Annotated in this window: 53 protein-coding genes (2 of these 53 only partly in view); 22 read left to right on the forward strand and 31 right to left on the reverse strand. The window is 62.9% G+C overall.

The genetic code is table 11. The annotated features are described in order from the left end of the window. Nucleotides 1–32, forward strand: the end of a protein-coding gene (locus PPGU16_RS03040) for a CoA transferase (RefSeq protein WP_180721651.1). It extends 1,363 nt beyond the left edge of the window; 32 of the gene's 1,395 nt are visible here — the last part of the coding sequence; its start codon lies beyond the left edge, outside the window; it ends in the stop codon at nt 30–32. A gap of 9 nt (nt 33–41) precedes the next feature. On the opposite strand, the gene PPGU16_RS03045 is transcribed toward PPGU16_RS03040, so the two are convergent. Next, entirely contained in the window at nt 42–788 is a 747-nt protein-coding gene (locus PPGU16_RS03045; protein WP_180721652.1) for a GntR family transcriptional regulator, read from the reverse strand. Between the two features lie 166 nt (nt 789–954). Here PPGU16_RS03045 and PPGU16_RS03050 point away from each other — a divergent pair, with 166 nt between their 5' ends. Continuing rightward, on the forward strand, nt 955–1,800 hold the full coding sequence (locus tag PPGU16_RS03050) for an aldo/keto reductase (protein WP_180721653.1): 846 nt from the start codon (nt 955–957) through the stop codon (nt 1,798–1,800). Between the two features lie 32 nt (nt 1,801–1,832). On the opposite strand, the gene PPGU16_RS03055 is transcribed toward PPGU16_RS03050, so the two are convergent. After that, on the reverse strand, nt 1,833–2,288 hold the full coding sequence (locus tag PPGU16_RS03055) for a hypothetical protein (RefSeq protein WP_180721654.1): 456 nt from the start codon (nt 2,286–2,288) through the stop codon (nt 1,833–1,835). A 111-nt stretch (nt 2,289–2,399) separates the two neighbouring features. After that, nucleotides 2,400–3,260, reverse strand: coding sequence for a hypothetical protein (locus PPGU16_RS03060; protein ID WP_180721655.1), 861 nt, complete (start codon nt 3,258–3,260; stop codon nt 2,400–2,402). Here PPGU16_RS03060 and PPGU16_RS03065 point away from each other — a divergent pair. Further along, the gene (locus tag PPGU16_RS03065) at nt 3,260–3,445 is read left to right on the forward strand and encodes a hypothetical protein (protein ID WP_180721656.1); all 186 of its coding nucleotides are present in this window, start codon (nt 3,260–3,262) and stop codon (nt 3,443–3,445) included. The genes PPGU16_RS03060 and PPGU16_RS03065 overlap by 1 nt on opposite strands. 686 nt (nt 3,446–4,131) lie before the next feature. Here PPGU16_RS03065 and PPGU16_RS03070 read toward each other — a convergent pair. From PPGU16_RS03070 to PPGU16_RS03115, 10 genes are all read right to left on the reverse strand, one after another. Then, nucleotides 4,132–6,249: an ABC transporter ATP-binding protein gene (locus tag PPGU16_RS03070; RefSeq protein WP_180721657.1), complete on the reverse strand. Its 2,118-nt coding sequence runs from the start codon at nt 6,247–6,249 to the stop codon at nt 4,132–4,134. Next, nucleotides 6,246–7,139 carry an ABC transporter permease gene (locus PPGU16_RS03075; RefSeq protein WP_180721658.1) on the reverse strand — a complete coding sequence of 298 codons (894 nt, stop codon included), beginning with the start codon at nt 7,137–7,139 and terminating at the stop codon, nt 6,246–6,248. The genes PPGU16_RS03070 and PPGU16_RS03075 overlap by 4 nt, the downstream gene beginning before the upstream one ends. Next, nucleotides 7,136–8,146, reverse strand: a complete 1,011-nt coding sequence (locus PPGU16_RS03080; protein WP_180721659.1) for an ABC transporter permease — start codon at nt 8,144–8,146, stop codon at nt 7,136–7,138. The genes PPGU16_RS03075 and PPGU16_RS03080 overlap by 4 nt, the downstream gene beginning before the upstream one ends. 31 nt (nt 8,147–8,177) lie before the next feature. Continuing rightward, a complete protein-coding gene (locus PPGU16_RS03085) occupies nt 8,178–9,863 on the reverse strand; it encodes an ABC transporter substrate-binding protein (RefSeq protein ID WP_180721660.1) in 1,686 nt (561 codons plus the stop codon). A gap of 259 nt (nt 9,864–10,122) precedes the next feature. Next, the gene (locus PPGU16_RS03090; RefSeq protein WP_180721661.1) at nt 10,123–11,142 is read right to left on the reverse strand and encodes a HoxN/HupN/NixA family nickel/cobalt transporter; all 1,020 of its coding nucleotides are present in this window, start codon (nt 11,140–11,142) and stop codon (nt 10,123–10,125) included. A gap of 29 nt (nt 11,143–11,171) precedes the next feature. Continuing rightward, nucleotides 11,172–11,669, reverse strand: coding sequence for a cupin domain-containing protein (locus PPGU16_RS03095; RefSeq protein WP_180721662.1), 498 nt, complete (start codon nt 11,667–11,669; stop codon nt 11,172–11,174). Between the two features lie 883 nt (nt 11,670–12,552). After that, nucleotides 12,553–14,658, reverse strand: coding sequence for an elongation factor G (gene fusA / locus PPGU16_RS03100; protein ID WP_180721663.1), 2,106 nt, complete (start codon nt 14,656–14,658; stop codon nt 12,553–12,555). A 259-nt stretch (nt 14,659–14,917) separates the two neighbouring features. After that, complete coding sequence (locus tag PPGU16_RS03105) at nt 14,918–15,433, reverse strand: DUF192 domain-containing protein (RefSeq protein WP_180721664.1); 516 nt, start codon at nt 15,431–15,433, stop codon at nt 14,918–14,920. Between the two features lie 145 nt (nt 15,434–15,578). Next, nucleotides 15,579–15,773, reverse strand: coding sequence for a hypothetical protein (locus PPGU16_RS03110; RefSeq protein ID WP_042310425.1), 195 nt, complete (start codon nt 15,771–15,773; stop codon nt 15,579–15,581). Nucleotides 15,774–16,180: 407 nt separating this feature from the next. Further along, complete coding sequence (locus PPGU16_RS03115) at nt 16,181–16,750, reverse strand: pseudouridine synthase (protein ID WP_180721665.1); 570 nt, start codon at nt 16,748–16,750, stop codon at nt 16,181–16,183. 382 nt (nt 16,751–17,132) lie between these two features. On the opposite strand from PPGU16_RS03115, the gene icd reads away from it, so the two are divergent. The 3 genes from icd (at nt 17,133) to PPGU16_RS03130 (ending at nt 20,650) form a co-directional block, all read left to right on the forward strand. Then, complete coding sequence (gene icd / locus PPGU16_RS03120) at nt 17,133–18,389, forward strand: NADP-dependent isocitrate dehydrogenase (RefSeq protein WP_180721666.1); 1,257 nt, start codon at nt 17,133–17,135, stop codon at nt 18,387–18,389. Nucleotides 18,390–18,544: 155 nt separating this feature from the next. Next, nucleotides 18,545–18,889 (forward strand): hypothetical protein, encoded by a 345-nt coding sequence (locus tag PPGU16_RS03125; RefSeq protein ID WP_180721667.1) that lies wholly within the window; start codon nt 18,545–18,547, stop codon nt 18,887–18,889. A 138-nt stretch (nt 18,890–19,027) separates the two neighbouring features. Beyond that, nucleotides 19,028–20,650, forward strand: a complete 1,623-nt coding sequence (locus PPGU16_RS03130; protein WP_180721668.1) for a multicopper oxidase family protein — start codon at nt 19,028–19,030, stop codon at nt 20,648–20,650. A gap of 92 nt (nt 20,651–20,742) precedes the next feature. Here PPGU16_RS03130 and cspD read toward each other — a convergent pair whose 3' ends face one another. Then, on the reverse strand, nt 20,743–20,949 hold the full coding sequence (cspD, locus tag PPGU16_RS03135; RefSeq protein ID WP_007586257.1) for a cold shock domain-containing protein CspD: 207 nt from the start codon (nt 20,947–20,949) through the stop codon (nt 20,743–20,745). Nucleotides 20,950–21,489: 540 nt separating this feature from the next. Here cspD and clpS point away from each other — a divergent pair. Then, nucleotides 21,490–21,804, forward strand: a complete 315-nt coding sequence (gene clpS, locus PPGU16_RS03140) for an ATP-dependent Clp protease adapter ClpS (RefSeq protein WP_007586255.1) — start codon at nt 21,490–21,492, stop codon at nt 21,802–21,804. Then, a complete protein-coding gene (gene clpA, locus PPGU16_RS03145; protein ID WP_035986179.1) occupies nt 21,801–24,101 on the forward strand; it encodes an ATP-dependent Clp protease ATP-binding subunit ClpA in 2,301 nt (766 codons plus the stop codon). Before clpS ends, clpA begins: the two co-directional genes overlap by 4 nt. Nucleotides 24,102–24,196: 95 nt before the next feature. On the opposite strand, the gene dut is transcribed toward clpA, so the two are convergent. From dut to PPGU16_RS03175, 6 genes are all read right to left on the reverse strand, one after another. Continuing rightward, nucleotides 24,197–24,643, reverse strand: a complete 447-nt coding sequence (gene dut, locus PPGU16_RS03150; protein WP_180721669.1) for a dUTP diphosphatase — start codon at nt 24,641–24,643, stop codon at nt 24,197–24,199. A 64-nt stretch (nt 24,644–24,707) separates the two neighbouring features. Next, nucleotides 24,708–25,712: an LLM class flavin-dependent oxidoreductase gene (locus tag PPGU16_RS03155; protein WP_180721670.1), complete on the reverse strand. Its 1,005-nt coding sequence runs from the start codon at nt 25,710–25,712 to the stop codon at nt 24,708–24,710. An 85-nt stretch (nt 25,713–25,797) separates the two neighbouring features. Then, nucleotides 25,798–26,970 carry a bifunctional phosphopantothenoylcysteine decarboxylase/phosphopantothenate--cysteine ligase CoaBC gene (gene coaBC / locus PPGU16_RS03160; protein ID WP_434064412.1) on the reverse strand — a complete coding sequence of 391 codons (1,173 nt, stop codon included), beginning with the start codon at nt 26,968–26,970 and terminating at the stop codon, nt 25,798–25,800. A gap of 159 nt (nt 26,971–27,129) precedes the next feature. Beyond that, entirely contained in the window at nt 27,130–27,630 is a 501-nt protein-coding gene (lspA, locus tag PPGU16_RS03165) for a signal peptidase II (protein WP_180721672.1), read from the reverse strand. Next, the gene (gene ileS / locus PPGU16_RS03170; protein ID WP_180721673.1) at nt 27,630–30,467 is read right to left on the reverse strand and encodes an isoleucine--tRNA ligase; all 2,838 of its coding nucleotides are present in this window, start codon (nt 30,465–30,467) and stop codon (nt 27,630–27,632) included. Before ileS ends, lspA begins: the two co-directional genes overlap by 1 nt. 176 nt (nt 30,468–30,643) lie before the next feature. Beyond that, nucleotides 30,644–31,636, reverse strand: a complete 993-nt coding sequence (locus tag PPGU16_RS03175) for a bifunctional riboflavin kinase/FAD synthetase (RefSeq protein WP_180721674.1) — start codon at nt 31,634–31,636, stop codon at nt 30,644–30,646. Nucleotides 31,637–31,754: 118 nt separating this feature from the next. On the opposite strand from PPGU16_RS03175, the gene purN reads away from it, so the two are divergent. The 6 genes from purN to nadC all read left to right on the forward strand — a co-directional run bounded on the left by purN (nt 31,755) and on the right by nadC (nt 38,684). Continuing rightward, a complete protein-coding gene (purN, locus tag PPGU16_RS03180) occupies nt 31,755–32,420 on the forward strand; it encodes a phosphoribosylglycinamide formyltransferase (RefSeq protein WP_180721675.1) in 666 nt (221 codons plus the stop codon). After that, nucleotides 32,417–33,676, forward strand: a complete 1,260-nt coding sequence (locus PPGU16_RS03185; protein WP_180721676.1) for an RsmB/NOP family class I SAM-dependent RNA methyltransferase — start codon at nt 32,417–32,419, stop codon at nt 33,674–33,676. The genes purN and PPGU16_RS03185 overlap by 4 nt, the downstream gene beginning before the upstream one ends. Before the next feature lie 98 nt (nt 33,677–33,774). Next, entirely contained in the window at nt 33,775–35,130 is a 1,356-nt protein-coding gene (locus tag PPGU16_RS03190) for a mechanosensitive ion channel family protein (RefSeq protein WP_180721677.1), read from the forward strand. A gap of 207 nt (nt 35,131–35,337) precedes the next feature. Beyond that, a complete protein-coding gene (locus tag PPGU16_RS03195; RefSeq protein ID WP_180721678.1) occupies nt 35,338–36,534 on the forward strand; it encodes a DesA family fatty acid desaturase in 1,197 nt (398 codons plus the stop codon). 117 nt (nt 36,535–36,651) lie between these two features. Continuing rightward, the gene (gene nadA / locus PPGU16_RS03200; protein WP_180721679.1) at nt 36,652–37,782 is read left to right on the forward strand and encodes a quinolinate synthase NadA; all 1,131 of its coding nucleotides are present in this window, start codon (nt 36,652–36,654) and stop codon (nt 37,780–37,782) included. Beyond that, a complete protein-coding gene (gene nadC, locus PPGU16_RS03205; RefSeq protein WP_180721680.1) occupies nt 37,782–38,684 on the forward strand; it encodes a carboxylating nicotinate-nucleotide diphosphorylase in 903 nt (300 codons plus the stop codon). Before nadA ends, nadC begins: the two co-directional genes overlap by 1 nt. An 81-nt stretch (nt 38,685–38,765) precedes the next feature. Here the strand turns inward: nadC and nadB are convergent, their stop codons facing one another. The 4 genes from nadB to radC all read right to left on the reverse strand — a co-directional run bounded on the left by nadB (nt 38,766) and on the right by radC (nt 42,000). Then, a complete protein-coding gene (gene nadB / locus PPGU16_RS03210) occupies nt 38,766–40,364 on the reverse strand; it encodes an L-aspartate oxidase (RefSeq protein WP_180721681.1) in 1,599 nt (532 codons plus the stop codon). Between the two features lie 236 nt (nt 40,365–40,600). Then, entirely contained in the window at nt 40,601–40,768 is a 168-nt protein-coding gene (gene rpmG / locus PPGU16_RS03215; RefSeq protein ID WP_007586229.1) for a 50S ribosomal protein L33, read from the reverse strand. Between the two features lie 10 nt (nt 40,769–40,778). Beyond that, the gene (rpmB, locus tag PPGU16_RS03220) at nt 40,779–41,012 is read right to left on the reverse strand and encodes a 50S ribosomal protein L28 (RefSeq protein ID WP_007586227.1); all 234 of its coding nucleotides are present in this window, start codon (nt 41,010–41,012) and stop codon (nt 40,779–40,781) included. A gap of 259 nt (nt 41,013–41,271) precedes the next feature. Next, entirely contained in the window at nt 41,272–42,000 is a 729-nt protein-coding gene (radC, locus tag PPGU16_RS03225) for a RadC family protein (protein ID WP_180721682.1), read from the reverse strand. Between the two features lie 187 nt (nt 42,001–42,187). On the opposite strand from radC, the gene PPGU16_RS03230 reads away from it, so the two are divergent. The 7 genes from PPGU16_RS03230 to PPGU16_RS03260 all read left to right on the forward strand — a co-directional run bounded on the left by PPGU16_RS03230 (nt 42,188) and on the right by PPGU16_RS03260 (nt 49,296). Continuing rightward, complete coding sequence (locus PPGU16_RS03230; RefSeq protein WP_035987541.1) at nt 42,188–42,643, forward strand: FKBP-type peptidyl-prolyl cis-trans isomerase; 456 nt, start codon at nt 42,188–42,190, stop codon at nt 42,641–42,643. 2 nt (nt 42,644–42,645) lie between these two features. Then, complete coding sequence (ispH, locus tag PPGU16_RS03235) at nt 42,646–43,605, forward strand: 4-hydroxy-3-methylbut-2-enyl diphosphate reductase (protein ID WP_180721683.1); 960 nt, start codon at nt 42,646–42,648, stop codon at nt 43,603–43,605. Nucleotides 43,606–44,144: 539 nt separating this feature from the next. Continuing rightward, nucleotides 44,145–45,347 (forward strand): branched-chain amino acid ABC transporter substrate-binding protein, encoded by a 1,203-nt coding sequence (locus PPGU16_RS03240; RefSeq protein WP_180721684.1) that lies wholly within the window; start codon nt 44,145–44,147, stop codon nt 45,345–45,347. A 228-nt stretch (nt 45,348–45,575) separates the two neighbouring features. Further along, nucleotides 45,576–46,526, forward strand: a complete 951-nt coding sequence (locus PPGU16_RS03245; RefSeq protein ID WP_180721685.1) for a branched-chain amino acid ABC transporter permease — start codon at nt 45,576–45,578, stop codon at nt 46,524–46,526. Between the two features lie 27 nt (nt 46,527–46,553). After that, entirely contained in the window at nt 46,554–47,723 is a 1,170-nt protein-coding gene (locus PPGU16_RS03250; RefSeq protein WP_180721686.1) for a branched-chain amino acid ABC transporter permease, read from the forward strand. 80 nt (nt 47,724–47,803) lie between these two features. Then, complete coding sequence (locus PPGU16_RS03255; protein ID WP_007586207.1) at nt 47,804–48,580, forward strand: ABC transporter ATP-binding protein; 777 nt, start codon at nt 47,804–47,806, stop codon at nt 48,578–48,580. Further along, nucleotides 48,580–49,296, forward strand: coding sequence for an ABC transporter ATP-binding protein (locus tag PPGU16_RS03260; RefSeq protein WP_180721687.1), 717 nt, complete (start codon nt 48,580–48,582; stop codon nt 49,294–49,296). Before PPGU16_RS03255 ends, PPGU16_RS03260 begins: the two co-directional genes overlap by 1 nt. Nucleotides 49,297–50,132: 836 nt before the next feature. Here PPGU16_RS03260 and PPGU16_RS03265 read toward each other — a convergent pair. The 3 genes from PPGU16_RS03265 to PPGU16_RS03275 form a co-directional block, all read right to left on the reverse strand. After that, nucleotides 50,133–50,585: a GNAT family acetyltransferase gene (locus PPGU16_RS03265; RefSeq protein WP_180721688.1), complete on the reverse strand. Its 453-nt coding sequence runs from the start codon at nt 50,583–50,585 to the stop codon at nt 50,133–50,135. After that, on the reverse strand, nt 50,582–51,766 hold the full coding sequence (locus PPGU16_RS03270) for an acetylornithine transaminase (RefSeq protein ID WP_180721689.1): 1,185 nt from the start codon (nt 51,764–51,766) through the stop codon (nt 50,582–50,584). Before PPGU16_RS03270 ends, PPGU16_RS03265 begins: the two co-directional genes overlap by 4 nt. Before the next feature lie 335 nt (nt 51,767–52,101). Continuing rightward, nucleotides 52,102–53,133: a CDP-6-deoxy-delta-3,4-glucoseen reductase gene (locus tag PPGU16_RS03275; protein WP_180721690.1), complete on the reverse strand. Its 1,032-nt coding sequence runs from the start codon at nt 53,131–53,133 to the stop codon at nt 52,102–52,104. A 74-nt stretch (nt 53,134–53,207) separates the two neighbouring features. Between PPGU16_RS03275 and PPGU16_RS03280 the strand changes: the two genes are divergently transcribed. Then, complete coding sequence (locus tag PPGU16_RS03280) at nt 53,208–54,230, forward strand: NAD-dependent epimerase/dehydratase family protein (protein ID WP_180721691.1); 1,023 nt, start codon at nt 53,208–53,210, stop codon at nt 54,228–54,230. Nucleotides 54,231–54,276: 46 nt separating this feature from the next. On the opposite strand, the gene PPGU16_RS03285 is transcribed toward PPGU16_RS03280, so the two are convergent. The 4 genes from PPGU16_RS03285 to PPGU16_RS03300 all read right to left on the reverse strand — a co-directional run. Continuing rightward, nucleotides 54,277–54,465 (reverse strand): hypothetical protein, encoded by a 189-nt coding sequence (locus tag PPGU16_RS03285; protein ID WP_180721692.1) that lies wholly within the window; start codon nt 54,463–54,465, stop codon nt 54,277–54,279. A gap of 165 nt (nt 54,466–54,630) precedes the next feature. Further along, nucleotides 54,631–55,335 carry a pseudouridine synthase gene (locus tag PPGU16_RS03290; RefSeq protein WP_180721693.1) on the reverse strand — a complete coding sequence of 235 codons (705 nt, stop codon included), beginning with the start codon at nt 55,333–55,335 and terminating at the stop codon, nt 54,631–54,633. Between the two features lie 147 nt (nt 55,336–55,482). After that, nucleotides 55,483–56,304, reverse strand: a complete 822-nt coding sequence (locus tag PPGU16_RS03295; RefSeq protein WP_082434006.1) for a quaternary amine ABC transporter ATP-binding protein — start codon at nt 56,302–56,304, stop codon at nt 55,483–55,485. A gap of 14 nt (nt 56,305–56,318) precedes the next feature. Then, a protein-coding gene (locus PPGU16_RS03300; protein WP_180721694.1) for an ABC transporter permease crosses the window boundary here: on the reverse strand, nt 56,319–57,121 show its 3' portion. Its footprint extends 187 nt past the window's final position; only the last 803 of its 990 coding nucleotides appear in the window; its start codon lies beyond the right edge, outside the window — the gene reads right to left on this strand; the stop codon is at nt 56,319–56,321.

A 57,121-nucleotide genomic window follows, 5' to 3' on the forward strand; every position in this document is an offset into this window, starting at 1 on the left:
TCGGCTCCGATGCGCCGCGCTGGGAAGACTGAACGCCGCCCCTACTTGCGCAGTTCGGCGACGAAGTCGTAGTAGTCGTTGCGGCAGTAAGTGTCGGTCAGTTCGATTGCGCGCTGGTCGGCCGTGTAGCCGACGCGCGTGATCAGCAGCAATGCTTCGTTCGGCGCGATGCTCATCTGCTGCGCGATCTCGTCGCTCGCGTTGACGGCGCGGAAATGCTGCAACGCGCGCACGATCGTCAGGCCTCGCTGTTCGAGATACGTGTACAGCGAATCGCCGATAGCCTGCGGGTCGGGAATGATGGAAGCGGGGAACGTCGAATTTTCGACGGCCATCACGATGCCGTCCGCGAGACGCAGGCGGCGCAACCGCGTGACGGCCGCAGCGGGCGAGAGCCCGAGCTGGATCACTTCATCGCGATTGGCGGGCACGATCTCGCGCGACAGCCATTGCGAACTCGGCGTAAAGCCGCGCCGGCGCAGCATTTCGCTGAAGCTCGACAGACGCGACAGCGGATCTTCGTAGCGCGGCGTGATGAAACTGCCCGCGCCCTGCGAGCGGCGAATCAAGCCCTGTTCGACGAGCAGCGCGATCGCTTTGCGTGCCGTGATGCGCGACACGCCGAGCGCATCCGACAGCACGCGCTCCGATGGCAGCGCTTCGCCTGCGTTCCAGCGGTTCTCGTGGATCGCACTGCCGAGCTTGCGGGCGAGCTGAAGATACAGCGGCGTATCGTTTTCCGGGTCCGGGCGCAGATCGCGCCAACGGTCTTCCGAGGCTGGGTTCATGTGACGGACGCAAGTAGGGCAAGCGGCAATTCTATGTCATCGGCGCCCTGCGTTATAGCGGGGTTTTGCCGGGACGCCGATGCGCGTCGCGATCAGGCGCTACACTCGTCGCATTGGCCGCTGCGATGCGGCGCTTCTTCACGACATCATCTGCGAGGACGCAATCATGACGAAGGACATCGCCAGCGTGACGCTGCCCGACGGCGAGCGCATTCCGAAACTCGGGCAGGGCACGTGGGAGATGGGCGAGCATCCGTCGCGCCGCAAGGCCGAGATCGAGGCGCTGCGCGGCGGCATCGAACTCGGCATGACGCTGATCGACACCGCGGAAATGTACGGCGAAGGCGCGACGGAATCGCTATTGGGCGAAGCGTTGCAGGGCGTGCGCGACGACGTGTTCCTGGTCAGCAAGGTCTATCCGCACAACGCGAGCAGGCGCGGCGTGCAGCATGCCTGCGACCAGTCGTTGAAGCGCCTGAAGACCGATCGCATCGATCTGTATCTGTTGCACTGGCGCGGCTCGGTGCCGCTCGAAGAAACCGTTGCGGGCTTCGAGGCACTGCGCCGCGACGGCAAGATACGTCACTGGGGCGTGAGCAATTTCGATGTCGACGATATGGAAGAACTCGTCGGCGTGCCGCATGGCGATGCATGCGCGACGAACCAGATTCTCTACAACGTCGCGCGGCGCGGCCCGGAGTTCGATCTGCTGCCGTGGCTCGCGGGCCGCAAGATGCCCGCGATGGCGTACAGCCCCGTCGATCATGCGCGCCTGCCGAAGCGTTCGCCGCTCGACGATATCGCCGCGCCGCACGGCGTGTCGGTGTTTCAGATCGCGCTGGCGTGGGTGCTGCGGCAGCCGGATGTGTTCGCGATTCCGAAGTCAGGGCGCATCGAGCACGTGCGCGACAACCACCGCGCGCTCGACCTGCAGCTATCCGCCGACGATCTCGCCGCTATCGATGCGCACTTTCGTCCGCCCCGCAGCAAGCGGCCGCTCGAGATGCTATGAGCATGCGGCGCCGTCGCTGCTGTGTCGGCGGATCAGTCGCACGCGTGATGCATATGCACGGAGCCGAGCACGGCGACTTCGGCGGGTGTGCGCTTGAGCGAATCCGTGCTGACCTGGCTCGCGTCCTGCACGAATTCGTCGACGAGCGTCGAGACGGGCACATCGCGCAGACACAATGACACGCGCTGCGTTTCCTTCGCCGCAAGCGACGTGCGCTGGCTGAGGAACAGCACGCCGTACTGGTAACCGTGGATGATGCCGCGGATCGCGCCGACACACTGGCCATGCGCGACGTTATCGGACTTCTGCTGGCAGGACTGCGCGAGCGACCATGCAGAGAAGGTCGGATCGACGGGCGGCGAGGCTTGGGTTTGTGCTGCGGTTTGGGTTGCATTTTGCGCATACGCCAGCGATGCGCCACCCATCAGCGAGGCCAGCAGCAAGCCCGAAGCGATGCGTGCAACGGGGCGGGGGAAGTGTCGTTGCATGTAGAAGGCCTCATATCGAAACGTTGAATAGATATGAGGCGAGCAGGGCGGTTTGGTTCCGATACGTTTTTCCCGACTGTCCGGACCGCTCTTGTCGTTTCTGCTGTGAATTCATCGATGCGTCGTCGCGTGTTGCCGACGGCTTTCCGCCAATGCCGCCGACGGCGTTCCCGGCTCCGGCGGTGACGTGTTCGACCGGGGGATCGAAACGTCACCGCCAACACCGGCCAGGAAGCGTCTGCGTGCGTTGCGTGGTTGTCGTCGTATGGGACGGCACGGGGGCGCCGTCCGTTCGACCTCAGTGTCCGTTGCCGCCGCCGTGTCCGCCGCCTGAACCTGAGCCACCGCCGTAGCCGCCACCTTTGCCGAATCCGCCGCCGAAACCGCCGCCACCGAATCCACCGCTGCCGAATCCACCGCCAAAGCCACCACCGAAGCCGCCGCCATGACCGCCGGCGCCGCTACCACCGCCGCCACAGCCGCAGCCGCCGCTTCCGCCGCCGCCGTTACCACCACCGCCGTTACCACCACCGCCGTTACCGCCACCGCCACCGCCACCGCCGCCACCGCCACCGCCACCACCACCGCCACCACCACCACCGCCACCACCACCACCACCACCACCACCGCCACCACCGCCACCACCACCACCGCCACCACCACCACCACCACCACCACCACCACCACCACCACCACCACCACCACCGCCACCACCACCACCACCACCACCACCACCACCACCACCACCACCGCCACCGCCACCGCCACCACCGCCACCACCGCCACCATTCCCGCTACCACCACCAAACCCACCACCGCCCGAATTGCCGCTTGGACCTGCCGCAGCCCCAAAGCCGCCGCCGCCCGAAGCCGCGCCGGACGAACCCGAAGATCCAGCGCCCGCGGCGCCCGCGCTCGCGCCTGCGCCACTGCCGCGTCCGCCGTTGGGCGCGCAATTGCCGGCGTTGCCAATGCAGGTCTTGAGGAGAAAGACGGACGCTGCGTCGTCGGCGGCAGTGGTCGTGCCGGACTCCACGCCCGTCGATGCCGTGTCACTCTGTGCAGGTTGCATCGCAGCCGACGCACCGCTGGCAGGCAGCGGCGCATCGGCTGTGACGATCCACTTCGGAATCACATCGTCCGCGGATGCGGCCTGAACGAACTGGGCCGCCATGAAAGTCCCCGCGCCAACCACGAAGGCTGCCGTACCCCGTATTACTTTGTAGTAGTACGTATCAAATGTGTTGTTCTTCATCGCACCTCTCCCGAGGAAACGACGACCCCCGCAAGCCGTCATCCCTTATTCACTGCTTGTCGCCTTGTCCCGTTCGTATGGCACGCGCTGAGCCGATTGGCGGCGGGTGGAGCGTGTTCGCTGTTCCGTTCCGCGACGCGTGCCGTTTTCGAGGGCATGTCGCGCGCGATGCTCCCTGTCTGCCATCCCGCCGCCTCCGGCTTCTGATGTATGCCTGGCGCCCGTTGTTGTCGTTGGCTGTCGGCGCCGGGCCGCGTGCTACCCCCACATGGTCAGGCGAATGCGCTGACGCCTCATCCGCCCGACGCGGGATCGACTGTCCTTTCTGCGCGCCGTTGCGTCGTACGAAGTGACGGCGCGAAGCAGCGTTACCGAGGATTTGTCGATCCCGACGCAACCCCATGCGTGAGCGTCATTTAGCGATAAACATGCCATTGGGCGCGAACGCCCGTCGCGCGTGGCATTCGCGTGACGGCTCGGTTGCGCGCGCATCGAAACACACGAAAAACGTTTCGGACCTGAAACGCAGGCCTCGAATGACGGGGATTTTCGTTTCAACGCGCGATGGCGCGACGCTGGGACAGGGGATCAGTTGCGGCGCTGGAGCACGCGCAATTCGTCGACGGGGATATGGCAGCGGATGCGATGCGCGTCGCCGGCATCGGCGTAGGGCGGGTCTTGCTGTTCGCAGATCGCGCCCAGCTTGCGCGGACAGCGCGTATGAAACACGCAGCCGGACGGCGGCGCGGCAGGGCTCGGCAGTTCGCCGGCGAGGCGGATGCGCTGCGGCTTCGCGTCGGGAAAGGCTTCGCCGTCCTGTTGATCGAGCGCGGGCACCGACGACAGCAGGGCTTCCGTATAAGGATGATGCGGACCGTCGAACACGGCCGACGCGGGCCCGATTTCCAGCAGGCGCCCGACATACAGCACGGCGATGCGATCGGACAGATAGCGCACGACATTCAGATCGTGCGAGATGAACACATAGCTCACGCTGCGATCGCGCTGCAGATCGGCGAGCAGATTGAGGATCGCGGCCTGCACGGACACGTCGAGCGCGGAAGTCGGCTCGTCGCATACGACAATGCGCGGATCGCCTGCGAACGCACGCGCAATCGCGACGCGCTGCTTCAACCCGCCCGACAGTTGCCGCGTGCGCGATGTCAGATAACGGTCGGGCAGCCTGACCGCCTGTGCGAGCGACGCAAGCCTTTCTTCGCGCGCCTCGCCGTGCAGCGCGGACAGGCGCGACAACGCGCGCCCGATCAGTCGTCTGACCGAGTGCGCGCGATTGAGCGCCGAGTCGGGATTCTGGAACACGATCTGCAGCGACTTCACCTGTTCGTCGTTGCGGTTCGTGACGCGCGCCGGCAAAGGCGTGCCGTCGAGTTCGATGACGCTGCCGGCATCGGGCGAGACGAGGCCGAGCAGCAGCTTCGCAAGCGTCGTCTTGCCGCTGCCGGATTCGCCGACGAGGCCGAGCGTCTCGCCCTTTGCGAGTTCGAGCGATACATCGTCGACGGCGCGCAGCGCTGCGCCCGCGACGTGGAATGTCTTCGATACGCTTTCCGCGCGCAGCACGGGCGAAGCGTCGTGTGCTGCATGCGTGTTGCCCGAAGTCTGCGCGGGTGCATCGGCGGGTGTCGCGCGCGGCAGTTCCATTGCGCGCTCGTGGTAATGGCAGCGCGACATCTGATCGCCATGCCGCGCGCTCAGTCGATACGGCGGCGGCGCTTCGCGGCGGCAGCGGTCGTCGGCGAGACGGCAGCGCTCCGCATAAATGCAGCCCTGCGTGACGGAACCCGGTTGCGGCAGGCTGCCTGCAATCGTGTCGAGCCGGTCAGTGTCCTTGCTGCGGCCGACAGTCGGCAGACAACGCAACAGGCCGACCGTGTACGGATGGCGCGGGCGCGCAAACACATCCTGCGTCGCGCCTTCTTCGACGAGCTTACCCGCGTAGAGCACGCCGACGCGTTCGCACATCCTGCCGATCACCGCGAGGTTGTGGCTGATGAACAGCACGGCGGTATGGAATTCTTCGCGCAATTGCGCGACGAGATCGAGCACTTCGGCTTCGACCGTCGCGTCGAGACCTGTTGTCGGTTCGTCGAGAATCAGCAGCGCGGGCTTCGACGCGAGCGCCATTGCAATCACGACGCGCTGCTGCATGCCGCCCGACAACTGATGCGGATAGCTGTCCATCACGCGTTCGGGCTCGGCGATGCGCACCTTGCGCAGCATGTCGGCCGTTTGCTTCAGTCCATCTTCACGCGTCGCACCGGATGCCTCGAACGCTTCGCCCACCTGGCGTGCGATCGTCAGCGACGGGTTGAGCGCGCGCGACGGGTCCTGATAGACCATCGATATTCTGTTCGCGCGCAGTTCGCGCAACGCGGCGGCGTCGAGAGAATGCACTTCCTTGCCCGCAATCGATATGCGGCCTGCCTTCACGCGTCCGTTGCGCGCAAGATAGCGCAGCGTCGCCATCGCGACCGTCGATTTGCCGCAGCCCGATTCGCCGACGAGCCCATACGATTCGCCGCGCCGGATACGAAACGAGACGTCCTGCAGCACGTCGCGCTCGCGTCCGCGCGTGCGGTACGCGACTGTCAGGCCGACGATCGTGAGCGCGTCGGACTGCTCGCTCTTCGACACATCGAAGGCGGGAAACGAAGCGGGCGGCGGGGGAGGAGAGGGACCGTTCATGCGTCGACGGCGCCTTCCACGGCATCCGCGATCAGGTTCACGCCAACCACCAGCGACGCGATCGCGGCCGCATCGAACACGACGGTCCACCATGCGCCGCCTGCCATCAGCGTGTACGACTCGGAGAGCGCGAGGCCCCAGTCGGCGGAAGGCGGCTGGATGCCGAAGCCGAGGAACGACAGCGTGGCGACCGCGAAGATCGCGTAGCCGAGACGCACGGTCGCTTCGACGATGATGGGCGGCAACACGTTCGGCAGGATCTCCGCGAACATGATGTAGAACGCGTTCTCGCCGCGCAGCTGGGCGGCGGCGACATAGTCGAGATGGCGTTCGGCGAACACGGCGGCTCGCACCGTGCGGGCCGTGATGGGCGTGAACGTGATGCCGATCACGAGAATCACCGTCAGGTTCGACGCGCCGACTGCGGCCAGGGCAAGCAGCGCGACGATCACCAGCGGCAGCGCGAGCACGGCGTCGATTGCGCGCCCGACCACGTTGTCGACCCAGCCGTCGAAGTAGCCGACCGTCAGGCCGAGTGCCGTACCCGCAAGCGTGCCGAGCAGCGTCGCGAGCGGCGCGATGGTCAGGATGTCACGCGCGCCGACGATCACACGCGACAGCACGTCGCGGCCGAGTTGATCGGTGCCGAACCAGTGGCCTGCAGCGGGCGGTGTGAGCGAATTCAAAGGATCGGATGCATAGGGATCGAGTGGCGCGACCCACGTTCCCGCAATCGCGCAGACGATCCACCACAGCAAGATCACCGCGCCGACGATGAACGTCGGCGAGCGCAGCAGCATGCGCAGCGCGTCGTAGCGTGTGTCTCTCGCGCGCGGCGCGGCAGGCACGGGGGTGTTCGACGAGGGCGGAGGCGAAGCCATCGTGCTCATTCGGCACTCCTCACGCGCAGGCGCGGATTGAGCAGCACGTACAGTGCGTCGGCGACGAGATTGGCGACCGTGTAGACCACGCCGATGGTCAGCACGCCGCCTTCGAGCATCGGGAAGTCTTTGGCCTTCGCTGCGTTGTAGATCAGCGAGCCGATGCCCTGATAGTGGAACAGCGTCTCCACGACGACCAGTCCGCCGATCATGTAGCCGAGCTGCGTCGCCGCGACGGTGATGGTCGGCAGCAATGCATTGCGCAGCACGTGCCGGCCGATCACGATATGCGGCGGCAACCCCTTCAGGATCGCGGTGCGCGTGTAGTCGGCATCGAGCGCCTCGACGGTGCCCGCGCGCGCCATCCGCGCGATATAGCCGAAGAACACGAACACGAGCGGCAGCACGGGCAGCACGAGATGCTTCAGTTGCGTGAAGATGCCTGCGTCGGGCGGATACGTGGCGTCGATGGGCAGCCATTGCAGCCACACGCCGAACACGAGTATCAGCACGATCGACGACACGAACTCAGGCACGACGGTCGCCGACAGACCTGCGATGCTGATCGTGCGGTCGAGCCAGCGCCCCGCGTGCATCGCGGCCCATACGCCGCCCGCGATGCCGAGCGGTACCACTACGATGAATGCGAGAAAGCCGAGCTTCGCCGAGTTCGCCAGCGCACTGCCGACGAACGACGCGACAGGCTCGCGATACGTATACGACAAGCCCATGTCGCCTTGCACGAACTGCGTGATCCACTGCGTGTATTGCGTGAGAAGAGGACGGTCCGCGCCGAGCTGATGATTGAGCGCGGCGACGGCGCGCGCATCGGCGAGCGGGCCGAGTATCGCGCGGCCGATATCGCCAGGCAGCATCTGGCCGCCCGCGAACACGATCACCGACAGCAGCCACAGCGTGATCAGTGACAGCCCGACCCGCGTCCCGACGAAGCGCACGACGCGCATCGCACTGCCGCGCGGGCCACGAGCGACGGAAGCGGAAACCGTGGTCGACATCGAGATTCCTTGCTCGCAGCGTTGCGCGCAATCAGGCCGCGAGCGTCGCGCGATCGAAATACAACTGCGCGATTGCCGTGAAGCGCACGCCGTTCAGCTGTTTGCGCGCGGCGATCAGCTGGTCGTAGAAGAACGGGAAGATCACGGGCGTCTCGTCGAGCAGCAGCGTCTGGATCTGCGCGGACACTTTCTTCTGTGCGGCGATATCGAGCGCGGCGACGTAGTCAGCGACCAGCTTGTCGTACTGCGGGTTCTTGAAGTGCGCGGCGTTCCACGTGCCCGTGCTCGTCAACGGCGCGTTGAGGAACACGTTCGGCACGCCGCGGCTGCCGTAATCGGTGATGCCGAGCGGCGAATCCAGCCAGTCCGATTTGCCCGGCGTGCCCGAGCCGTAGTACTGCGATTGACTCTCGACCTTCAGATTGATGCGGATGCCGACGGCCTTCGCGTAGTTCTGCACGACGACGGCGAGATCGGGAATCTCCATGAATTTTTCGGTCGTGAGCGTCACGTCGAAACCGTTCGGCACGCCCGCCTGCGCGAGCAGTTGCTTTGCCTTCGCGACATCGATCTTGCGCTGCGGCACACCCGCATCCGACGACGGAAACACGGGCGCGAACGGGCTGTCGTTGCCGACCTGCGCGCGGCCCTTGAAGAGCCCCTTGACGATCACTTCGCGATCGAGCGACAGCGCGAGCGCCTGGCGCACGCGCTTGTCCTTGAACTGCGGGCTGTCGACGCGCATGTGAATTTCCCGATGCGCGCTCGACTTCACGCCAACCACCTTGAACTCGGGGTTGTTGATCAAACCCTGGCCGCCCTGTACGGTGAACGTGGGCATTACGTCGGCCTGATGACCTTGCAGCGCGAGAATCTGCGCCTGCTGGTCCGCGTAGAAGGTGAACTGCACGCGCTGCGGCAGCGCTTTTTCGCCCCAATAGTCGGGATTGCGCACGAACGACACGCCCACCTTCGCCTGATACTTTTCGAGCTTGAACGGCCCTGTGCCGATGAAGGTCTTCTCGTAGTTGCCCGCGTAGTTCGCGGGCAGGATCACCGCGTTGTAGTTGTCGGACGAAACGTAGTACGGGAAGTTGCCGTTGGGCGCGTCGAGATGGAACGCGACCGTGTGATCGTCGATGACCTTGGTGCCGCCCTTCGACAGCACGCCTTTAAGCGTCGACAGCGCAGCCGAGCCGGCGGCGGGATCGGCGAGACGGTCGAAAGTCGCGGCGACGTCCTTCGCGGTGAAGGGCTGGCCGTCGTGGAATTTCACGTTCTCGCGCAGTTTGAAGGTCCACACGTCGCCCTTGTCGTTCGGCTTCCACGACAGTGCGAGCACGGGCTTGAGCGTCTGTTTTTCGCCGTCGTCGTCGATCAGGAATTCGCCCGTCTGATTCAGCAGGCAGAGGCTGGCGGAGTCGGTGACCGTCATTGGATCGACGGCGCCCGTGGGCGTCAGGTGAGCGACGCGGATCGTCGCGTTCGCACCCGCTGCGGCTTGCGCGCGGGCGCTGCGCGGTGCGAGCAGGCCGCCGCCCGCAAGCGACATGCCGATCACGCTCGCATAACGCAGCAGTTCGCGCCGCGTGAGGCGGCCGGCGAGAAATTCGTCGATGGCGTGATTGCCGTGGGCGTCGGCGCTGCGGCGGGCCGCCTCCAGATCAAGTGCTTCTGCCGGGCGAGGCGCAAAACGCGGGTCCGCGGATTTCTTCATCGATGGTGGGTCCGATCCGTTCTGTTGGGACGCCACGCGTGCTGTCGCGAGGCGCTGCGGTGGTAGTGCGGCGATGATGCGGGTTCAGTGTAAGCGATTGCCTCTGGATTGGGAGCATTCGCTGCCGCGCGCGGTTCCCTTCATACGATTCCCGGCGGCGGTTGTATCGTGCGCACAACGGCGCGCCGCCTGACCACAAGGGGCGGCGCGCTGCGGCGAACGTTCCGGCGCTCGGGCGGCGAGGCGGCTCAATGCGACATTAGCGCCCGATCGGCGCAGGTTTGCGCCAGCGATGAAACAGGATCGAGCCGATCCAGCACAGCATGAAGAGGCTGACGATCCCGTAGCCCAGCAAGCCGAAGCGTTCGTTGACGGCCGCCACCGCGTCCCAGACGCCGCCGTTGAGTCCGAGCTTGTCCGAGAGCAAGCCGAGTGCCTCGATGCCGCCGATCGCGATCGCGACCACGGCCGACACGAACGTGATGCTCGCGTTGTAGTAGAGCTTGCGTTTCGGGTCATCCATGGCCCAGTTGTACGCGTGGACCATCAGCACGTTGTCGGTCGAATCGACGAGCGTCATGCCCGCCGTGAAGAGCGCGGGAAACACGAGGATCGAGTAGAGCGGCAGGCCCTTGCCCGCTTCGGCAGCGGCGATGGCGAGCAGGCCGATTTCCGTCGCGGTGTCGAAGCCGAGGCCGAACAGCACGCCGACCGGGTACATGTGCCAGCTCTTCGTGACGAGGCGGAAGAGAGGCTTCAGCGCGCGCGACAGCAGACCGGCGGGCGCAGCGCGCGAGGCATCTTCGTGGGTCAGTTCTCCGCCTTGCTGCACGTGCCGGTAGCGGCGCCACACATCGCGCAGGATCACGAGGTTGACGCCTGCCAGCACCAGCAGAAAGACCGACGACACCATCGTGCCGATCGTCCCGCCCACGGCATGAAGCGCCTCGAAGCGCCCGTGCAGCGACAGCGCCGTCAACGCGATGCCGACGGTGGCGGCGATCACGATGGTCGAATGTCCGAGCGAGAATGCCAGCCCGACGCCGAGCGGCCGCTTGCCTTCCTGCATCAGCTTGCGCGTGACGGCGTCGATCGCGGCGATGTGGTCGGCGTCGACGGCATGCCGCAGGCCGAAGCCATAGGCGAGCAACGCGGTGCCGAGCAGCAGCGGATAGTGGCGAAACGCGATTAGCGCCCATGCCCACGCGGCGAGATTGGCGACGATCAGTCCGGCATAGAGTGTGATCAGACGGGGACGCAGCGAAGGAGTCGGCGGCATACGGGCGTTGGACCTGGGTTTGCGATTTCTCAATGGTCGTGCGGGTGCTTGTGGATCGGGTCGACCCAATAGACCGTTTCGGGCTGCTCGACGGCGTCGATGTTGAGGTTCACGACGACGGCTTCGTTGTCGCTGCGCACGAGCACGCATTCGAGGGGATCGTCGGTGCTGGCGTTGATTTCCTGATGCGGGACGTATGGCGGCACGAAGATGAAGTCGCCGGGGCCGGCTTCGGCGGTGAATTCCAGATGCTCGCCCCAGCGCATGCGCGCGTGTCCGCGCACGACGTAGATCACGCTTTCTAGCGCGCCGTGGTGGTGCGCGCCTGTCTTTGCGTTCGGGTGGATTGTGACGGTGCCCGCCCATAGCTTCTGCGCGCCCGCGCGCGCGGCGTTGATTGCGGCGGCGCGGTTCATGCCCGGAGTTTGCGGCGTGTTGGTGTCGAGCTGGTCGCCCTTGATGACTTTGACGCCGTGTTCGCGCCAGTCAATCGGGGATTGGGGTGCGGGCTCGTGGTCGTGGCTCATGGGTTGTCTCCTTGCCGGGCGTGGTTGTTGGGTATTCTGGCATGGACAAAAGTTTGAGTGGGGGGATGGGTTTTTTGGGGTGTCTGGCGACGGTGGATGTGGTTTTGGTTTTTTTGGTTTTTTCGCTGGCATCCGCGTGATGTCTTTGATCTTCACGCGTCGCCCCTGTGCGGGGCGGCACCTACTTTTCTTTGCCGCCGCAAAGAAAAGTAGGCAAAAGAAAGCGGCTCACACCGCCAGCCCGTGTGTTTGCCTGAGGGCCCCCAACCGTTCTTATGCTTCAGACGGCAACGTCTCTGTTAGCGCTCGTTGCCAACGCTTCGCACCGATGCCTCACCCGCTTCGAATGCCCGTACTCGGGCCAGCGGCAGCGAATGGCTTGTGCCGCCAAGGTGGCAAACTGTGTGCAGGTTGTCGCGCCACAAAGGGTAGCGCTCTTACAGGGTGGGGCGCGTGCGCTATCGGTCCGAAGTGAGGCGTGCGGAGCACTTGGGCCAACACACCGTTTGCCACCTGGGCGGCAGAGGAATGTCTGGCGCGCCGTGCTGTAACGCGGGAGCTTGAAGCGGGTGATGAGCACTGCAAGAGCGCTGGCAACGAGCATGGGTCATGTGGTTGCCGCGTGAAGCGTAAGAACCTGTGGGGGCCCTCAGGCAATATCAGGACTGGCGGTGTTAGCCGCTTTCTTTTGCCTACTTTTCTTTGCGGCGGCAAAGAAAAGTAGGTGCCGCCCCGCACAGGGGCAACGCTTGCGAACCAGAAGCAAACCGCGGATGCCAGCGAAAAAAAACAAAACCACACCCAGCGTCGCAGACAGCAAAAAAAGAAAAAGGCCCATCCCAACAGGAACAGGCCTTCGCGCGAAGCGAACTAAACCAAACGGTTACTTCGACTTCGAATTGATAATCGCCTCCGACACATTATTCGGTGTCTCAGCGTAATGCTTGAACTCCATCGTATAGGTAGCACGCCCTTGCGTAAGCGACCGCAACGACGTCGAATACCCAAACATCTCCGACAACGGCACTTCGGCACGCACGAGCTTGCCGCCACCGCCGGCAATATCCTCCATACCCTGCACGATGCCGCGCCGGCCGGACAGATCGCCCATCACGTTGCCCATGAAGTCCTCAGGCGTCTCCACTTCAACAGCCATCATCGGCTCGAGAAGCACCGGCTTCGCCTTCCGCATCGCGTCCTTGAACGCCATCGAGCCAGCCATGCGGAACGCGTTTTCATTCGAGTCGACGTCGTGGTACGAACCAAACGTCAACGTCACTTTCACGTCCACGACGGGATACCCCGCCAGCACACCAGCCTTGAGCGTTTCCTGAATGCCCTTGTCGACAGCCGGAATGAATTCACGTGGAATCACGCCGCCCTTGATCGCATCGACGAACTCGTAGCCCTTGCCCGGATCGGGCTCGAGCGTGATGACGGCATGCCCGTACTGCCCGCGTCCGCCCGACTGCTTCACGAACTTGCCTTCGACGCCTTCAACCTTGGTGCGCACCGTTTCGCGATACGCGACCTGCGGCTTGCCGACCGTCGCCTCGACGCCGAACTCGCGCTTCATCCGGTCGACGAGAATTTCCAGGTGCAGTTCGCCCATGCCCGAAATAATCGTCTGTCCAGACTCTTCGTCCGTTTGCACGCGGAACGACGGGTCTTCCTGCGCGAGACGGTTCAGCGCAATGCCCATCTTTTCCTGGTCGACCTTCGTCTTCGGCTCGACGGCCTGCGAGATCACCGGCTCAGGGAAGATCATCCGTTCGAGAATGATGATGTTGTTCGGGTCGCACAGCGTATCGCCCGTGGTCGCTTCCTTCAGACCGACAGCCGCCGCGATGTCGCCCGCGCGCACTTCCTTGATTTCCTTGCGCTCGTTCGCGTGCATCTGAAGAATGCGGCCGAGGCGCTCTTTCTTTTCCTTCACCGGGTTGTAGACGGTGTCGCCCGAATTCACGACGCCCGAATACACGCGGAAGAAGATCAGCTGACCGACGAACGGGTCCGTCATGATCTTGAACGCGAGCGCGGAGAACGGCTCGTCGTCGCTCGGATGACGCTCCGCTTCCTGGTCGTCTTCAGTGTGGCCGAGGATCGCGGGCACGTCGACAGGCGAGGGCAGATAGTCGATCACGGCGTCGAGCATAGCCTGCACGCCCTTGTTCTTGAACGCGCTGCCGCACAGCATCGGCACGATCTCGTTGGCGATCGTGCGCTTGCGCAAGCCCGCCTTGATCTCGTCTTCCGTCAGGCTCTCGTGATCGGTCAGATACTTTTCGAGCAGTTCTTCGCTCGATTCCGCCGCTGCCTCGACCATCTTTTCGCGCCACTCGTGCGCGAGGTCCTTGAGGTTGTCGGGAATCTCTTCGTACGTGAACTTGATGCCCTGGCTTTCGTCGTCCCAGAGAATCGCCTTCATCTTGACCAGATCGACGACGCCCTGGAAATGCTCTTCCGCGCCGATGGGAATCTGGATCGGCACCGCAACGCCCTTCAGGCGGTCGGCGATCTGCCGCTGCACGCGGAAGAAGTCGGCGCCGACGCGGTCCATCTTGTTGACGAACGCGATGCGCGGCACCTTGTACTTGTTCGCCTGACGCCACACGGTTTCGGACTGCGGCTGCACGCCGCCGACCGAGTCATAGACCATGCACGCGCCGTCGAGCACGCGCATCGAGCGTTCGACTTCGATCGTGAAGTCGACGTGGCCCGGCGTGTCGATGATATTGATCCGATGCTCCGGATAATTGCCCGCCATGCCTTTCCAGAAGGCTGTCGTGGCCGCCGAGGTGATCGTGATGCCGCGCTCCTGCTCCTGTTCCATCCAGTCCATCGTCGCCGCGCCGTCGTGAACCTCGCCGATCTTGTGAGTCACGCCGGTGTAGAAAAGAATGCGTTCGGTGGTGGTGGTCTTGCCGGCATCGATGTGAGCACTGATACCGATGTTCCGGTATCGCTCGATAGGAGTCTTGCGGGGCACGTGAACCTCCATGTGTTGGCGCGCCGGTGGCTGGCGCCGGGCCTTCTGCTGACATCTGCTGCGCGGCCCGGACGATCTCGGTGCTGCTGGTGAGACTATAAGAATAGCGTGTCGCCCTGGCTTTTGCAGGAATCCTGCCAGAAGCCGCCAGAGCTGGCGCCCGCCCTACATTGCGGCGCGGCAGATAAAAAACAAGCCGGCGCGCCTCGTGGCTGCGCCGGCTTTCGTCCGGTTCGTGTGGAGGATTGGGCGGATTCGCTTATTGCGGCGCCGGCAACCCCTGCATCTTCATACCGGGTTTGATGCCCTTCGACGTGAACCAGCCCTTGCTCATCTCCAGCGCGTAGACGCCGTTGTTCTTCGGGCAATGGTTGTTGGTGGTTTCAGCCTGCATTTCGTCGATGTCCGTGATCGTGCCGTCCGCACGCATGAATGCGATCGACAGCGGGATCAGTGTGTTCTTCATCCAGAAGCAATGCACGGCGTTCTCGCCGAACACGAAGAGCATGCCTTCGTTCGGCGCAAGTTGCGTGCGGTACATCAAACCTTGCTCGCGATCCGCATCGTTCGCGGCAACGGCGGCGTCGATGACGAACATGCCTGCCGTGAGCTTGACGCGCGGAAAGTCGCCAGGTTGTTTCGCGCCCTGGGGCATCTGCTGCGCATGCGCGTCTTGCGCGGACATCGCCGTCAACGACACGGCCGACAATGCGGCAACAGGCAATGCAACTGCAATCGCGAAGCGCGCGATCAACGAGCGCAATGAAAATCGCACGACATGGCTCCTTGCTGAATATGATCCGCGCATGTTACGCGAGCGCGTCAAAAACAAAAAGGCAGAGAGCCTTGCGGCTATCTGCCTTTCAACGCCGTAAGAACGGCAAACCTGCTTGATTCTTGACTGCGTTATTGCAACAAACTTATTCCGAAGCTGCCGAAGCTGCTGCCGGAGCTGCTGCCTTCTTGTGCGACTTCTTGTGCGAAACCTTCTTCGTTGCCTTGTGCGACGAAGCTGCTGCTGCGGGAGCTGCCGAAGCTGCTTCCGGTGCCGAAGCTTGTGCGAATGCTGCCGTTGCGAAGAGGCCAGCGACCAGAGCGGCGATCAGTTTGTTCATTTTGCAAATCCTCAGCTTTAGTTAATTAACCCAATGACCCGATCAGGTTGAGTCATGTCGTTAAACGTGCCGTCCACCTTTCGGTTGACATCCGCATCGAAGAAATTTTTCTTTGCGGCTGCGAGCGTTCAGACACCTTCATGCAGCTCGTTGGAGCGGCGTGCACAAAGGCTCTTGAGGCTGAATGCCGGACAGCTTTATCGGCATCTGCGTCGACTAACGCATGAACGCGCGACGCGGTTGACGAAAATTTTCAGGAAATTTTGTGCGTGTGATAACGCGTCGCAGATTGGTACTTTTCAGCGCTTTTCGCACGCATTTTTCAAATGACGCAATCGAATAGAAAACGCATGTCGATACAACGGCTTAGCGGAATATCGACAGGTTTTTCGCGGGCGCATTCGCAACTATGCGAAGCCGTCCCAGGGCGCGCGCGAAGGCAGCTCGATGTTCTCGCCCGGCTGCAATCCCAGCGAAAAAATATCGAGCGCGCCGACGCCGACCCGCACGAGACGCAAGGTTGGAAAACCAACGGCTGCTGTCATGCGGCGCACCTGGCGGTTCTTGCCTTCGGTGATCGACAGTTCGATCCAGGTGGTCGGAATCGCCGCGCGATATCGAATGGGCGGCGTGCGAGCCCATAGTGCTTCGCCGGGTTCGACGAATTCCGCGCGGCAAGGGCGCGTGACATAGTCGCCGAGATCGACGCCGCGCGCGAGCGCCTTGAGATCGTCGTCTGTCGGCGCGCCTTCCACTTGCGCCCAATAACGCTTGACCAGCTTGTGCCGAGGTTCGGCGATGCGCGCCTGCAGTGCGCCGTCGTCGGTGAGGAGCAGCAGACCTTCGCTATCGGAGTCGAGCCGGCCCGCGGGATAGATGCCGGGCATCTTTACCCAGTCGGCCAGCGACGCGCGTGTTTCGTGCGGCGAAAACTGGCAGATCGTACCGAAGGGTTTGTTGAGAGCGAGCAGAGTCATGCGTGAACGAGGCGAAGTGCGGATGCGTCAGCCGTGTAATCGCAGCAATCGCGTCGAAGCGCGCTGCGAGTCTCGATGGCTGCGTCGGGTGGCGGATGGCGAGATCTTAATGCATAATTCACGGGAGCAAGTCTTATGTCTTATATAAGACATAAGACAGCGCGTTCTGCTACATGCAGTTCCGCCGGTACGCCGGCCTACGTGCACGCCCGGAGGGCGGCCTCGGGCCGACGTGGGCTAGAATAGCCGCCTGGCCGCTTGCTGCATCGGTATCTGGCATCAGCACTCGAATCGGCGCGGCACCGCGTCGCGCGCAAGAGGGGCGCCCCGGTTTCGCATTTCCAACCTGTTCTCACAGACCAGCTATCACTGGAGTCCGATCATGGCGTATCAGCACATCACGGTTCCGGCTGACGGTGACAAGATCACTGTCAATCCGGATTTCTCGCTCAACGTTTCCGATCAGCCGATCATTCCGTACATCGAAGGCGACGGCACGGGCGTCGACATTACGCCCGTGATGATCAAGGTCGTCGATGCAGCCGTTGCAAAGGCGTACGGCGGCAAGAAGAAGATCCACTGGATGGAAATCTTCGCGGGCGAGAAGGCGACCAAAGTGTATGGTCCCGACGTGTGGCTGCCGGAAGAAACGCTGCAGGTGGTGAAGGACTACATCGTGTCGATCAAGGGGCCGCTCACGACGCCCGTCGGCGGCGGCATCCGCTCGCTGAACGTCGCGCTGCGCCAGGAGTTGGACCTCTATGTGTGCCTGCGCCCCGTGCAGTACTTCAAAGGTGTGCCGTCACCGCTGCGCGAGCCGGAGAAGGTCAACATGGTGATCTTCCGCGAGAACTCGGAAGACATCTACGCGGGCATCGAATGGCCGGCTGGTTCGCCCGAGGCGAAGAAGGTCATCCAGTTCCTGCGCGAAGAAATGGGCGTGAAGAAGATCCGCTTTCCGGATTCGTCGGGTATCGGCGTGAAGCCGGTGTCGCGCGAAGGCACCGAGCGTCTGGTGCGCAAGGCGATCCAGTACGCGCTCGATCACGATCGCCGCACGGTCACGCTGGTGCACAAGGGCAACATCATGAAGTACACGGAAGGCGCATTCCGTGACTACGGCTATGCGTTGGCGCAAAAAGAGTTCGGCGCGGAGCTGATCGATGGCGGCCCGTGGATGAAGGTGAAGAATCCGAAGACGGGCAACGATGTCGTCGTGAAGGATGTGATCGCGGATGCGTTCCTGCAGCAGATCCTGCTGCGTCCCGCTGAATACGACGTGATCGCGACGCTGAACCTGAACGGCGATTACATCTCCGACGCACTGGCCGCGCAGGTTGGCGGCATCGGCATTGCGCCGGGCGCGAACATGTCGGACTCGGTCGCGATGTTCGAAGCGACGCACGGCACGGCGCCGAAGTACGCGGGCAAGGACTATGTGAATCCGGGTTCGGAGATTCTGTCGGCGGAGATGATGTTGCGGCATCTGGGCTGGACGGAAGCGGCGGATGCGATTCTGTCGTCGATGGAAAAGTCGATTCTGTCGAAGCGCGTCACGTATGACTTCGCGCGCCTGATGGAAGGCGCGACGCAGGTGTCGTGCTCGGGCTTCGGTCAGGTGATGATCGACAATATGTGAGCGCGGCGTAGCGCCTCCATCTTCAACGAAACCCCGGCAAGCGAAAGCAAACCGGGGTTTTGTTTTGAGCCTGCGTCATCTGCGCGGCAACGTGGCTGCGTTATCATCGGCTCACTTCCTTTGCATCTGGCGCACGTTCGCATCGACAGACAGGCATGAAATCGTTGTGGCGCATTCTTATCGTGTTGGCGCTCGCCTTGCTCGGCATGCAGGGCGCGTCGGCGTGCGAGCATCATCGTGATGCCTCGCTGCAAGCGATGAGCGTGCATACGAATGCGATTCATCGCGACACGTCGACGAACACGAGTGATTCGACCTCGTCCTGCCATCGCATGCATTCGCTGTGCTGCATGACGGCGTGCGGCACGCATTGCGGCGCACTGCTGTCGAACATCGGCATGGCGATGCGCATGGCGTCGTCGGATTTGCCGGGCGCCGATAGCGACCCCGCGCGCGCCAGCGTCACGCGTGCACCGCCCGTGCGTCCGCCGATCGTGTGACGGTTTCATGTCAGCGCTTGTTCAGCGCAGCGCACAAGAAACCGATGCGTGACTGACTTCGTCACGCCCGCTCACGTCACACGATCCATGCGCCGCGCGCAACAGTGTCGCCGCGCCGCATCAGCAAGGAAACAATCCATGATTCGCAGGGATTTTCTCGCCCGCACACTGAGCGTTGCCGTCGCGTCGCTCGTCACGCGCAACGTCTTCGCGCAGCATTCGATGCACGGCATGTCCGGCATGAGCGATATGGACGACATGCCGGGCATGTCATCGACGCATGCCGTCAACACGCACGCCGCCCACGCAACCCCGAAGCTCGCGCCGGAAACGGCGCTGCCCGCCGGCGCGCCGCTTGCCGCATTGCGCAAGCTCGCGAATGAAAGCAGTGAGCCGGGTATCTTTCGCGCGACGCTGGTCGCGCAACCCGTGCGCCGCCAGTTGATGCCGGGGCATTCAACATCCCTATGGCTGTACGGCGACGCCGCGCAAGGGCCGATCGTCGGTCCGCTCATCGACGTGCGCGAAGGCGATACCGTCGAAATCCGCTTCGTCAACCGTCTGCCGCAGCCGTCGACGATTCACTGGCACGGCTTGCCCGTGCCGCCCGATCAGGACGGCAATCCGACCAATCCCGTCGCGCCGGGGGCGTCGCACGTCTATCGTTTCACGCTGCCGCCCGGCAGCGCCGGCACGTACTGGTATCACCCGCATCCGCACATGATGTCGGCGGAACAGGTGTTTCGCGGGCTGGCCGGGCCGATCGTCGTGCGCGCCGCCGACGATCCGCTCGCCGCGTTCCCCGAACGTCATCTGTTCTTCTCGGACCTGAAACTGGCGAACGACGCGTCCATCGCGCCGAACGACATGATGGACTGGATGAACGGCCGCGAAGGGCAGTTCGTGCTGGTGAACGGCGCGCGCCGTCCGCGTATCGATGTCGCGCAGGACGAGCGCTGGCGTCTGTGGAATGGGTGTAATGCCCGCTATCTCAGCGTGTCGCTGGGCGGTGAACATACCTTCACGCAAGTCGGCACCGATGGCGGTTTGCTCGACAAGCCGCGCGACGGCTTGACGGAATTGCTGCTCGCGCCGGGCGAGCGCGCCGAGATCGTCGTGCGCGCAGGTGCGCAGACGTCGGCGGCGATCCTCACCGCTGCCGCGTACGACCGCCGCAAGATGACGATGACGGAGGGCAAAAGCCTGCCCGCCGACGCCGCCAGGCCGCTCGCCGACGTGCGCTTCGTGCCGGGCTCGCCCAACGCGGCGCGCGCCGTACCGTCGACGCTGCGTCCCATCGCGCCGCTGTTGTCATCTGCTGACAACCCAACCGACAAAGTCCCGCAAAAATCCGTCGTGTTCACCGAGGCGATGGACATGGCCGCCATGCACCGTCCCGGCGCAGCGATGTCGGCGCTGCCGCCCGGCATGCAGTTCATGATCAACGGCGCCAGCTTCGAGCCGTCGCGCATCGCACTGACTAGCCGGCGCGGCGAAGTCGAGGTCTGGTCGATCGAGAACCGCACCGACATGGATCATCCGTTCCATCTGCACGGCACGCAGTTTCAGGTGATCGGGCGGGAGCGGGGCGGCGCGAACACGCGCGAGCCGTTTCTCGCATGGCGGGATACCGTCAACGTGCAGCCCGGCGAGACGGTGCGCATCGCGACGGTACAGCGCGACGCGGGCGAGCGGATGTTCCATTGCCACATACTGGAACACGAAGACCTCGGCATGATGGCAACCCTCAAGGTTGTCTGAATGCTGCCGTAGTTATCGATAGAGACATGGCACAGGCCAGAAACGAAAAAACCCGGCAGAAGCCGGGTTTTCAAGGCTGCGGACCGAACGTATCAGGCTGCGGACTGAATGTTCGATGCCTGTTTGCCCTTCGGGCCTTGAACGACCTCGAAGCTAACTTTCTGGCCTTCCTTGAGGGTCTTGAAACCGTTCATCTGGATAGCCGAAAAGTGTGCAAACAGATCCTCACCGCCTTCGTCGGGCGTAATGAATCCGAAACCTTTCGCGTCGTTGAACCACTTGACCGTACCAGTTGCCATACCAACTTCCCCTGTAACTCAAAAGCTGCCACGAGCCCTCGAAAAGCTCAACGACCACGGAATGCAGTCGTCCCTCCTCACAAGCTCACCAACGGCATTTTTTCGTATAAACCGCTTGTTGAAAAAAGTGCCAGCTTGATTGTTGAGTCTCTTTATTCGAGTGTCAAGAAAATTTTGAGACGCCCATTTCTTCGTTGTAAAGAACCAATTTCCAGGGTTTTTCCCGCTTTTCTTATGTGCGGTGGCGCAAGCGGCGCGTCTTGAAAAGTCGCATAATCGACTCACATGCAGTTCAGCGGTGAGAGGCGGTTTGACGGGTTGGCGTGTCATCAGCTTGCTGGCCCGGGTTGTGCGATACTCGATCCGACTGCAGTCATCAAGCTGCAACACGGATATACCGGAGGGCCGCTACCGCATGCGGCCCGGCGCAGGGCGCACCCGCGAGAGGCCGCTCCACAGGGCCGGAGGGAACAGATGTCCGGCCAGCCGGTCGGGTTTTGACAGGATTGCGGGCCTGTCCGAGTTGTTTAGAATGGGTGTATGGCGATTATCCCGGACAAGCAGGACAACACCGTACTCGAGCGGCAGGATCAAAAGCTGAAACCGCCTGCCATGTTCAAGGTGGTGTTGTTGAATGACGATTTCACGCCGATGGAATTCGTCGTGATGGTCGTGCAGGAATATTTCAATAAAGATCGTGAGACCGCAACGCAGATCATGTTGAAGGTCCATCGCGAAGGCAGGGGAGTTTGTGGGGTCTACACGCGGGACATCGCGTCGACCAAAGTCGAGCAAGTCGTTACCCACGCGCGGCAGGCAGGGCATCCGCTGCAGTGCGTGATGGAGGAAGCATGATTGCCCAGGAACTGGAAGTCAGCCTGCACATGGCGTTCATGGAAGCGCGCCAGGCGCGGCATGAGTTCATTACGGTCGAACATCTTTTGCTGGCGCTGTTGGACAATCCGACGGCGGCCGAAGTGCTACGCGCATGCGCAGCCAACATCGAAGACCTGCGTCAGAACCTGCGCAACTTCATTCACGACAATACGCCGACCGTTCCGGGCACCGACGACGTCGATACGCAGCCCACGCTGGGTTTCCAGCGTGTGATCCAGCGCGCGATCATGCACGTCCAGTCCACCTCGAACGGCAAGAAGGAAGTGACGGGCGCGAACGTGCTCGTGGCGATCTTCGGCGAGAAGGACTCCCACGCGGTGTATTACCTGCAACAGCAGGGCGTGACGCGTCTGGACGTCGTCAATTTCATTTCGCATGGCATCGCGAAGACCAACAGCTCCGAAGCTGCGAAGTCGACCGACGCAAATGCGGAATCGGACGAAGCCGCTGCGCAAAAGGAAACACCGCTTGCGCAGTTCACGCAGAACCTGAACCAGATGGCGAAAGACGGCCGCATCGATCCGCTGATCGGACGCGAGCCGGAAGTCGAGCGCGTCGTTCAGGTGCTGTGCCGTCGCCGCAAGAACAATCCGCTACTGGTCGGTGAGGCCGGCGTCGGGAAGACGGCGATCGCCGAGGGGCTCGCATGGCGCATTACGCGCGGCGAGGTGCCCGACATTCTGGTGGATGCGCAGGTCTATTCGCTCGACATGGGCGCGTTGCTTGCCGGCACCAAGTATCGCGGCGATTTTGAGCAGCGCCTGAAGACGGTCCTGAAGGAACTGAAGGAACGTCCGAACGCGATCCTGTTCATCGACGAAATTCATACGCTGATCGGCGCGGGCGCTGCATCGGGCGGCACGCTGGACGCATCGAACCTGCTGAAGCCGGCGCTGTCGTCAGGCACGCTCAAATGCATCGGCGCGACGACGTTCACGGAATTCCGCGGCATCTTCGAAAAGGACGCAGCGTTGTCGCGTCGTTTCCAGAAGATCGACGTGACCGAGCCGACCGTCGAGCAGACGGTGGCGATCCTGCGCGGCCTGAAGTCGCGCTTCGAAGAGCACCATGGCGTGAAGTACTCGTCGGGTGCGCTGTCGGCGGCGGCTGAGCTGTCGGCGCGCTTCATCACGGATCGTCATTTGCCCGACAAGGCCATCGACGTGATCGACGAAGCGGGCGCGGCGCAACGCATCCTGCCGAAGTCGAAGCAGAAGAAGACGATCGGCAAGAGCGAGATCGAGGAAATCATCTCGAAGATTGCACGCGTGCCGGCGCAAAGCGTGTCGCAGGACGACCGCAGCAAGCTGCAGACACTCGACCGCGATCTGAAGGCCGTCGTGTTCGGTCAGGATCCCGCTATCGACGCGCTGTCGGCTTCGATCAAGATGGCGCGCGCAGGCCTCGGCAAGACGGACAAGCCGATCGGCGCGTTCCTGTTCTCCGGCCCCACGGGCGTCGGCAAGACGGAAGTCGCTCGGCAACTGGCGTTCACGCTGGGTATCGAGCTGATCCGCTTTGACATGTCGGAATACATGGAGCGTCACGCGGTCAGCCGGTTGATCGGCGCGCCGCCGGGATACGTCGGTTTCGATCAGGGCGGTCTGCTGACGGAAGCCGTGACGAAGAAGCCGCACTGCGTGCTGCTGCTCGACGAAATCGAGAAGGCGCATCCGGATATCTACAACGTGCTGCTGCAGGTGATGGATCACGGCACGCTGACGGATAACAACGGCCGCAAGGCGGACTTCCGCAACGTCATCATCATCATGACGACGAATGCGGGTGCCGAAGCGATGGGCAAGTCGGTGATCGGCTTTACGACGCGCCGCGAGTCGGGCGACGAAATGGCCGACATCAAGCGCATGTTCACGCCGGAGTTCCGCAACCGTCTGGATGCGACGATCAGCTTCCGCTCGCTCGATGAAGAAATCATCATGCGCGTTGTCGACAAGTTCCTGATGCAACTGGAAGATCAGCTGCACGAGAAGAAGGTCGACGCGCTCTTCACCGACGCGCTGCGCAAGCATCTCGCGAAGCACGGTTTCGATCCGCTGATGGGCGCGCGTCCGATGCAGCGTCTGATCCAGGACACGATCCGCCGCGCGCTGGCCGACGAACTGCTGTTCGGCAAGCTGATGAGCGGGGGCCGCGTGACGGTCGACGTCGATGCAGACGACAAGGTCCAGCTGACGTTCGACGAGAACTCGACGCCGCCGCGCAATCCGAATCCGGAAGCAGTGGAAGTCGACTAAGCGTCGAATCTCTCGAAGCAAAAACGAACGGCGTGGGTTTCAAACCCCACGCCGTTTTTGTTTTGATGCTCGCGCAACGGAAACTGAGTAAGGCCTCAGTGTTTGCCGGTGCTGCCGAAGCCGCCCTCACCACGATCGCTGGTCTCGAACTCGTCGACGATATTGAACGTCGCTTGCACGACGGGCACGATCACCAGTTGGGCGAGGCGTTCCATCGGATTCAGCGTGAACGTGGTCGTGCCGCGGTTCCACGTCGAGATCATCAATTGGCCCTGGTAGTCCGAGTCGATCAGGCCGACCAGGTTGCCGAGCACGATGCCGTGCTTGTGGCCCAGGCCCGAGCGCGGCAGGATCAGCGCTGCATAGCCGGGATCGGCGACATGGATTGCGAGGCCGGTCGGCACGAGCGCCGTTTGGCCGGGTTCGAGCGTCAGCGGCGCATCGAGGCACGCGCGCAGGTCGAGGCCCGCGCTGCCCGGCGTGGCGTAAGCGGGAAGTTGCTCGCGCATGCGCGGGTCGAGAATCTTCAGGTCGAGTTTCATGCAGTTCGGAGAGAGGTTGAAGAAGTGGCGGCGCGCGTCATGGCAACGGACCGCCGTGATCGATTCATGACTTGCCGAGATCAAATGCGTCGGCAAGCAGTTCATACGAGCGCAGTCGCGCGCGATAGCTGCCCGCGACCGACAGCACGATCAGTTCGTCGGCATCGAACTGTTCCTGCAATGCGTGCAGCCGCTCCGTGACGGACTCCGGCGTGCCGATGATACTGCGCGGCTTTTCCCGGTCGATAATCAGCCGCTCGCGCTCGCCGTATTCCTGCGCGAGCCCTTGCGCGATGGAAGGCACTAGCTCGTTCAATCCATAGGCCATTTGCACGCGGCGCAGGTCGACGGCTTTTTCGAGGTCTGCGGCTTCCTGCTCCGTGTCCGCGCAGATCACGAACACGGCGGCTGCGAGATACGGCTTCTGCTCGTGGCCGGCCCTGAAGCGCTCGCGATACGCCTGCGCGACCGCATGCCCGAAATGCGCATTGATGAAATGCGCGAATGAAAAGCGGATGCCCAGTTGCGCGGCCAGCATGCCGCCGAAATCGCTGGAGCCGAGCACCCACAACTGCGGGCGCGTTTCCACTTGTGGCTGCAGCAGCACGCCGTGCGCGAGATGGTCGGACGGCAGCGTGCCGCTCATCAGCGCGACGAGATCGGTGACCTGCTGCGGAAACAGTTCGCCGCGATTGTAGTCGCCCGCTGCGACCGCCTGCGCGGTGCGCATGTCGCCGCCCGGCGCGCGGCCGACGCCCAGATCGACGCGATTCGGAAACAGCGCCTCGAGCATCAGGAATTGCTCGGCGACCTTGAACGGGCTGTAGTACGGCAGCATGATGCCGCCCGAGCCGATGCGGATGCGTTTCGTCACGCTGCCGAGGCGAGCGAGCATCACTTCCGGGCAGGGGTTCGACACGCCGTACAGCCCGTGGTGTTCGGCGCACCAGTAGCGCGTGTAGCCGAGGTCGTCGGCGAGTTGCGCGAGTTCGACCGTCGCGGCGATCGCATCGGCCACCTTATGCCCGTCGATCACGGGCGTCTGGTCGAGGACGGAGAGCAGGGTCATGACAGCACCATGGCGTTAGCTGAAAGATTGCATTCGAGCGTGGCGATTCAGTATGACAAAGCGCGCCCAAAGCAGCGCGTCACACTCAACCGATCACGCTCGCATCCGGCAGGCGCTTTGCGATTTCCGCGATCAGCGCGCGCGCGAGCGTCTGCTTGTCCGCGCGTGGCAGCTTGGTCGATCCGGCGGCTTCGAACAGCACGACTTCGTTGTCGTCGAGCCCGAAGGTTTGCGGACCGAGGTTGCCGACTAAAAGCGGCACGCTCTTGCGTTTGCGCTTCTCTTCGCCGTGCACGTCGAGATCGCCGCTTTCCGCTGCGAAGCCGACGCAGAACGGCGGATGCGGCAGCTTCGCAACGGAAGCCAGAATGTCCGGATTCTCGACGAACGCGAAGGATGGAATCGCGTGATCGGCGGTCTTCTTGATCTTGTGCTCCGCGACGTGGTCGACGCGCCAATCCGCGACGGCCGCGACGCCGATGAAGATGTCGTAATCGGGTACCGCGCGCATCACGGCGTCGTGCATCTGCTGCGCTGTCTGCACGTCCTCGCGATAGACGCCCCACGGCGTGTCCAGACCGACAGGACCTGCGACGAGGTGCACATCCGCGCCGGCTTGCTGCGCCGCGCGCGCGAGCGCGAAGCCCATCTTGCCGCTCGAACGGTTCGTGATGCCGCGTACGGGATCGAGCGGCTCGAAGGTCGGGCCCGCCGTCAGCAGCACGCGACGGCCAGCCAGCACCTTCGGCGTGAAGAACGATGCGATCGCCTCATAGACGGCTTCCGGTTCGAGCATGCGCCCGTCGCCGACTTCGCCGCACGCCTGCGCGCCCGAGTCCGGGCCGAGCAGTTCGATGCCGTCCGCGCGCAACTGCGCGACGTTGCGCTGCGTCGCGGGGTTCATCCACATCTGGCGGTTCATCGCGGGAACGACGAGCAGCGGACAGTCGCGTGCGATGCACAGCGTGGACAGCAGGTCGTCGCACAGGCCGTGCGCGAGTTTGGCGAGGAAATCGGTGGAGGCGGGGGCGATCACGATCGCGTCGGCTTCGCGCGACAGATCGATGTGCGGCATGTTGTTCGGAATGCGCGCGTCCCACTGGCTCGTGTAGACCGGGCGGCCGGAGAGCGCTTGCATCGTGACGGGTGTGATGAACTGCGTCGCTGCTTCCGTCATCGCAATCTGGACGGTCGCGCCCGCCTTGACCAGCAGACGGGTGAGTTCAGCGATCTTGTAGCAGGCGATCCCGCCTGTCATGCCGAGGACGATGTGTTTTCCGGCGAGTTCTGTGGCCAACTGATGCCTCCGACAAGACGTGATGGCCGGCGCATCGGTGAAGCGCGCCGGCTTCGTACTGCAAGACTGCGTGAGCGGTGCAGGCGGCCCTGACTGCGCCGCTCACCGCCCGTTGTTATGTCAGCGCGCGCCGCGCACGCGCCGCAGTTCGTCGAACACCAGCAGCGCCGCGCCGATCGTGATCGCGCTGTCCGCGAGGTTGAACGCCGGCCAGTGCCACGTGCCGACATGGAAATCGAGGAAGTCGATCACGTGTCCGTACACGAGCCGGTCGATCACGTTGCCGATCGCGCCGCCCATGATCAGCGCGAGCGCAGCGCAGAACAGCTTTTGATTGCCGTGCCGCTTGAGCAGATAACAGATCAAAAGCGCCGCGCCGACGCCCAGCGCCGTGAATGCCCAGCGCTGCCAGCCGCCTGCCATCGCGAGGAAGCTGAACGCCGCGCCGCGGTTGTAGACGAGCACGAGGTTGAAGAACGGCGTGACGGCATGCGACGAGCCGTACGCGAACACCTTCGCCACCGCGATCTTCGTCAACTGGTCGAACAGGATCACGATCACCGCGACGCCCAGCCACGGCGCGAGCGATCCGCCCGCCGGTTTCGACAGCGTTCTGGACATTATGCCGCGCTCCTCGTTTCGCCGTTGCCGAACAGATTGCTGATGCAGCGGCCGCAGAGCGTGGGATGTTCGGCGTTTTCACCGACTTCCTTGCGATAGTGCCAGCAGCGTTCGCACTTCAGGTACTTCGAGGTGATCACGTCCACGCCTTCCTCTTCGACGTTATCGACCTTGAGGACCGTCGCACCCGAGGTGATCAGCACGAACTTGAGGTCTGCACCGAGGCTCGCGAGCGCTTCATGACGCGCACCGCTCGCGCGGATTTCGACTTCCGCCTGCAGCGACGAACCGATCTGGTTCGCGACGCGGGCTTCTTCCAGCGCCTTCGTCACGTCGCTGCGCACCGCGCGCAGCAGCGTCCACTTGTCGAGCAGCATCGCTGCGTCCGGCACTTCCGGATAGGCGTGATACGTCTCCGTGAAGATGGTCTCGCTGTTCGGCTGGAACACCTTCCACGCTTCTTCGGCCGTGAACGACATGAACGGCGCCATCAGGCGCAGCAGGCCGTGCGCGATGTGATACAGCGCAGTCTGCGCCGAGCGGCGCGCGTTCGAATCGGGCGCCGTCGTGTACAGGCGGTCCTTCAGCACGTCGAGGTAGAAGCCGCCGAGGTCTTCCGAGCAGAACGTCTGCAGCTTCGCGACGACCGGGTGGAACTCGTACTTGTCGTAGTTCGACAGGATGTCCGCTTGCAGGTTGGCCGTGAGCGCGACCGCATAACGGTCGATCTCCAGCCAATCGCTAACCGGGCGCGCGTTCTTCTCGAAGTCGAAATCCGACAGGTTCGCGAGCAGGAAGCGCAGCGTGTTGCGGATGCGTCGATAGCTTTCCGTCACGCGCTTCAGGATTTCCTCGGAGATCGCGAGTTCGCCCGAGTAGTCGGTCGAGGCGATCCACAGGCGGATGATTTCCGCGCCCAGACGGTTCGCGACTTCATGCGGATCGATACCGTTGCCGAGCGACTTCGACATCTTGCGGCCTTCGCCGTCGACGGTGAAGCCGTGCGTGAGCAGCGCGTTGTACGGCGGGCGGCCGTCGAGCATCGAGGCCGTCAGCAGCGACGAATGGAACCAGCCGCGATGCTGGTCCGAGCCTTCCAGATACAGATCCGCCGGGAACTGCAGTTCGTCCTTGTGCGAGCCGCGCAGCACGTGCCAGTGCGTCGTGCCCGAATCGAACCACACGTCGAGCGTGTCGCGGTTCTTTTCGTACATGTTCGCGTCGTCGCCGATCAGCTCGCGCGGATCGAGCGTCTGCCAGGCTTCGATGCCCGACACTTCGACGCGCTTCGCGACTTCTTCGAGCAGTTCCAGCGTGCGCGGATGCAGTTCGCCCGTTTCCTTGTGCACGAAAAACGCCATCGGCACGCCCCATTGACGCTGACGCGACAGCGTCCAGTCGGGACGGTTCGCGATCATCGAGAACAGGCGCTGCTTGCCCCACGACGGGTAGAACGCCGTCGCTTCGATGCCTTCGAGCGCCGTCTCGCGCAGCGTCTTGTCGGTGTCGTTCGGCTTGATGTCCATGCCGGCGAACCACTGCGACGTGGCGCGATAGATGATCGGCGTCTTGTGGCGCCAGCAGTGCATGTAGCTGTGCAGGTATTTTTCCGTGCGCAGCAGCGTGTCCGCTTCATCAAGCGCTTCGACGATCTTCGGGTTCGCGTCCCAGATCGACAGGCCGCCGAACAGCGCGAGCGATTCGATATAGCGGCCATCGCCCATCACCGGGCTGATGATGTCCGAGTCGGCCATGCCGTGCGCCTTGCACGAGAGGAAGTCTTCGACGCCATACGCAGGCGACGAGTGCACGATGCCCGTGCCCGTTTCCGTCGTCACGTAGTCGCCGAGATAGACGGGCGAGGTGCGCTTGTACGACGGATGCGCGGACGCGAGCGGGTGCGTGAAGCGCACGTTAGCGAGCTTCGCGCCCGGCGTCGTCGCGATGACCTTGCCTTCGACACCATACGACTTCAGGCAGTCTTCGACGCGCTCCTCGGCGAGGATCAGCAGGCCGCGCGGCGTATCGACGAGCGCGTACGTGATCTCGGGATGCACGTTGAGCGCCTGGTTCGCGGGGATCGTCCACGGCGTGGTCGTCCAGATCACGATGCCGCCTTCGTTGCGCGGCAGCGACGCAAGGCCGAACGCCTGCGCGGTCTTTTCGGGCTCGGCGAACGTGAAGAGCACGTCGATGGTCGGATCGGTCTTGTCCTTGTACTCGACTTCCGCTTCCGCCAGCGCCGAGCCGCAGTCGAAGCACCAGTTCACCGGCTTCAGGCCGCGGAACACGTAGCCCTTTTCCATGATCTTCGCGAGTGCGCGGATTTCGCCCGCCTCGTTCGCGAAGTTCATCGTCTTGTACGGGTTGTCCCAGTCGCCGAGCACGCCCAGACGGCGGAAGCCGGCTTTCTGCTTCTCGATCTGCTCGGTCGCGTAGGCGCGCGCCTTCTGCATCACCTCGGCGGCGGGCAGCGACTTGCCGAACTGCTTTTCGATCTGGATTTCGATCGGCATGCCGTGACAGTCCCAGCCCGGCACATAGACGGCGTCGAAGCCGGCCATGTTGCGCGCCTTGACGATCATGTCCTTGAGGATCTTGTTCACCGCGTGACCGAGGTGGATGTCGCCGTTCGCATACGGCGGGCCGTCGTGCAGGATGAACTTCTTGCGGCCCTTCGAGGCGGCGCGGATCTTCTCGTAGATCTTCTGTTCCTGCCAGTCCTTCACCCATTGCGGCTCGCGCTTGGGCAGGTCGCCGCGCATCGGGAAGGGCGTGTCGAGCAGGTTGACGGGATATCGGGCCTGCGGTTTCGAATCGGCTTTCTTGTTGCTCATGGTGAGGTAGCGGTGAATACGGTGTTAGGGCGCGGCATGCGCGAAGACCAGATTGGCGCCATGCGGCGCCCCGCGTCGCGCCCGACGCGTGCCGTTGCACATGCTGCGTGCGGCGCCCGTCGATGCGCGGCGGACGGCACGTGCTTCGCGCAAGCGCTCCGCACGTACCGCGACGGTCATCTAATTCGATCGGTGGCCGACGTGGCGAAACCAGTGGAACGGCTGCCCGGCGCGTCGCCGATTGCCTCGAACCATGCGCGGGCGTTCGTGACGTCGCGCGCGATCGCGGCCGTCAGCGTTTCGAGGTCGACGAATTTTTCTTCGTCGCGCAGCTTCTTCAGAAACTCGACGCGCACGAGCTTGCCGTACGCGTCGCCATGCCAGTCGAGCAGATGCACTTCGAGCAACACGCGGCCGGAGTCGTCGACCGTGGGGCGCAAGCCGAGGCTTGCGACGCCCGGCAGCGGCTGGTCGGCGATGCCATGCACGCGCACGATGAAAATACCCGACAGCGCGGGACGCTTGTGCGCAATCGGCAGATTCAGCGTGGGAAAACCGAGGTCGCGGCCGAGCTTCAGACCATGCACGACGTGGCCGCTGATCAGATAGTCGCGACCGAGCGCGGCCCGCGCCGCGTCGAGGTCGCCCGCGATCAGCGAGGTGCGCACGCCGGAACTCGAAATGCGCGCGCCGGACGGATCGGCGACGGTCGCCATCTGCTCGACTTCGAAGCCGTATTGCTCGCCCGCCGCCTTCAGCGAATTGAAATCACCCGCGCGCTTCGTGCCGTAGCGGAAGTCGTCGCCGATCATCACCCAGCGCGCATGCAGGCCGTTGACGATGATCCGCTCGACGAACGTATCCGGCGACTGGCTGGCGAACGTATGGTTGAAATGCTCGACGACCACGCGGTCGACGCCGTTCATGCGCAGCGCTTCGAGCTTGTCGCGCAGCATCGCGATGCGCGGCGGCGCGCTGGCGGGATTGAAGAACTCGCGCGGATGCGGCTCGAAGGTCATCACGCAGACGGGCAGGCCGCGCGCGTCAGCGGCCGCGCGGACGCGGGCAAGCAACGCCTGATGCCCGCGGTGGACACCGTCGAAGTTGCCGATGGTCAGTGCGCAGGGCGCACGGCTCTCGGCATTGGGAAGACCGCGGAAGACTCTCACGATAGAGGCGAAGGATTTGAGCGGGCCGGATGCCGCAAAGCAATCGATTATAAACGCACAGGACGCCACACGGCGCCGGCGCGCGGATCGGGGCCTGGCCGAATGATAAAATCCGCAAATGAAAAATCTCGTCATTCTGATTTCCGGACGGGGCAGCAACATGGAAGCCATCGTCAGCGCGTGCGCGAACGAAGGCTGGCCGGCGCGTATCGCCGCCGTGATTGCCAACCGTCCTGATGCCGCGGGGCTTGCATTCGCGGCGTCACAAGGCATTGCCACAGCCGTTGTCGACCACAGGGAGTTTCACGACCGCGAAAGCTTCGACGGCGCGCTTGCGCGCGAAATCGACGGTTTCGCGCCCGATCTCGTCGTGCTCGCCGGATTCATGCGTGTGCTGACCGACGCGTTCGTCAACCGTTATGCCGGGCGCATGATCAACGTGCACCCGTCGCTGCTGCCCAGCTTTCCGGGCCTCAAGACGCACCAGCAGGCGCTCGACGCCGGCGTGCGGCTGCACGGCGCGTCGGTGCATTTCGTCACGCCGACGCTCGACCACGGGCCGATCGTGCTGCAGTCGGCCGTACCCGTGCTGGCCGGCGACGATGCCGCGACGCTCGCTGCGCGCGTGCTCGACACCGAACATGTTATTTATCCGCGCGCAGTGCGCTGGTTCGTCGAAGGGCGTATTGCCGTCGACGGCCTGCGCGTCACCGTGACGCCACCTGAGCCTCAATGGCTCTTCCTTGACACAACAAGCCAGAACACCGCCAGGGAGGGCGAATGAAACTGCATGGATTTCTGATTGGACAAACCGAGACGCTGCTCGCCGAGGTTCTCAAGTTCACCGGCCCCGCCGATGCCGCGACCAGCCGTTTTTTCCGCGCGCATCCGAAGCTCGGGCACGGCGAGCGCGGCGTGATCGCGGAAGCGGTATTCGCGGTGCTGCGTCGCCGGATGGAGTTCGCGCATCTGGCGGAAGGCGGCACGGGCAGTCCTGCCCGACGCCTCACGCTGCTCGGCCTGATGCAGACGGCGGGCCGCACGGCGTTGAAGCCGTTCATGTCGGACGCAGAGAACGCGTGGCTCGAGCACGTAGCGAAGATCGATCCGCAGAGCCTGCCGTTGCGCACCCGTCTGAATCTGCCCGACTGGATCTACCAGGCGCTCAGCAAGCGCTTCGAAGCCGAAGAACTCGCGCACCTGGCCGCCTCGTTGAACTACCCGGCCCCGCTCGATCTGCGCGCAAACCCGATCAAGGCGAGCCGCGACGAAGTGCTGTCCGCGCTGTCGAAGGCGGGCATCGAGGCGGGCGCGACGCCGTTCGCGCCGTTCGGCATTCGAGTGGTCGGCAAGCCGCCGCTCACCAAGCTCGACGCGTTCCAGGACGGCTGGCTCGAAGTGCAGGACGAGGGCAGCCAGCTGCTGTGCTCGCTGGTTGCGCCCAAGCGCGGCGAGATGATCGTCGATTTCTGCGCGGGCGCGGGCGGCAAGACGCTGGCGCTCGGCGCGATGATGCGCTCGACGGGCCGTCTCTATGCATTCGACATCTCTGACCGCCGTCTCGCGAAGCTGAAGCCGCGCCTTGCGCGCAGCGGGCTGTCGAACGTGAATCCGGTGCTGATCGATAGCGAACACGACGCGAAGATCAAGCGGCTCGCGGGCAAGATCGACCGCGTGCTGGTCGATGCGCCGTGCAGCGGCCTTGGCACATTGCGGCGCAATCCCGACCTGAAATGGCGCCAGTCGCCGGAATCGATCGCCGAACTGACGCCGAAGCAGTTGTCCATCCTGACGAGCGCTGCGCGTCTGGTGAAGAAGGGCGGCCGTCTCGTCTACGCGACGTGCAGTATCCTCGATGCGGAGAATGAAGGCGTCGTGCAGCAGTTTCTCGCCGATCACCCGGATTTCGCGCTCGTGCCCGCGCGCGACGTGCTCGCCGAGCAGCGCATCGAACTGGAAATGGGCGACTACCTGTCGCTCTGGCCGCATCGTCATGCGACGGATGGCTTCTTCGCGGCCGTGCTGGAGCGCCGCGGCTAAGGGCCGCCACGCGAATGGCCGGGCTTGATTCGGTCTGGCCGGCGCGCGCGTCGTAAGCGCCGCGCCGGCCGCTGGAAACGCCAGCCGCTGGAACCATCATGCAAAACCATCTCTTCTTCCACATGCTGGGCGACGTCGTGCGCGACTTCGGCCAGCCTGTCATTTTGTGGCAGGTCGGCGTGCTGCTCGGCACGCTCGCGCTCGCGTATCTGCTTGCCCGACTCGCGCGCCGCGCGCTCGATGCGCAGCGCGAAACCCGCTACGGCGCGCTGCGGTTCGGCGCCGAGGCGCTCAACCGCGCGCTCTTTCCGCTGCTGGGCGGCGTGCTCGTGTGGATCGCGCGGGCGATCGCCGGGCAGTTCATCCACACGTCGCTGCTCGATCTGGCGCTGGTGCCGCTGTTCGGCATCGGGCTGATCTACATCGTGTTCTATCTCGCGCGGCGCGTGTTCGGGCGCGACGGCAACGCGCACACCTGGTTGTCGCTGGTCGAAAAGGTCGTGTCGCTGATCGTCTGGGTCGGCATGGTGCTGACCGTGATGGGCATCCAGAACGACGTGCTCAAGTGGATGGCGAGCGTGCAGTTCAGGATCGCCAACACGCATGTGACGCTGTTGTCGCTGCTGTCTGGGCTGCTGTGGGTCTGCGTGACGATGATCGTCGCGATGTGGCTCGGCGCGGCGCTCGAAGACCGGCTGATGCGCTCGGGCGCGCTCGACGCGAACCTGAAAGTGGTGCTGTCGCGCGTCGGCCGCGCGTTGCTGATACTTGGGGCGGTCCTGATCAGCCTGTCGCTGGTCGGCATCGACATCACGGTGCTCGGCGTATTCGGCGGCGCGCTCGGCGTGGGCCTCGGTTTCGGCTTGCAGAAGATCGCGAGCAATTACGTGTCGGGATTCATCATCCTGATCGACCGGTCGCTGCGCATCGGCGACACCATCAACGTGAGCGGGCTGCAAGGCATGGTCACGCAGATCCGCACGCGCTATACGGTGGTGCGCGGACTCGACGGGATCGAAACGCTGGTGCCGAACGAAAAGCTGATCACCGACGTCGTGCAAAACCAATCGTCATACCTGACGCGCGGCAACGCGAAGGCGACGCTGCAGATTTCGTATTCGACGGATGTCGAAAAGGCGATGGCGCTGCTCGTCGAGGCCACTCAGGGAGTCGACCGGGTCCTGCAGGATCCGGCGCCGACGCCTTATCTGGCGGGCTTCGGGCCGGACGGCATCAATCTCGAACTCGGCTACTGGATTCAGGACGCGGCGACGGGCACATCCGGCGTGCGCTCGAACGTGAATCGCAATATCTGGCGGCTATTTTCGGAGCACGGCATCGCGATTCCGTATGCGCAACGCGAAGTGCGCATCGTCGCCGGCGCCCGCGACATCATGTCGCAGGCGGTAACGATGACCGGACATGCGGCGACCGAATCCGGCAGTGCCGCCTGAAACGGGCCGTTGCAGGGGGGCATTGTCGTCCGTTTTGCCCCTTTTTCGACAGCAACAGGTTGATGCGGCACAACAAATTCCTTATTTGTTACAGATACTTGGAACCGTTCGCGTAGAATATCGTCTCAAATAACTGGTTGCTTTCACTTTCTTGACATCCGCCGTTGTATCCTTCTGCGAATGTCCTCCGTTCCTAGGTAAATGGCCTTGTTGAATTCCTTGCTTGATTTTCTTGCCCACGGTGCACTGCGTTTCTCGTGGTGGCAAATCGTGTTGTGGACGCTCGCCGTCACGCACGTGACGATCATCGGCGTCACTGTCTATCTGCACCGCTGCCAGGCGCACCGCGCACTGGATCTGCATCCTGTCGCCAGCCACTTCTTCCGGTTCTGGCTGTGGATGACCACGGGCATGCTCACGGGTCAATGGGCTGCGATTCACCGCAAGCACCACGCCAAGTGCGAAACGGAAGAAGATCCGCACAGCCCGCAGACGCGCGGCATCTGGAAGGTGCTGCTCGAAGGTGCGGAGCTGTATCGCACCGAAGCGAAGAACGAAGAAACGATGCGCAAGTTCAGCCACGGCACGCCGAATGACTGGATCGAGCGCAACGTCTACACGAAGTACCCGATCCTCGGCGTGAGCATCATGATGGTCGTCGACGTCGCGCTGTTCGGCATCGTCGGTCTGAGCGTGTGGGCCGTGCAGATGATCTGGATTCCGTTCTGGGCGGCGGGTGTCGTCAACGGTCTCGGACACTTCTGGGGTTATCGCAACTTCAACTCCGCGGATGCGAGCACGAACCTGATCCCGTGGGGCATCATCATCGGCGGCGAAGAGCTGCACAACAATCACCACACGTACGCAACGTCCGCGAAGCTGTCGAACAAGTGGTATGAGTTCGATATCGGCTGGATGTACATCCGCATCATGTCGGCGTTCCGTCTTGCGAAGGTGAAGAAGATCGCGCCGACGCCGCGTCTGACCACGGGCAAGCTCGTGCTCGACCAGGACACGCTGCAAGCCGTGCTCGCGAATCGCTATGAAGTGATGGCGACTTACGCGAAGGCGATCAAGCGCGCGTACCGTCAGGAACTGGCGCATCTGAAGGAAGTGGGTGCGCGCGAGAAGTATCAGCTCATGCGCGGCGCGCGTGGCTGGTTCCACAAGGAAGAGGCAGGTCTGGACGAGCCGCAGCGTCGCCAGTTGCCGCAGATTTTCGCGAATAGCCAGAAATTGCGTACGTATATCGAACTGCGCAACGAACTCGCGGCGATGTGGGAGCGTTCCAACGCATCGCGCGAACAACTGCTGGTGCAATTGCAAGATTGGTGTCACCGCGCTGAACAAAGCGGCATCAAGGCCCTGCAGGAATTTGCGATGCGCCTGCGGCGCTACGCCTGATACGCGACGAAATCTATTAAACTTTCGTTACGTCACAAAACCCCGCGTTGGCGGGGTTTTTCTTTTTGGGCCGCCGAAATGGCAGTCGGCGGCAGAATCAGCAGGGCAGAGGAGATCATGAATCAGGCGATCAGGAGCGTCGAGTACGACCGTCCGCAAGGCGCAGTCTGCGGTGTGGGACAGGCTTGGGCGAAGGTGCCCGACGCACCGTCGACGCAGGAACGGCTCGCGCTGAAGGAGCGTATCCGCAGCTTGCTCAAGCGTGAAAAGGCGGTGCTCGTCGCGCACTACTACGTCGATCCGGAACTGCAGGAACTGGCGGACGAAACGGGCGGCTGCGTGGCCGATTCGCTTGAAATGGCCCGCTTCGGACGCGATCACGACGCGCAGACGCTGGTCGTTGCCGGCGTGCGATTCATGGGCGAAACCGCGAAGATTCTCAGTCCGAACAAGCGCATTCTGATGCCGGATCTGGACGCGACCTGTTCGCTCGATCTCGGCTGTCCTGTCGATGAATTTTCCGCTTTCTGCGATGCGCATCCAGACCGCACCGTCGTCGTCTACGCGAATACGAGTGCCGCGGTGAAGGCGCGAGCCGACTGGATGGTGACGTCGTCGATTGGACTGGAAATCGTCGCTGATCTTCACGCTCGCGGCGAAAAGATCATCTGGGCGCCGGACCGTCATCTGGGCAGCTATATCCAGAAGAAGACGGGCGCCGACATGCTGCTGTGGCAGGGCTCGTGTCTGGTCCATGACGAATTCAAAGGCGTCGAACTCGATCTGCTGCGCGCCGAATATCCGGACGCAAAAGTGCTCGTGCATCCGGAGTCGCCGGAAAGCGTCGTTGCGCAGGCAGATGTGGTCGGCTCGACGACGCAACTGATCGACGCGGCGAAGAACAGCAACGCGACGCACTTCATCGTCGCGACGGACCTCGGCATCCTGCACAAGATGCAACTCGCGGCGCCCGGCAAGACCTTCATCGAAGCGCCGACGGCCGGCAACAGCGCGACGTGCAAGAGTTGCGCGCATTGTCCGTGGATGGCGATGAACGGCTTGCGCAATCTCGCGGATGTGCTGGAGCGCGGCCACAACGAGATTTTCGTCGACCCGTCGCTGGGCGAGCGTGCGCGTCTGCCGATCGACCGGATGCTCGATTTCGCCGCGCGTCACAAGAAGCGCGTGCAGGCGAGCGGCGATCTCGCGCGCGATACGGCGCTGTTCTCTAACGTTGGAGCCGCTTGATGGGCGCGAACGACCAACTGGAGTTGAAGGATGCGGTGTCGCCGCTCTTCGCGGAAATCGAAGCGCAGTACGGCGAAGCGTTTGCTACAGCGATCGCACGCAACGTCGGCGATGCGCTTGCGGAAGACGTCGGCAGTGGCGACCTGACGGGCCTGCTCGTTCCCGCCGACGAGATGCGCGACGCGCGCATCATCGTGCGCGAGAAGGCGGTACTGTGCGGCGTGCCGTGGTTCAACGAAGTGATGCGACGTGTCGATCCACGCATCGACGTGCAATGGCGTTATCGCGAAGGCGACAGCATGACGGCGGATTCCGTCGTCTGCACGCTGCGCGGCCCCGCTCGCTCGCTGCTGACGGCTGAACGCAACGGTCTCAACTTCCTGCAGATGCTGTCAGGCGTAGCGAGCGCGACGCGCAAGTTCGCCGATGCGATCGCGCATACCCGTGCACGCGTGCTCGACACGCGCAAGACGCTGCCCGGCCTGCGTCTCGCGCAGAAGTATGCGGTGCGCGTGGGCGGCGGCGCGAATCAGCGTCTCGCGCTCTACGACGGCATTCTGATCAAGGAAAATCACATCGCGGCGGCGGGCGGCGTCGGCGCGGCGATGCAGGCGGCGCTCGCGCTGAATGCAGGCGTGTCGATCCAGATCGAAGTCGAAACGCTCGAACAACTGGAATCCGCGCTCGCGCATGGCGCGCAGTCGATTCTGCTCGACAACTTCTCCTTCGACATGATGCGCGACGCCGTGCGTATCACGGCTGGGCGCGCGGTGCTCGAAGTGTCCGGTGGTGTGAACTTCGACACGATCCGGCAGATTGCCGAGACGGGTGTCGATCGCGTGTCGGTCGGGTCGTTGACCAAGGACGTGCGGGCGACGGATTTCTCGATGCGTATCGTCTAATCGAGCAGTTACACGACTCAAGCAAAAGGCCATCGCCAGTGAGACTGGCGATGGCCTTTTTTCATGCGCGGCTCGCGACGGCTACACGTTGCGGTTCGGCACGCGCTCCGGCGAAAGCACGGTCGGCAGAGCCTTGGGCAGCGCGTTCGGCCAGTCGCGGCTGTAGTGCAGCCCGCGGCTTTCGCGCCGTGAACGTGCGCCTTCGACGATCAGCGACGCCACGTCGACCAGATTGCGCAGTTCGAGCAGATCGCGGCTCACCTTGAAGTTCGCGTAGTACTCGTGGATTTCGTCGCGCAACAGCGCCAGCCGATGTTTCGCGCGAGCGAGACGCTTGTCCGTGCGCACGATGCCGACGTAATTCCACATCAGGCGACGCAGTTCGTCCCAGTTGTGCGCGACGACCACTTCTTCGTCGGGATCGGACACGCGGCTCTCGTCCCAGTCGGGCAGCGGCGCATGCACGGCCGCGCCGAAACCTTCTTCTTCGATCGCTTGCGCGGCCGAGCGGCCGATCACGAGACACTCCAGCAGCGAGTTGCTCGCAAGCCGGTTCGCGCCGTGCAGGCCGGTGCACGACGTTTCGCCGACTGCGTAAAGCCCGGTCAGATCGGTGCGTCCGGCGAGATCGGTGACGACGCCGCCGCACGTGTAGTGCGCCGCGGGCACGACGGGAATCGGCTCTTTCGTGATGTCGATGCCGAACTCCAGGCAGCGCGCAAGAATGGTCGGGAAGTGTTCGCGCAGGAATTCCGGCGGTTGATGGCTGATGTCGAGATACACACAGTCGATGCCACGCTTCTTGATCTCGAAGTCGATCGCGCGCGCGACGATATCGCGAGGTGCCAGTTCGGCGCGCTCGTCGTGAGCCGGCATAAAGCGCGTGCCGTCGGGCAGCTTAAGAATGCCGCCTTCTCCTCTCACAGCCTCTGAGATCAGGAAGGACTTGGCGTAAGGGTGAAACAGACATGTCGGGTGAAACTGGATGAACTCCATATTCGACACGCGGCAGCCGGCCCGCCATGCCATTGCGATGCCGTCGCCCGTCGCGGTGTCGGGGTTCGTCGTGTAGAGGTAGACCTTGCCTGCGCCGCCCGTCGCGAGCACCGTATGCGGCGCCTCGATCGTGACGGTGCGGCCGCTCGCGATATCGAGCGCGTACAGGCCATGACAGCGGCGTCCCGGCAGGCCGAGACGGTCAGAGGTGATCAGATCGATCGCGTAGTGATCTTCGAGCAGTGTGATATTCGGATGCTGCCGCACGCGCTCGCTCAGCGTCGCAACGACGGCGTGGCCCGTGGCGTCGGCCGCGTGGATGATCCGCCGATGGCTGTGCCCGCCTTCACGCGTCAGGTGGAAGCCGAGCTCCGCGGCGTCGTCCTTCGTGAACGGCACGCCCTGATCGATCAGCCACTGGATCGCCTCACGGCCATGTTCGACGATAAAGCGCGTCGCCGCTTCGTCGCACAAGCCGCCGCCGGCGATCAACGTGTCGTCGACGTGATTCTCGACGCTATCCGCCGAATCGAGCACGGCGGCGATACCGCCTTGCGCCCAGTCGCTGGCGCCCTCGGTCAGCGAACGCTTGGCGATCACGGCGACGCGCCGCGTCTGCGCGAGATTCAGCGCGACACTCAAACCGGCCAGGCCGCTGCCGACAATCGCTACATCGAAATTCATCTCCTCTCTCCGTCGTATTGCGCGGCCGGTGCGGCGAGCGCCGCCAAGGCCGTTCGATTTGGGAAACCGAACAGCATACGCGTTGAAACCGTCGAGGAAAAGCTGACCGAACGGCGTAGTCTGTTGCGCGCGCCGGAAGAAGAGAGGATTGCGAGCAGGGCCGGCGTCAATCCAGGCGCCGGAAAACAAAAAGCCTCGCATGAAGCGAGGCTTTTTGTCGACAGGAAGAAGACCGATTACTTGATCTTCGTTTCCTTGTACGCCACATGCTTGCGGACGACGGGATCGAACTTCATGATCTCCATCTTTTCCGGCATGTTGCGCTTGTTCTTCGTGGTCGTGTAGAAGTGACCCGTACCAGCGGTCGATTCCAGCTTGATCTTGTCGCGTGCGCCCTTGGCCATGATTTACTCCTTAGGCTTCGCCACGTGCGCGCAGGTCAGCGAGCACAGTGTCGATACCGTTCTTGTCGATCAGGCGCAGACCGGCGTTCGAGACGCGCAGGCGCACCCAACGGTTTTCGCTTTCGACCCAGAAACGGCGGTTCTGCAGGTTCGGGAGAAAACGACGCTTGGTCTTGTTGTTCGCGTGGGAAACGTTGTTGCCGCTCATCGGCGCTTTCCCAGTTACTTGGCATACGCGTGCCATGAGAGCACTCCTAATACGCTAATTCTGAGTTCGGAACGCCGTGAAGTTTCCCGGGAAAACATAAGGACCGAGCCGTAGCCGACTTGAATCACTTGCTTTCCGGAAAAGCCTTGAGGCTTCGGAACAGGGGTTGGAAAGAGGCAAACCGAAATTCTAGCAGAAAAAGAGCCGAAATATCAAACCTTATTTGCGACGGGCAAGGCAGACGCGCAACGGCGGTGTCCACGCGCTTTCCCGTTGTCCCGCTATGCGCGGCGGCTCACGGCCAGCCCGCGCGGGCGAAAGAAAATGTCTCGTTCGCGCCAATCACAAGATGGTCGATCAGTTGCACGTCGATCAGCGCCAGCGTGTCGCGCAGCACGCGCGTGAGCTGGCGGTCGCTGGCGCTCGGCTTGACGGCGCCGGACGGGTGATTATGCGCCACGATCAGGCTCGCCGCGTTGACCGACAGCGTGCGCCGCACGATCTCGCGCGGATACACAGCCATGCGCGTGAGCGAGCCGCGCGAGTTTTCTTCCGAACGGATCAGCCGATGGCGGGTGTCCAGGAACAGGCAGATGAAGACCTCGTAAGGCCGCGAGCCGATCAACAGTCGAAGATAGTCTTCGACGGCTTCGGGCGAATCGATCAGCGGACGCTCTCGCATCTTTTCCGAGAGCGCGCGCCGTGCCATTTCCATGATTGCCAGCAGTTGCGCGCGCTTTGCCGGACCGACGCCGCGCACGCCGTCGAAGTCTTCGGGCGCCGTGTCGAGCATCGCGCGCAACGAGCCGAAGCGGTGTAACAGCGAGCGCGCGACGTCGAAGACATTGTGGCCGGGCAGCCCGGAGCCCAGCACGAGCGCGACCAGTTCGGTGTCCGACAACGCCGCGGGACCGGCCTCGAGCAGCCGCTCGCGCGGCATGTCGCGCGTTGGCCACGTGGCGGGCGGATGGCGGATCAGGGACTTTTCCGCTGAGGTGAGCGGTACAGCTATCGTGTCGTTCATGGCAATGTCCTTCGAAGTTCGGATGAGGCGGCGACGCCGCGTCGCGCAGCAACGTTCCAGCCGGCTCGGGATATGTGGCTTACAATAGATCCTTTGCGCACGGCGCCCCCGGGCATGGCACGGGCCCGCCATGCGCGCGACCCGCGCCGCGGCTGTGCGCCGCGCGCCACGACCGAACGAGTACCGCATGAGCATCATCGACATCTCCGAAGTGAAACCCGGTTCGCACGTCACACTTCACTACCGGCTTTCGCTTGCCGATGGCGCCGAGATCGTCAGCACTTTCAACGACAAACCCGCTACGCTGCTGCTGGGCGCGGGCCAACTGGCGCCGCCGCTGGAAGATATTCTGCTGGGATTGAAGGTGGGCCACCATTCGACCTTTCAGCTAGAGCCGGGTCAGGGATTCGGCCCGCGCAACCCGGAGCTGATCCAGCGCGTGTCGCTGGCCACGCTGCGCGAAAATGCCATGATCGGCGAGGATTTTTCTCCCGGCGATCTCGTCGAATTCAATGCGCCGGGCGGTGGCCGCTACGCCGGCGTGCTGAAGGAAGTGGGTGAAACCTCGGCGCTCTTCGATTTCAACCATCCGCTCGCCGGCCAGGCGCTGACGTTCGAAGTCAAAATCATCGGGATCCTGTAAACATGAGCATCACGGACACGACTCTCGTCGAAGCTGAAATCCTGCTTGCGCAGCCGCGCGGATTCTGCGCCGGCGTCGATCGGGCGATCGAGATCGTCGAACGCGCTATCAAGCTGTACGGTTCGCCGATCTACGTGCGTCACGAAATCGTTCATAACGCGTATGTCGTCGAAGATCTGCGCAAGAAGGGCGCGATCTTCATCGAGCAACTCGAAGAAGTGCCGGCGGGCAGCACGGTGATCTTCAGCGCGCATGGCGTGTCGAAGGCGGTGCGCGCCGAAGCCGACGAGCGCGGCCTGCGCGTGTACGACGCGACGTGTCCGCTCGTCACCAAGGTGCACATCGAAGTCGCGAAGATGCGCGCGGAAGGCTTCGACATCGTGATGATCGGCCACAAGGGTCACCCTGAAGTCGAAGGAACGATGGGGCAGACGGCCCAGGGCATGTATCTCGTCGAAGATATCGAGGACGTGCAGGCGCTGCAACTCGCCGATCCTGACCGCATCGCGTACGTGACGCAAACCACGCTGTCCGTGGACGACGCCGCGCAGATCATCGCTGCGCTGAAGGCGAAGTATCCGAACGTCAAGGAACCGAAAAAGCAGGACATCTGCTACGCGACGCAAAACCGCCAGGACGCCGTCAAGTTCATGGCGCCGCAGTGCGATGTGGTGATCGTCGTCGGAAGCCCGAACAGCTCGAACTCCAACCGGCTGCGCGAACTGGCCGAAAAGCTCGGCGTGCCTTCCTATATGGTCGATTCGCCGGACCAGATCGATCCCGCGTGGGTTGCCGACAAGCGCCGCATCGGCGTGACGGCGGGCGCTTCGGCGCCGGAGGCGCTCGCTCAGGCCGTGATCGCCCGTCTGCGCGAGCTGGGCGTGCGCAACGTGCGCGCGCTGGACGGCATCGAGGAAAACATTGCGTTTCCGCTGCCACGCGGGCTCGGTTTGCCCGCCTGAAGACCTGTCCCCAATCGAAAAAGCGCGCCACGGGCGCGCTTTTTTATTGCCTGTGCGCATTGGAAAACGCCCGAAAAACGGTGCCATATCACCGGAAAACAAACGAGGGACGGTGTCGGGGCGAACATTCTTTTTGTTTTTCGGGGCGTAATTTGGGTGCATGGAGTCGATCGCGCCCCGTTTTTCACCAGACAATTGCGTTGATCCGCGAACAAGCGCACAAATACGGTGCATTTGAGGACTAACATAATATCGAGGCGGATCGATGTGCCGACGTCCGCAGCATCGGGCTCGCAGCGAGATCGCTGCAACATCTGGTGCTGCAGGGCGTCAGCGGTGGTGCAACTGATGCACGAAAAACTGGCGCAACCAGGTTGCGATGATCGGCCGGTGAAGGCCTCGCAGCACGGTTGCAATGCAGGAAAACCCTGCGCTTCCAACAATATTGCCCGTCGCAAAATTGGAGTTACAATGCGCGCGTTCTCAGGGCTTGAGCGCCTCGGAACGCCAGATTTAGCAAGGCGCAGGAGACCTATTTAATGCGAGTCAAGTTTGCTTGTGCCGTGTCCATCGCGGCCGCGGTTGCGATGTTGACCGCGTGCAGCAAAAAGAACGAAGGCGAGGCGGACAAGAGTGCGTCGGCAGCGGTGGCAGCGTCGGCGGCGAGCGCAAGCGAAGTGACTGTCGTGAAGATCGGTCATGCGGCCCCATTGACGGGCGGCATTGCACATCTGGGGAAGGACAACGAAAACGGGGCGCGTCTCGCTATTGAAGAGATCAATACGCAGGGGTTGACCATCGACGGCCGCAAGATCCAGCTGCAACTCGACGCACAGGATGACGCGGGCGATCCGAAAACGGGCACCCAGGTCGCGCAGAAGCTGGTGGACGATCATGTCGTTGCCGTCGTCGGGCACCTGAATTCGGGTGTGTCGATTCCGGCCTCGAAGATATATAGCGACGCGGGCATTGTGCAGATTTCGCCATCCTCGACGAATCCGGCCTATACGCAGCAGGGCTTCAAGACGACCTACCGGGTCGTCGCGACCGATGCGCAGCAAGGTCCGGCGCTGGCGAACTACGCGACGAAGTCACTCGGCGCGAAGCGGATCGCCGTTGTCGACGACGCGACTGCCTATGGCAAGGGTCTTGCTGACGAATTCGCGAAGACGGCGGAAGCGGGCGGCGCAAAGATCGTTGCGCGCGAGGCGACCAATGACCGGGCCACGGATTTCCGGGCCATCCTCACAAAGATTAAAAGTGCCCAGCCGGACGCCATCATGTTCGGCGGCATGGATGCAACGGGCGGGCCGTTCACGAAACAGGCAGCGGCGCTCGGAATCAGGGCAAAAATCCTTGGCGGCGACGGCGTGTGCACCGACAAGGTGGGGGAACTGGCGGGCAGTGCCGTTCAGAACCTCGTGTGTTCGGAAGCAGGACTTGCGCTTTCGAAGATGGAAAGGGGAGCGGACTTCGAAAAGAAGTACGACGCACGCTTCCACACGCCGGTGCAGATTTACGCGCCGTTCACGTATGACGCTGTATACGTGATCGTCGATGCAATGAAGCGCGCCAATTCGATCGAGCCGCCCAAGGTGCTCGCTGCGATGCCTTCGACTGACTACACAGGTGTAATCGGTCACATCGCATTCGACGACAAGGGCGACCTGAAGGAAGGCGCGATTACGCTTTACGACTTCAAGGACGGCAAGAAAGCGGTCCTCGACGTCGTGAAGATGTAATGACGGGACGTACAGCCTGACGGCACCGGACCATCCGACGGTGCCGTTTTTGCATCCGCGTCGAGCGCGCGGGCCGCTGCAACCCAGTGGCTACAGACGCTCGGCGAAGATAACCCTTACCGGTCTTTTACATCAGTACCCGCAGTGCCGTTGCGATTTGCGTGAAGCATCAGTGCCAACCGGCAGATGGAGAGCGCGAATCCAGTCGCACGGGCTAAGGAGCATTAAATGGATATTTTCATCCAGCAGGTCATCAACGGACTGGTGCTTGGCAGCGTCTACGCCATCATCGCACTGGGCTACACGATGGTGTACGGCATTCTCGGCATCATCAACTTCGCGCACGGCGACGTGCTGATGGTGGGCGCGATGGTCGCGCTCTCGGCCATCGGCGTGTTGCAGAACCACTTCCCCGGTCTCGGCAATATACCGACGCTATGTATCGCGCTGGTCATAGCGGCCGTCGTCTGCGCGGTGGTGGGCTACACGATCGAGCGGGTGGCATACCGGCCGCTGCGCAAGGCGCCGCGTCTCGCGCCGCTGATCACCGCGATCGGCGTGTCGATCCTGCTGCAGACGCTCGCGATGATGATCTGGTCGCGCAACCCGCTGCCGTTCCCGCAGTTGCTGCCGACGGACCCCTTGAACGTGATCAAGGCCACCGATACGACGCCGGGCGCCGTGATCTCGATGACTGAAATCGTGATCATCGTCGTCGCGTTCCTCGTGATGGCGGGTCTGCTGCTCCTCGTACACAAGACGAAGCTTGGCCGCGCGATGCGCGCGATCGCCGAGAACCCGGGCGTCGCCTCGCTGATGGGCGTGAACCCGAACTTCGTGATCTCGGCGACGTTCATGATCGGCTCGGCGCTCGCAGCGCTGGCAGGCGTGATGATCGCGTCGGAATACGGCAACGCGCACTTCTACATGGGCTTCATTCCCGGCCTGAAGGCGTTCACGGCGGCCGTGCTCGGCGGTATCGGCAATCTCGGCGGCGCCATGGTGGGCGGCGTGATTCTCGGTCTGATCGAACAGCTGGGCGCCGGTTATATCGGCAACCTCACGGGTGGCGTGTTCGGCAGTAACTACCAGGACGTGTTCGCATTCATCGTGCTGATCATCGTGCTGGTGTTCCGTCCGTCGGGCCTGCTTGGCGAACGTGTCGCGGACCGCGCTTAAGGTGCGCTAGGGAAAGGAGCAAATACAATGACCTCAATTCAACCGATCGAGCCGTCCACGACGCTCATCCCCGAACGGAATATGACGAAGACGCTGACGGTGGGCATCATCACCGCCGTGTTCGTGATCGCCGCACCGTTCGTCATCGGCACGGCCGGCGGCAACTACTGGGTCCGCGTGCTCGACTTCGCGATGCTGTACGTGATGCTCGCGCTAGGTCTCAACGTGGTGGTCGGCTTTGCCGGCCTGCTGGACCTGGGCTACATCGCGTTCTACGCGGTCGGCGCCTACACGGCAGCATTGCTGTCCTCGCCGCACCTGACGAGCCAGTTCGAATGGATCGCGCATCTCGCGCCGGGCGGCCTGCATCTGCCGTTCCTGATCATCGTGCCTTGCGCGATGGCCGTCGCTGCGATCTGCGGCGTGATTCTCGGTGCGCCGACGCTGCGTCTGCGTGGCGATTACCTCGCAATCGTGACGTTGGGCTTCGGGGAAATCGTCCGGATCTTCCTGAACAACCTCGACCGTCCGGCGAACATCACGAACGGCCCGAAGGGCATCACGGGCATCGACCCGGTTCATCTCGGCGATTTCAGCCTCTCGCAGACGCACTCGCTGTTCGGCATTGCGATTCCGTCGGTGTACTCGTACTACTACCTGTTCGTGCTGTGCGCGCTGTTCGTGATCTGGGTCTGTACGCGTCTGCAACACTCGCGTATCGGCCGTGCATGGGCCGCGATTCGCGAAGACGAAATCGCCGCGAAGGCGATGGGCATCAACACGCGTGACGTGAAGCTGCTGGCGTTCGCGATGGGCGCGTCATTCGGTGGCCTGTCGGGCGCGATGTTCGGCGCGTTCCAGGGCTTCGTGTCGCCGGAATCGTTCACGCTGCCGGAATCGATCGTCGTGCTGGCCTGCGTGGTGCTCGGCGGCATGGGTCACATTCCTGGCGTGATTCTCGGCGCGGTGCTGCTCGCCGTGCTGCCGGAATTCCTGCGCTCGACGATGGGTCCGCTGCAACACCTGATCTTCGGCCATGAAATCGTCGATACGGAAGTGATCCGTCAGCTCGTCTACGCACTCGCGATGGTGCTGATCATGCTGTACCGCTCGGAAGGCCTGTGGCCGTCGCCGAAGCACGAGGACAAGATCGCGAAGATTGCCAAGCGCAGCAACAAGAAGCCGGTGCGCGCTTAACGGACTCGCAGGGCTAACACCCTGCATGGGACCAGAGTAAGCCGCTGAAGCGGCAACTCTGGTCGACAGGAGAAGAAAACATGAGCGACAAACAAATCCGTCTGTCCGTGAAGGGCGTGAACAAGCGCTTTGGCGGTCTGCAGGCGCTGTCGGATGTCGGCCTTCAGATCGAGGAAGGCACGATTTACGGTCTGATCGGCCCGAACGGCGCTGGCAAGACCACGTTCTTCAACGTGATTACTGGTCTCTACACGCCGGACTCGGGCGAGTTCAAGCTCGACGGCACGCCGTACACGCCGACGGCGGTGTATCAGGTGGCAAAGGCGGGCATCGCGCGCACGTTCCAGAACATCCGTCTGTTCGGCGGCATGACTGCGCTGGAAAACGTGATGGTCGGCCGACACGTGCGCACGAAGCACGGTCTGCTGGGCGCCGTGTTCCAGACGCCGGCTGAGCGCAAGGAAGAGCGCGAGATCAAGGAACGCGCGCTGGAACTGCTCGAATACGTCGGCGTGCTGCAGTACGCGGACTACACGTCGCGCAACCTGTCGTACGGTCACCAGCGCCGTCTGGAAATCGCACGTGCTCTGGCGACCGATCCGAAGCTGCTCGCACTGGACGAACCGGCTGCCGGCATGAACGCAACGGAGAAGGTCGAGCTGACGAAACTGCTCGACAAGATCCGCGCGGACGGCAAGACGATCCTGCTGATCGAGCACGACGTGAAACTGGTGATGGGCCTGTGCAACCGGATGACAGTGCTCGACTATGGCAAGGTGATCGCCGAGGGTCTGCCGCACGACGTGCAGAAGGACCCGAAGGTGATCGAGGCTTATCTGGGTGCGGGGGTCCACTGATGGCTACGGCAATGTTGAAAATCAAGGGCCTGCAGGTCAACTACGGCGGCATTCAGGCCGTCAAGGGTGTTGACCTGGAGATCGCGCAGGGCGAGCTCGTCACGCTGATCGGCGCCAATGGCGCGGGCAAGACGACGACCATGAAGGCTATTACGGGTCTCAAGCCGTACTCGGCCGGTGATATCGAGTACATGGGGCAGTCGATCAAGGGCGTGCCACCGCATGAGCTTCTGAAGCGTGGCCTCGCGATGGTGCCGGAAGGGCGCGGTATCTTCGCGCGGATGTCGATCGTCGAGAACATGCAGATGGGTGCTTATCTGCGTAGCGATACGGAAGGGATCAAGAAGGACGTCGAGCGGATGTTCGGGTTCTTTCCGCGTCTGAAGGAGCGTGCGACGCAGTTGGCCGGTACGTTGTCCGGTGGTGAGCAGCAGATGCTGGCGATGGCGCGTGCAGTCATCTCGAAGCCGAAGCTGTTGCTGCTCGACGAGCCGTCGATGGGCTTGTCGCCGATCATGGTCGAGAAGATCTTCGAAGTCGTGCGTGAAATTTCCAAGGAAGGCATCACTGTCATGCTGGTTGAGCAGAATGCTCGCCTTGCGTTGCAGGCCGCGGATCGCGGGTATGTGATGGATTCGGGGATGGTCACGATGTCTGGCGACGCCAAGCAGATGCTGCATGATCCGAAGGTGCGGGCTGCTTATCTTGGCGAGTGATACTCGCGGGTTTTTTGTTTTTCTGATTTGACGGGAAGGGCTGCATGTTTAGGCGTGTGGCCTTTTTTGTTTGTCATGGGCGCTTTTGCTGTCGCTGGCATCCGCTAGATGTTATTGGTGCTTCAAGCGTTGCCCCTGTGCGGGGCGGCACCTACTTTTCTTTGCCGCCGCAAAGAAAAGTAGGCAAAAGAAAGCGGCTCACACCGCCAGTTCTTGTGTTTGCCTGAGGGCCCCCAAAGGTTCTTACGCATCACACGGCAACCACGTGACTCACGTTCGCTGCCAGCGCTCTTGCAAGGCGCCTCACCCGCTTCACGCTCCCGCATCTACAGCAAGCCGTGTCAGACAGTCCACTGCCGCCCAGGTGGCAAACTGTGTGTAGGCTTTCGCGCCCTACGCGCATCACTCCGGACTGGGTAGAAAGATTGGTGTCTGTGATAAGAGCGCTAACCGGTGCGGTGTGACAATCTACACACCGTTTGCCACCACGGCGGCAACAACCATTCGCCGACGCTCGACTTTATACGGATGTCTGAAGCGGGTGAGGCTTCCATTCAAAGCGCTGGCATCGCACGCGAACAGAAATGTTGCCGTGTGACGCATGGGGACGTTGGGGGCCCGTGGATGAGAACAAGGATTGGCGGTGTGAGCCGCTTTCTTTTGCCTACTTTTCTTTGCGGCGGCAAAGAAAAGTAGGTGCCGCCCCGCACAGGGGCGACGCCTGAAGAACGAAAGCAAATCGCGGATGCCAGCGCAAAGCCCAAAAAACCAAACAGCTTGTGCCGCAAACACCGGAATGCGGATACGAGCGCAGAGGCGAAGCCAAAAAACCAAACCTAAGCCACTGCCCCTAACCGCTTCCCGAGACTAATCACAGCATCAGCCACATACCCCAGCGACTCATAAAAAGCCTGCACATCGGCTTTAGCGCTCAGCACCTGAAGATTCACCTTAGGACACCCCCGCGCGGTAAGCGCCGCCTCAGCATGCCGCACGAGCAACGTGCCAATCCCAAGACGCCTGGACGTCGCCGCAACAGCGAGAGAATACAGCCACCCGCGATGCCCATCATACCCAGCCATCACAGTCCCAACGATGCCCCCATCCTTCACGGCAACGAAGAACAACTCAGGCTGCGTAGCAAGCTTGTTCGAGATAGACAGATGCGGATTACGCTGAGGCCTGCTCGCATCCTTATACTCAGGAAACGCCTCGAGCCACAGCGCAATCACAGCATCGGTATCGCCCGCATCGAACACGCGAATCGACAAGGACAAAGCGTCAATCACAGCGTATCCAGAATCGACCGCAGCATCGCCATCATCTGATCGATCTCTTCCGTCGTCACATTCAGAGCGGGCATGAAACGCAGCAGATTCGGACGCGCAGCATTGAGCAGCAGCCCGTCCGGCTGCATCAAACGCGCCTTCTCAACGATCTGATTGCCGATATCCTTGCCCAGCAGCAACGCGCGCAGCAGACCTTCGCCACGCTCGCCCTCGAAGCCGCGCTCGGCAGACAGTTCGAGCAGCTTCGTGCGCAGATATTCGCCACGCGCCTTCACGCCATCCAGAAAACCAGGCGCCGTCAGTTGCGAGATCACCGAATAGCCAGCTGCCGTCATCAACGGATTGCCGTTATAGGTGCCACCCTGATCGCCCGCTTCGAACACCTCGACATGCTTCTTGCACAACAGCGCGCCAAGCGGCACGCCGCTGCCGATACCCTTTGCCAGCGTCATCACGTCCGGCTCGATGCCCGACAGTTCGTACGCGAACAGCGTGCCCGCACGGCCACAGCCGCTTTGCACTTCATCGACGATCAACAGCAGGTTGTGCTTCTTCGTCAGCTCGCGAAGCTGCTGCATGAACTCACGCGATGCAGGGATCACGCCGCCTTCGCCCTGAATCGGCTCGAGCATCACGGCGACCGTCTTGTCGGTGATCAGTTTTTCGACCGATGCGATGTCGTTCAGATCAGCCTTCGGAAAGCCCGGCACCTGCGGCGCATAGATCGTGTCCCAGCCCGGCTTACCGCTTGCCGACATCGTCGCAATCGTGCGGCCGTGGAAGCTGTGATCGAACGTGATGATCTCGTACGCGCCGCCCTTGAACTTCTTGCCCCACTTGCGCGCGAGCTTGATCGCGCCTTCGTTGGCCTCGGCGCCGCTGTTCGTGAAGAACACCTTGTCGAAGCAGCTGTGCTGCGTCAGCAGTTGCGCGAGCTTCGCCATCGGTTCGTTGTAGAACGCCGGCGACGGATTGATCAGCGTGCGCGCCTGCTGCGTGAGCGCCTCCACCACGCCGTCGTTGCAATGGCCGAGGCTGTTGACGGCCCAGCCCTGAATGAAATCCAGATATCGCTTGCCGGTGTTGTCGTAGAGCCACGAGCCCTTGCCGTGCGTGAAAACGATTTCGGGCCGGTTCGTGATGTACATCAGCGAATCGATCGGATACTCATTGAAGTTCATGGCTACAGGCTCCAGGCAAACAGGGATGAAAAACCGCCTCGGACAGAATGGCCCAGCAACGGAAAGAAAAAGCACGACGGGTACGGCAGAAATACAAAAAGCCACGGCATGCCGTGGCTTTCATGATTCGAACTGCGTGCGCGTTGTTCGCGCGAATCCGTGACGAAGCCAGCGGCGCCCCTAAGGGAGCAGCGAGCGGCGACGTCGAAGTTCGGACAGGATTCGGTTCATGCGCGAAAGAATACGACAATGCCGGCGCCCGTGTAAACCTGCAATTTGCATGTTTTTCACGCAGTGCCGGCCGGTGTCACTGACGAAACGTGACTGCGCAACGATCAGACGGGGTTCGCGAGATCGGCTGCGCTCGTGAACGAATCCGCATAGAACTCGTCTTCCGGCAGGCGATGATGCTGCGTGAAATCGCGCTGCGCCGACTCGACCATCACAGGCGCGCCGCACGCATACACCTGATACGCCGACAAGTCTGGCAGATCTTCGATGACGGCACGATGAACGAAACCGGTGCGGCCCGTCCATGCGTCGTCCGCATCCGGCTCCGAGAGAACCGGCACGAACTTGAAGTTCGGAATCTCGCGCGCCCATTGCTCGGCGAGTTCCATCATGTACAGGTCCTTCTTGCGGCGCGCGCCCCAGTAGAGCGTCATCGGCCGCGTGATGTTCTTGAACACGGCATGCTCGACGATCGCCTTCAGTGGCGCGAAGCCCGTGCCCGATGCGAGCAGCACGATCGGCTTGTCCGACTCTTCGCGCAGGAAGAACGTGCCGAGTGGCGCTTCGAAGCGCAGGATGTCGCGTTCCTTCATCGTGTTGAAGACGTGATCCGTGAACGCACCGCCCGGCATATGGCGGATATGCAGCTCGACGGGACCGTCCGCGTGCGGCGCGCTCGCCATCGAATAGCTGCGGCGCTTGCCGTCCTTCAGGATGAACTCGAGGTACTGGCCCGCCATGTATTGCAAACGCTCGTTCGCGGGCAACTGCAGTTTCAGCACGACGACGTCGTCGGCCTTGCGCTCGATTGCGTTCACGCGGCACGGCAGCTTCTTGATCTGCACGTCACCGATGCCCGTCACTTCGCGGATATCGATTTCGAGGTCGGTGCACGCAGTCGCACAACACAACAGCGCCAGGCCGCGCGTTTTTTCGTCGTTCGACAGCGCCGACGACGAATGCGCGCGCTGCTCGACCTCTCCGCCAACGACCGCGCCCTTGCATGAGCCGCATGCGCCGTTCTTGCAGCCGTACGGCAGGCCGATGCCCTGGCGAAGGGCGGCCGTAAGCACGGGTTCGTCGGGTTCCACCTGAAACTGCCGGCCGCTTTGCCGGAGCGTTACGTTGAATGCCATAAGTCGTTCAGTCTTCGAATACAGAAAGTCGGTAACCAATGCGTGTCGTGGATCGCGGCTACAATGCGTCCACGATGAAAGCGACACGAAAATTGCGCAGTCCGCGCGTGCTGATCGTCGGTTGCGGCGATGTCGGCATGCGCTGCGTGCGGCAACTGCAAGGACGCGCGCGTCTCTATGCGCTCACCAGTCACGCGGAGCGCCGCGACGAACTGCGCGCGGCGGGCGTCACGCCGATCGTCGGCGATCTCGACGTGCGTGCGAGCCTTGCTCGTCTGGCCCATCTCGCGCCGACTGTCCTGCATCTCGCGCCCCCGCAGAAAACCGGCGAGGTCGACACGCGCACGCGCGCGTTGATTGCCACGCTGACTGCGCCGCGTGTCCGGCGTGCCCGTCATGTCGCGACGGGGCGCTTGCGGCGCGCGCAGCATGGTATTCGTGCACGCAAAACATCCAGTATTGTACCCGACGGGGGGTATCCGGCTCCCCGGGCCGGGCATCGGCCGAGCAGGCGTTCGCGCGTCGTCTATGCGAGCACGACGGGCGTCTATGGCGATTGCGCCGGCGCCTGGCTCGACGAAACGCGTCCCGTCGCGCCCGCCAACGAGCGCGCGAAGCGCCGCGTGTCGGCGGAGACGCAATTGCGGCGCGCGGCCGCGCGGCGTGCGATTACGGCAAGCATCGCGCGCATTCCGGGTATCTACGCGGGCAACCGGCTGCCGCTTGCGCGGCTGGAAAAGCGCACCCCGGCGCTCGTCGATGCCGACGACGTCTACACCAATCACATCCACGCCGACGATCTCGCCGCGATCCTGCTGCGCATGGCAACACATGGACGACCGTCCCGCGTGATCCACGCATCCGACGACACGACGCTGAAAATGGGCGAATACTTCGACCGGGTGGCGGACGCATTCGGCATCGAGCGCGCGCCGCGCATTGCGCGCGACGATGCGGAGCAGCAGCTCGGCGAGATGATGCTGTCGTTCATGCGCGAGTCGCGGCGGCTCGTCAACACGCGCCTGAAGGGTGAATTGCGCTTCAGGCTGCGCTATCCGAGCGTCGACGACTTTCTGCGCACCGTGTCGAAGCCATAGCCGCACGCGGCCGCGCACAGCCAAGCCGTAACGGAAAGCGCAGTGATCAGGTGAGGGCAGGTAGCGCTTCCAGCAGCAGGGAGCAGCAGAACGCGCCGATCAGCGCAGCGACCAGATTCGGCTCGTACCTGTGCCGACGATGCATGACGACCAGCACGCCGCCAATCAGCAAAAGTCCGAGCGCGATGAACGCGACCATCGCATATGAAACCGCCAGGTTGCCGTAGATGACCATGGCGCCTCCTTGCCTGCTTTGTAATGTTTGTTGATCCGAGTATAGGACGGGCGTTCGGAGCAAGCATGCTGCGTCGCAGCGTTCTGCAAGGTTTTTGTAGCGGTTTTGTTCGGAATCCCACGCAGTCTCAGTCACTTGAAACGGCGTGGGCAGGGCGCTAGTCGTTTACCCGTTCCGTAGTGCGCCCAGGTCGGCTTCATCGAGCCATTGCCACGTGCCTTCAGCTAGTGTCTCGGGCAGCGCAAGCCCGCCGACCCGCTCGCGATGCAGCGCTTCGACGCGGTTGCCCGCCGCCGCGACCATCCGCTTCACCTGATGGTATTTGCCTTCCAGCACGGTCAGTTCCAGCGCATGTTCGCCGCGTGCATGAGCGGCGACGGCGGCGATCGGCTTCGCTTCGCCGTGCAGCAGCACGCCTTCGCGCAAGGCAGCCAGTTGCGCGTCGTCGAGGGGATGACGGGTCGTGGCGAGATAGACCTTCGGCACCTTGCGTTTGGGCGACGTGTACGCATGGACGAACTGGCCATCGTCGGAGAGCAGCAGCAGGCCCGTCGTATCCTGATCGAGCCGTCCGACGCACTGGACGCCGCGCGCCGCGAACTGCGCGGGCAACAGATTGAACACGCTCAGATGGTGCTGCGGATCGCGCGAGCATTCGTAGCCCGCGGGCTTGTTGAGCAGGATGTACGCGCGTTCGTGATAAGGCCACGCCGTGCCGTCGACTTCGAACGTCAACGCATTCGTATCGACGTCGGCGTCAGGATCGGCGAGCGTCGCACCGCCGACCGAGACGCGGCCGTCCGCGATCAATGCGCGGCACTGGCGGCGCGAACCGAAACCTTGAGAAAAGAGAACGCTTTCGAGATTCATTGGAGCGGGCAGAAGGGCATCCACACGTAGCGATGCGTCAAAACGTCGACGGCGTCCTTCATTGCGAAGGACGCCGTCATATGCCTGCATTTTACCCGCCGACCTGCGCTTCTCCGCTTGGGGCAGCGCAAGAGCCACACATAGCGCTCAATGCGCGCCCGAGCGCCGCTCGACGAAACGCGCGACGTAATCGTCAGCGGGCTTCGTGAGGATTTCGTTCGGCGTGCCTTCCTGCACCAGCGTGCCGTCTCGCAGAATCGCGATGCGGTTGCCGATGCGCAGCGCTTCGTCCAGATCGTGCGTGATGAACACGATGGTCTTGTTGAGCGTCGCCTGCAACTGCAGCAGCTGGTCCTGCATTTCCGTGCGGATCAGCGGATCGAGCGCGGAGAATGCTTCGTCCATCAGCAGCACGTCGGTATCGGCGGCGAGCGCGCGTGCGAGACCCACTCGCTGACGCATGCCGCCCGACAGCTCGTCCGGATAGTGATCGCCGTATCCGTCGAGTCCAACCTTGCCGAGCCACATGCGCGCCTTCTCGTTCGCTTCCGCCTTGCTTTCGCCACGCGTGCGCAGCGCATAGGCGGTGTTGTCGAGCACGGTCTGATGCGGCAGCAGGCCGAAGTTCTGGAACACCATGCTCACCTTGTAGCGGCGCAGTTCGCGCAGGCCGTGCGGATCGAGCTTGATGACGTCCGAACCGTCGATCACGATCTCGCCCGCCGTCGGCTCGATCAGCCGGTTGAAGTGGCGCACGAGCGTCGACTTGCCCGAGCCCGACAGCCCCATGATGACGTAGATCTCGCCCGAGCCGATATGCAGGCTCACGTTGTTCAGGCCGACATTGCAGCCCGTTTGCGCGAGAACCTCGGCCTTGCTCCGGCCGCTTTTCAACAGGTCGAGCACGCGCCGATGACCGGCTTCCGGGCCGAACAGCTTGTACACGTTCTTGACTTCGATCGATGACATGTCCGTGCCCTCCGTCAATCCGCCGTGCGGGTTTCGAGGCCGCTCTGCGTTGCGTTTTCGTTGCCCGCTGCCGATGCTTCGTCTTCACGCGGCACGCCTGCATTGCGATACGGCACGCGCGACGCCGCCTTCGCCCTGCGGCGCTGCGCGACGAGGCGTCGGGTGCGGCGATCCTGCCCGTAGCCCTGGCTGATCCGGTCGATGACGATCGCGAGAATCACGATCGCGATGCCCGCCTGCATGCCCTTGCCGATATCGAGCGTCTGGATGCCGGCGAGCACGTCTTCGCCGAGTCCGCGCGAGCCGATCATCGACGCGATCACGACCATCGACAGCGCCATCATCGTCGTCTGGTTGATACCCGCCATGATGCTCGGCCGCGCGAGTGGCAACTGCACGTTGACGAGCAACTGCCAGCGCGTCGTGCCGAACGCGCGGGCCGCTTCGACGACATCGGCGTCCACGTGACGGATGCCGAGATCGGTCAGGCGGATCAGCGGCGGCAGCGCGTAGATGATCGTCGCGAGAATCGCGGGCACCTTGCCGAGACCGAACAGCATCAGCACGGGGATCAGATACACGAAGCTCGGCAGCGTCTGCATGATATCGAGCACGGGCAGCAGCACACGCCGCATCCACGGGCTGCGCGACGCCCAGATGCCGAGCGGCACACCGAGCACGACGGACAGCACGGTCGCGACCAGCATCAGCGCGAGCGTCTGCATCAGCTTGTCCCACAGACCGAAGCAGCCGATCACATACAGCAGCAGCACAAAGAAGCCCGCGATACCGATGCGCCGCGTCGCGTTCAGCGTCA

The sequence above is a fragment of the Paraburkholderia largidicola genome (assembly GCF_013426895.1).
Taxonomy (GTDB): domain Bacteria; phylum Pseudomonadota; class Gammaproteobacteria; order Burkholderiales; family Burkholderiaceae; genus Paraburkholderia; species Paraburkholderia largidicola.

What these genes read in the sequence shown, in the direction of transcription:
- PPGU16_RS03045 (WP_180721652.1), bottom strand. Translation starts at nt 788, where the DNA reads ATGAACCCAGCCTCGGAAGACCGTTGGCGCGATCTGCGCCCGGACCCG.
- PPGU16_RS03050 (WP_180721653.1), top strand. Translation starts at nt 955, where the DNA reads ATGACGAAGGACATCGCCAGCGTGACGCTGCCCGACGGCGAGCGCATT.
- PPGU16_RS03055 (WP_180721654.1), bottom strand. Translation starts at nt 2,288, where the DNA reads ATGCAACGACACTTCCCCCGCCCCGTTGCACGCATCGCTTCGGGCTTG.
- PPGU16_RS03065 (WP_180721656.1), top strand. Translation starts at nt 3,260, where the DNA reads ATGCAGGTCTTGAGGAGAAAGACGGACGCTGCGTCGTCGGCGGCAGTG.
- PPGU16_RS03070 (WP_180721657.1), bottom strand. Translation starts at nt 6,249, where the DNA reads ATGAACGGTCCCTCTCCTCCCCCGCCGCCCGCTTCGTTTCCCGCCTTC.
- PPGU16_RS03075 (WP_180721658.1), bottom strand. Translation starts at nt 7,139, where the DNA reads ATGAGCACGATGGCTTCGCCTCCGCCCTCGTCGAACACCCCCGTGCCT.
- PPGU16_RS03080 (WP_180721659.1), bottom strand. Translation starts at nt 8,146, where the DNA reads ATGTCGACCACGGTTTCCGCTTCCGTCGCTCGTGGCCCGCGCGGCAGT.
- PPGU16_RS03085 (WP_180721660.1), bottom strand. Translation starts at nt 9,863, where the DNA reads ATGAAGAAATCCGCGGACCCGCGTTTTGCGCCTCGCCCGGCAGAAGCA.
- PPGU16_RS03090 (WP_180721661.1), bottom strand. Translation starts at nt 11,142, where the DNA reads ATGCCGCCGACTCCTTCGCTGCGTCCCCGTCTGATCACACTCTATGCC.
- PPGU16_RS03095 (WP_180721662.1), bottom strand. Translation starts at nt 11,669, where the DNA reads ATGAGCCACGACCACGAGCCCGCACCCCAATCCCCGATTGACTGGCGC.
- PPGU16_RS03110 (WP_042310425.1), bottom strand. Translation starts at nt 15,773, where the DNA reads ATGAACAAACTGATCGCCGCTCTGGTCGCTGGCCTCTTCGCAACGGCA.
- PPGU16_RS03115 (WP_180721665.1), bottom strand. Translation starts at nt 16,750, where the DNA reads ATGACTCTGCTCGCTCTCAACAAACCCTTCGGTACGATCTGCCAGTTT.
- icd (WP_180721666.1), top strand. Translation starts at nt 17,133, where the DNA reads ATGGCGTATCAGCACATCACGGTTCCGGCTGACGGTGACAAGATCACT.
- PPGU16_RS03125 (WP_180721667.1), top strand. Translation starts at nt 18,545, where the DNA reads ATGAAATCGTTGTGGCGCATTCTTATCGTGTTGGCGCTCGCCTTGCTC.
- PPGU16_RS03130 (WP_180721668.1), top strand. Translation starts at nt 19,028, where the DNA reads ATGATTCGCAGGGATTTTCTCGCCCGCACACTGAGCGTTGCCGTCGCG.
- cspD (WP_007586257.1), bottom strand. Translation starts at nt 20,949, where the DNA reads ATGGCAACTGGTACGGTCAAGTGGTTCAACGACGCGAAAGGTTTCGGA.
- clpS (WP_007586255.1), top strand. Translation starts at nt 21,490, where the DNA reads ATGGCGATTATCCCGGACAAGCAGGACAACACCGTACTCGAGCGGCAG.
- clpA (WP_035986179.1), top strand. Translation starts at nt 21,801, where the DNA reads ATGATTGCCCAGGAACTGGAAGTCAGCCTGCACATGGCGTTCATGGAA.
- dut (WP_180721669.1), bottom strand. Translation starts at nt 24,643, where the DNA reads ATGAAACTCGACCTGAAGATTCTCGACCCGCGCATGCGCGAGCAACTT.
- PPGU16_RS03155 (WP_180721670.1), bottom strand. Translation starts at nt 25,712, where the DNA reads ATGACCCTGCTCTCCGTCCTCGACCAGACGCCCGTGATCGACGGGCAT.
- coaBC (WP_434064412.1), bottom strand. Translation starts at nt 26,970, where the DNA reads ATGACAGGCGGGATCGCCTGCTACAAGATCGCTGAACTCACCCGTCTG.
- lspA (WP_180721672.1), bottom strand. Translation starts at nt 27,630, where the DNA reads ATGTCCAGAACGCTGTCGAAACCGGCGGGCGGATCGCTCGCGCCGTGG.
- ileS (WP_180721673.1), bottom strand. Translation starts at nt 30,467, where the DNA reads ATGAGCAACAAGAAAGCCGATTCGAAACCGCAGGCCCGATATCCCGTC.
- purN (WP_180721675.1), top strand. Translation starts at nt 31,755, where the DNA reads ATGAAAAATCTCGTCATTCTGATTTCCGGACGGGGCAGCAACATGGAA.
- PPGU16_RS03185 (WP_180721676.1), top strand. Translation starts at nt 32,417, where the DNA reads ATGAAACTGCATGGATTTCTGATTGGACAAACCGAGACGCTGCTCGCC.
- PPGU16_RS03190 (WP_180721677.1), top strand. Translation starts at nt 33,775, where the DNA reads ATGCAAAACCATCTCTTCTTCCACATGCTGGGCGACGTCGTGCGCGAC.
- nadA (WP_180721679.1), top strand. Translation starts at nt 36,652, where the DNA reads ATGAATCAGGCGATCAGGAGCGTCGAGTACGACCGTCCGCAAGGCGCA.
- nadC (WP_180721680.1), top strand. Translation starts at nt 37,782, where the DNA reads ATGGGCGCGAACGACCAACTGGAGTTGAAGGATGCGGTGTCGCCGCTC.
- nadB (WP_180721681.1), bottom strand. Translation starts at nt 40,364, where the DNA reads ATGAATTTCGATGTAGCGATTGTCGGCAGCGGCCTGGCCGGTTTGAGT.
- rpmG (WP_007586229.1), bottom strand. Translation starts at nt 40,768, where the DNA reads ATGGCCAAGGGCGCACGCGACAAGATCAAGCTGGAATCGACCGCTGGT.
- rpmB (WP_007586227.1), bottom strand. Translation starts at nt 41,012, where the DNA reads ATGGCACGCGTATGCCAAGTAACTGGGAAAGCGCCGATGAGCGGCAAC.
- radC (WP_180721682.1), bottom strand. Translation starts at nt 42,000, where the DNA reads ATGAACGACACGATAGCTGTACCGCTCACCTCAGCGGAAAAGTCCCTG.
- PPGU16_RS03230 (WP_035987541.1), top strand. Translation starts at nt 42,188, where the DNA reads ATGAGCATCATCGACATCTCCGAAGTGAAACCCGGTTCGCACGTCACA.
- ispH (WP_180721683.1), top strand. Translation starts at nt 42,646, where the DNA reads ATGAGCATCACGGACACGACTCTCGTCGAAGCTGAAATCCTGCTTGCG.
- PPGU16_RS03240 (WP_180721684.1), top strand. Translation starts at nt 44,145, where the DNA reads ATGCGAGTCAAGTTTGCTTGTGCCGTGTCCATCGCGGCCGCGGTTGCG.
- PPGU16_RS03245 (WP_180721685.1), top strand. Translation starts at nt 45,576, where the DNA reads ATGGATATTTTCATCCAGCAGGTCATCAACGGACTGGTGCTTGGCAGC.
- PPGU16_RS03250 (WP_180721686.1), top strand. Translation starts at nt 46,554, where the DNA reads ATGACCTCAATTCAACCGATCGAGCCGTCCACGACGCTCATCCCCGAA.
- PPGU16_RS03255 (WP_007586207.1), top strand. Translation starts at nt 47,804, where the DNA reads ATGAGCGACAAACAAATCCGTCTGTCCGTGAAGGGCGTGAACAAGCGC.
- PPGU16_RS03260 (WP_180721687.1), top strand. Translation starts at nt 48,580, where the DNA reads ATGGCTACGGCAATGTTGAAAATCAAGGGCCTGCAGGTCAACTACGGC.
- PPGU16_RS03270 (WP_180721689.1), bottom strand. Translation starts at nt 51,766, where the DNA reads ATGAACTTCAATGAGTATCCGATCGATTCGCTGATGTACATCACGAAC.
- PPGU16_RS03275 (WP_180721690.1), bottom strand. Translation starts at nt 53,133, where the DNA reads ATGGCATTCAACGTAACGCTCCGGCAAAGCGGCCGGCAGTTTCAGGTG.
- PPGU16_RS03280 (WP_180721691.1), top strand. Translation starts at nt 53,208, where the DNA reads ATGAAAGCGACACGAAAATTGCGCAGTCCGCGCGTGCTGATCGTCGGT.
- PPGU16_RS03285 (WP_180721692.1), bottom strand. Translation starts at nt 54,465, where the DNA reads ATGGTCATCTACGGCAACCTGGCGGTTTCATATGCGATGGTCGCGTTC.
- PPGU16_RS03290 (WP_180721693.1), bottom strand. Translation starts at nt 55,335, where the DNA reads ATGAATCTCGAAAGCGTTCTCTTTTCTCAAGGTTTCGGTTCGCGCCGC.
- PPGU16_RS03295 (WP_082434006.1), bottom strand. Translation starts at nt 56,304, where the DNA reads ATGTCATCGATCGAAGTCAAGAACGTGTACAAGCTGTTCGGCCCGGAA.